This is a genomic window from Isoptericola sp. NPDC056573, from assembly GCF_042793335.1.
In the GTDB taxonomy this organism is placed as follows: Bacteria; Actinomycetota; Actinomycetes; order Actinomycetales; family Cellulomonadaceae; genus Isoptericola.
Genome location: NZ_JBHTUY010000001.1, coordinates 312,135 through 369,202, shown reverse-complemented (window position 1 = coordinate 369,202; position 57,068 = coordinate 312,135). Strand labels below are relative to the sequence as shown.

The 57,068-nt window shown below is 75.5% G+C and carries 46 protein-coding genes and 1 pseudogene (2 of these 47 cut by a window edge); 15 read left to right on the top strand and 32 right to left on the bottom strand.

The genetic code is table 11. The annotated features are described in order from the left end of the window. Positions 1-224, bottom strand: partial view of a septum formation initiator family protein gene (locus tag ACFQ8E_RS01675; RefSeq protein ID WP_430548826.1) — the start only. 640 nt of this gene lie to the left of the window's left edge; the window shows 224 of its 864 coding nt (coding positions 1-224); it begins with the start codon at positions 222-224; its stop codon lies off the left edge, out of view. 282 nt (positions 225-506) lie between these two features. After that, entirely contained in the window at positions 507-1,790 is a 1,284-nt protein-coding gene (gene eno / locus ACFQ8E_RS01670; RefSeq protein WP_430548825.1) for a phosphopyruvate hydratase, read from the bottom strand. Between the two features lie 177 nt (positions 1,791-1,967). Between eno and ACFQ8E_RS01665 the strand changes: the two genes are divergently transcribed. Next, positions 1,968-2,660 (top strand): hypothetical protein, encoded by a 693-nt coding sequence (locus tag ACFQ8E_RS01665; RefSeq protein ID WP_430548824.1) that lies wholly within the window; start codon positions 1,968-1,970, stop codon positions 2,658-2,660. 20 nt (positions 2,661-2,680) lie between these two features. On the opposite strand, the gene ACFQ8E_RS01660 is transcribed toward ACFQ8E_RS01665, so the two are convergent. Together ACFQ8E_RS01660 and ACFQ8E_RS01655 are read right to left on the bottom strand one after the other, a co-directional pair. Further along, complete coding sequence (locus tag ACFQ8E_RS01660) at positions 2,681-3,352, bottom strand: DNA alkylation repair protein (protein WP_430548823.1); 672 nt, start codon at positions 3,350-3,352, stop codon at positions 2,681-2,683. 79 nt (positions 3,353-3,431) lie between these two features. After that, positions 3,432-4,850 carry a hypothetical protein gene (locus ACFQ8E_RS01655; protein ID WP_430548822.1) on the bottom strand — a complete coding sequence of 473 codons (1,419 nt, stop codon included), beginning with the start codon at positions 4,848-4,850 and terminating at the stop codon, positions 3,432-3,434. A 189-nt stretch (positions 4,851-5,039) separates the two neighbouring features. Here ACFQ8E_RS01655 and ACFQ8E_RS01650 point away from each other — a divergent pair, with 189 nt between their 5' ends. Continuing rightward, positions 5,040-5,474, top strand: a complete 435-nt coding sequence (locus tag ACFQ8E_RS01650) for a TIGR03618 family F420-dependent PPOX class oxidoreductase (protein ID WP_430548821.1) — start codon at positions 5,040-5,042, stop codon at positions 5,472-5,474. A gap of 201 nt (positions 5,475-5,675) precedes the next feature. Then, positions 5,676-6,875, top strand: coding sequence for an oxygenase MpaB family protein (locus tag ACFQ8E_RS01645; RefSeq protein WP_430548820.1), 1,200 nt, complete (start codon positions 5,676-5,678; stop codon positions 6,873-6,875). Between the two features lie 32 nt (positions 6,876-6,907). Here ACFQ8E_RS01645 and mfd read toward each other — a convergent pair whose 3' ends face one another. The 4 genes from mfd to ACFQ8E_RS01625 all read right to left on the bottom strand — a co-directional run bounded on the left by mfd (position 6,908) and on the right by ACFQ8E_RS01625 (position 16,031). After that, positions 6,908-10,513: a transcription-repair coupling factor gene (gene mfd / locus ACFQ8E_RS01640; protein WP_430548819.1), complete on the bottom strand. Its 3,606-nt coding sequence runs from the start codon at positions 10,511-10,513 to the stop codon at positions 6,908-6,910. 314 nt (positions 10,514-10,827) lie between these two features. After that, positions 10,828-11,997 carry a DUF4190 domain-containing protein gene (locus ACFQ8E_RS01635; protein WP_430548818.1) on the bottom strand — a complete coding sequence of 390 codons (1,170 nt, stop codon included), beginning with the start codon at positions 11,995-11,997 and terminating at the stop codon, positions 10,828-10,830. 218 nt (positions 11,998-12,215) lie between these two features. Continuing rightward, positions 12,216-15,254 carry an endo-1,4-beta-xylanase gene (locus tag ACFQ8E_RS01630; RefSeq protein ID WP_430548817.1) on the bottom strand — a complete coding sequence of 1,013 codons (3,039 nt, stop codon included), beginning with the start codon at positions 15,252-15,254 and terminating at the stop codon, positions 12,216-12,218. A gap of 144 nt (positions 15,255-15,398) precedes the next feature. After that, positions 15,399-16,031, bottom strand: a complete 633-nt coding sequence (locus ACFQ8E_RS01625) for a DUF4190 domain-containing protein (protein ID WP_430548816.1) — start codon at positions 16,029-16,031, stop codon at positions 15,399-15,401. 201 nt (positions 16,032-16,232) lie between these two features. Here ACFQ8E_RS01625 and lhgO point away from each other — a divergent pair, with 201 nt between their 5' ends. Continuing rightward, a complete protein-coding gene (gene lhgO / locus ACFQ8E_RS01620; protein ID WP_430548815.1) occupies positions 16,233-17,447 on the top strand; it encodes an L-2-hydroxyglutarate oxidase in 1,215 nt (404 codons plus the stop codon). A 45-nt stretch (positions 17,448-17,492) separates the two neighbouring features. Here lhgO and ACFQ8E_RS01615 read toward each other — a convergent pair whose 3' ends face one another. Then, positions 17,493-18,686, bottom strand: a complete 1,194-nt coding sequence (locus ACFQ8E_RS01615) for a nucleotidyltransferase family protein (protein ID WP_430548814.1) — start codon at positions 18,684-18,686, stop codon at positions 17,493-17,495. Between the two features lie 146 nt (positions 18,687-18,832). Between ACFQ8E_RS01615 and ACFQ8E_RS01610 the strand changes: the two genes are divergently transcribed. Continuing rightward, complete coding sequence (locus ACFQ8E_RS01610; RefSeq protein ID WP_430548813.1) at positions 18,833-20,677, top strand: ABC transporter ATP-binding protein; 1,845 nt, start codon at positions 18,833-18,835, stop codon at positions 20,675-20,677. On the opposite strand, the gene ACFQ8E_RS01605 is transcribed toward ACFQ8E_RS01610, so the two are convergent. The 4 genes from ACFQ8E_RS01605 to ACFQ8E_RS01590 form a co-directional block, all read right to left on the bottom strand. Beyond that, complete coding sequence (locus tag ACFQ8E_RS01605; protein ID WP_430548812.1) at positions 20,656-21,714, bottom strand: hypothetical protein; 1,059 nt, start codon at positions 21,712-21,714, stop codon at positions 20,656-20,658. The two genes, ACFQ8E_RS01610 and ACFQ8E_RS01605, sit on opposite strands and share 22 nt — an antisense overlap. Further along, entirely contained in the window at positions 21,711-22,160 is a 450-nt protein-coding gene (locus ACFQ8E_RS01600) for a lasso peptide biosynthesis B2 protein (protein WP_430548811.1), read from the bottom strand. The genes ACFQ8E_RS01605 and ACFQ8E_RS01600 overlap by 4 nt, the downstream gene beginning before the upstream one ends. Then, entirely contained in the window at positions 22,157-23,389 is a 1,233-nt protein-coding gene (locus tag ACFQ8E_RS01595; RefSeq protein ID WP_430548810.1) for an asparagine synthase-related protein, read from the bottom strand. The genes ACFQ8E_RS01600 and ACFQ8E_RS01595 overlap by 4 nt, the downstream gene beginning before the upstream one ends. Before the next feature lie 77 nt (positions 23,390-23,466). After that, positions 23,467-23,595 (bottom strand): lasso RiPP family leader peptide-containing protein, encoded by a 129-nt coding sequence (locus ACFQ8E_RS01590; protein ID WP_430548809.1) that lies wholly within the window; start codon positions 23,593-23,595, stop codon positions 23,467-23,469. A gap of 249 nt (positions 23,596-23,844) precedes the next feature. Between ACFQ8E_RS01590 and ACFQ8E_RS01585 the strand changes: the two genes are divergently transcribed. Next, positions 23,845-24,102, top strand: a complete 258-nt coding sequence (locus tag ACFQ8E_RS01585) for a PqqD family protein (RefSeq protein ID WP_430548808.1) — start codon at positions 23,845-23,847, stop codon at positions 24,100-24,102. Positions 24,103-24,108: 6 nt separating this feature from the next. Here the strand turns inward: ACFQ8E_RS01585 and ACFQ8E_RS01580 are convergent, their stop codons facing one another. Together ACFQ8E_RS01580 and ACFQ8E_RS01575 are read right to left on the bottom strand one after the other, a co-directional pair. Next, positions 24,109-25,065, bottom strand: a complete 957-nt coding sequence (locus tag ACFQ8E_RS01580; RefSeq protein WP_430548807.1) for a GDP-mannose 4,6-dehydratase — start codon at positions 25,063-25,065, stop codon at positions 24,109-24,111. Then, positions 25,062-26,054, bottom strand: coding sequence for a GDP-mannose 4,6-dehydratase (locus ACFQ8E_RS01575; protein WP_430548806.1), 993 nt, complete (start codon positions 26,052-26,054; stop codon positions 25,062-25,064). The genes ACFQ8E_RS01580 and ACFQ8E_RS01575 overlap by 4 nt, the downstream gene beginning before the upstream one ends. A 226-nt stretch (positions 26,055-26,280) precedes the next feature. Between ACFQ8E_RS01575 and ACFQ8E_RS01570 the strand changes: the two genes are divergently transcribed. Continuing rightward, positions 26,281-26,958 (top strand): hypothetical protein, encoded by a 678-nt coding sequence (locus tag ACFQ8E_RS01570; RefSeq protein ID WP_430548805.1) that lies wholly within the window; start codon positions 26,281-26,283, stop codon positions 26,956-26,958. A 9-nt stretch (positions 26,959-26,967) separates the two neighbouring features. Further along, positions 26,968-28,338 carry a hypothetical protein gene (locus ACFQ8E_RS01565; protein ID WP_430548804.1) on the top strand — a complete coding sequence of 457 codons (1,371 nt, stop codon included), beginning with the start codon at positions 26,968-26,970 and terminating at the stop codon, positions 28,336-28,338. A 12-nt stretch (positions 28,339-28,350) separates the two neighbouring features. On the opposite strand, the gene ACFQ8E_RS01560 is transcribed toward ACFQ8E_RS01565, so the two are convergent. Genes ACFQ8E_RS01560 through ACFQ8E_RS01540 form a run of 5 tightly spaced genes read right to left on the bottom strand, consistent with a single transcriptional unit; the run spans position 28,351 to position 34,265 of the window. Next, positions 28,351-29,433, bottom strand: coding sequence for a glycosyltransferase family 4 protein (locus tag ACFQ8E_RS01560; RefSeq protein WP_430548803.1), 1,083 nt, complete (start codon positions 29,431-29,433; stop codon positions 28,351-28,353). Next, positions 29,430-30,491, bottom strand: coding sequence for a glycoside hydrolase family 99-like domain-containing protein (locus tag ACFQ8E_RS01555; protein WP_430548802.1), 1,062 nt, complete (start codon positions 30,489-30,491; stop codon positions 29,430-29,432). The genes ACFQ8E_RS01560 and ACFQ8E_RS01555 overlap by 4 nt, the downstream gene beginning before the upstream one ends. 11 nt (positions 30,492-30,502) lie before the next feature. Continuing rightward, positions 30,503-31,453 (bottom strand): glycosyltransferase family 2 protein, encoded by a 951-nt coding sequence (locus tag ACFQ8E_RS01550; protein WP_430548801.1) that lies wholly within the window; start codon positions 31,451-31,453, stop codon positions 30,503-30,505. Beyond that, entirely contained in the window at positions 31,450-32,661 is a 1,212-nt protein-coding gene (locus tag ACFQ8E_RS01545) for a polysaccharide pyruvyl transferase family protein (RefSeq protein ID WP_430548800.1), read from the bottom strand. The genes ACFQ8E_RS01550 and ACFQ8E_RS01545 overlap by 4 nt, the downstream gene beginning before the upstream one ends. Beyond that, entirely contained in the window at positions 32,658-34,265 is a 1,608-nt protein-coding gene (locus tag ACFQ8E_RS01540; protein WP_430548799.1) for a lipopolysaccharide biosynthesis protein, read from the bottom strand. Before ACFQ8E_RS01540 ends, ACFQ8E_RS01545 begins: the two co-directional genes overlap by 4 nt. A 164-nt stretch (positions 34,266-34,429) precedes the next feature. On the opposite strand from ACFQ8E_RS01540, the pseudogene ACFQ8E_RS01535 reads away from it, so the two are divergent. Continuing rightward, positions 34,430-35,101: pseudogene (locus ACFQ8E_RS01535) on the top strand (glycosyltransferase family 2 protein); the annotation flags it as partial. 302 nt (positions 35,102-35,403) lie between these two features. Here ACFQ8E_RS01535 and ACFQ8E_RS01530 read toward each other — a convergent pair. The 6 genes from ACFQ8E_RS01530 to ACFQ8E_RS01505 are packed head-to-tail and all read right to left on the bottom strand — an operon-like array spanning position 35,404 to position 42,014. Continuing rightward, complete coding sequence (locus ACFQ8E_RS01530) at positions 35,404-36,822, bottom strand: DUF4038 domain-containing protein (RefSeq protein WP_430548798.1); 1,419 nt, start codon at positions 36,820-36,822, stop codon at positions 35,404-35,406. A 22-nt stretch (positions 36,823-36,844) separates the two neighbouring features. Then, positions 36,845-37,774 (bottom strand): glycosyltransferase family 2 protein, encoded by a 930-nt coding sequence (locus tag ACFQ8E_RS01525; protein WP_430548797.1) that lies wholly within the window; start codon positions 37,772-37,774, stop codon positions 36,845-36,847. Further along, positions 37,768-38,415: a PIG-L deacetylase family protein gene (locus ACFQ8E_RS01520; protein WP_430548796.1), complete on the bottom strand. Its 648-nt coding sequence runs from the start codon at positions 38,413-38,415 to the stop codon at positions 37,768-37,770. The genes ACFQ8E_RS01525 and ACFQ8E_RS01520 overlap by 7 nt, the downstream gene beginning before the upstream one ends. Then, positions 38,412-39,722, bottom strand: coding sequence for a polysaccharide pyruvyl transferase family protein (locus ACFQ8E_RS01515; RefSeq protein WP_430548795.1), 1,311 nt, complete (start codon positions 39,720-39,722; stop codon positions 38,412-38,414). Before ACFQ8E_RS01515 ends, ACFQ8E_RS01520 begins: the two co-directional genes overlap by 4 nt. Continuing rightward, positions 39,709-40,560 carry a sugar phosphate nucleotidyltransferase gene (locus ACFQ8E_RS01510; protein WP_430548794.1) on the bottom strand — a complete coding sequence of 284 codons (852 nt, stop codon included), beginning with the start codon at positions 40,558-40,560 and terminating at the stop codon, positions 39,709-39,711. Before ACFQ8E_RS01510 ends, ACFQ8E_RS01515 begins: the two co-directional genes overlap by 14 nt. After that, complete coding sequence (locus tag ACFQ8E_RS01505; RefSeq protein ID WP_430548793.1) at positions 40,557-42,014, bottom strand: glutamate-1-semialdehyde 2,1-aminomutase; 1,458 nt, start codon at positions 42,012-42,014, stop codon at positions 40,557-40,559. The genes ACFQ8E_RS01510 and ACFQ8E_RS01505 overlap by 4 nt, the downstream gene beginning before the upstream one ends. A gap of 175 nt (positions 42,015-42,189) precedes the next feature. Here ACFQ8E_RS01505 and ACFQ8E_RS01500 point away from each other — a divergent pair, with 175 nt between their 5' ends. Next, the gene (locus tag ACFQ8E_RS01500) at positions 42,190-42,768 is read left to right on the top strand and encodes a dTDP-4-dehydrorhamnose 3,5-epimerase family protein (protein ID WP_430548792.1); all 579 of its coding nucleotides are present in this window, start codon (positions 42,190-42,192) and stop codon (positions 42,766-42,768) included. Between the two features lie 183 nt (positions 42,769-42,951). Continuing rightward, positions 42,952-44,529: a DUF222 domain-containing protein gene (locus tag ACFQ8E_RS01495; protein ID WP_430548791.1), complete on the top strand. Its 1,578-nt coding sequence runs from the start codon at positions 42,952-42,954 to the stop codon at positions 44,527-44,529. Here ACFQ8E_RS01495 and ACFQ8E_RS01490 read toward each other — a convergent pair. The 3 genes from ACFQ8E_RS01490 to ACFQ8E_RS01480 are packed head-to-tail and all read right to left on the bottom strand — an operon-like array spanning position 44,501 to position 48,065. Then, positions 44,501-45,700 (bottom strand): class I SAM-dependent methyltransferase, encoded by a 1,200-nt coding sequence (locus ACFQ8E_RS01490; RefSeq protein ID WP_430548790.1) that lies wholly within the window; start codon positions 45,698-45,700, stop codon positions 44,501-44,503. The two genes, ACFQ8E_RS01495 and ACFQ8E_RS01490, sit on opposite strands and share 29 nt — an antisense overlap. Continuing rightward, a complete protein-coding gene (locus tag ACFQ8E_RS01485) occupies positions 45,697-47,034 on the bottom strand; it encodes a methyltransferase domain-containing protein (protein WP_430548789.1) in 1,338 nt (445 codons plus the stop codon). The genes ACFQ8E_RS01490 and ACFQ8E_RS01485 overlap by 4 nt, the downstream gene beginning before the upstream one ends. After that, positions 47,031-48,065 (bottom strand): NAD-dependent epimerase/dehydratase family protein, encoded by a 1,035-nt coding sequence (locus tag ACFQ8E_RS01480; RefSeq protein WP_430548788.1) that lies wholly within the window; start codon positions 48,063-48,065, stop codon positions 47,031-47,033. Before ACFQ8E_RS01480 ends, ACFQ8E_RS01485 begins: the two co-directional genes overlap by 4 nt. A gap of 196 nt (positions 48,066-48,261) precedes the next feature. Between ACFQ8E_RS01480 and ACFQ8E_RS01475 the strand changes: the two genes are divergently transcribed. From ACFQ8E_RS01475 to ACFQ8E_RS01460, 4 genes are read left to right on the top strand one after another with little or no spacing between them, the layout of a single operon-like run. Continuing rightward, entirely contained in the window at positions 48,262-50,295 is a 2,034-nt protein-coding gene (locus tag ACFQ8E_RS01475; protein WP_430548787.1) for a glycosyltransferase, read from the top strand. Beyond that, positions 50,292-51,647, top strand: coding sequence for an O-antigen ligase family protein (locus tag ACFQ8E_RS01470; RefSeq protein ID WP_430548786.1), 1,356 nt, complete (start codon positions 50,292-50,294; stop codon positions 51,645-51,647). The genes ACFQ8E_RS01475 and ACFQ8E_RS01470 overlap by 4 nt, the downstream gene beginning before the upstream one ends. Next, positions 51,644-52,669 carry a glycosyltransferase family 4 protein gene (locus ACFQ8E_RS01465; protein WP_430548785.1) on the top strand — a complete coding sequence of 342 codons (1,026 nt, stop codon included), beginning with the start codon at positions 51,644-51,646 and terminating at the stop codon, positions 52,667-52,669. The genes ACFQ8E_RS01470 and ACFQ8E_RS01465 overlap by 4 nt, the downstream gene beginning before the upstream one ends. After that, positions 52,666-53,862 (top strand): glycosyltransferase, encoded by a 1,197-nt coding sequence (locus ACFQ8E_RS01460; protein WP_430548784.1) that lies wholly within the window; start codon positions 52,666-52,668, stop codon positions 53,860-53,862. Before ACFQ8E_RS01465 ends, ACFQ8E_RS01460 begins: the two co-directional genes overlap by 4 nt. Here the strand turns inward: ACFQ8E_RS01460 and ACFQ8E_RS01455 are convergent. The 3 genes in view from ACFQ8E_RS01455 to ACFQ8E_RS01445 are tightly spaced (each overlapping or abutting the next) and all read right to left on the bottom strand, a layout consistent with a single transcriptional unit that may run on beyond the window. Beyond that, positions 53,810-55,015, bottom strand: a complete 1,206-nt coding sequence (locus ACFQ8E_RS01455; RefSeq protein WP_430548783.1) for a glycosyltransferase — start codon at positions 55,013-55,015, stop codon at positions 53,810-53,812. The two genes, ACFQ8E_RS01460 and ACFQ8E_RS01455, sit on opposite strands and share 53 nt — an antisense overlap. Beyond that, complete coding sequence (locus ACFQ8E_RS01450) at positions 55,012-56,892, bottom strand: hypothetical protein (RefSeq protein WP_430548782.1); 1,881 nt, start codon at positions 56,890-56,892, stop codon at positions 55,012-55,014. The genes ACFQ8E_RS01455 and ACFQ8E_RS01450 overlap by 4 nt, the downstream gene beginning before the upstream one ends. Beyond that, positions 56,889-57,068 carry the final stretch of a glycosyltransferase gene (locus ACFQ8E_RS01445; protein WP_430548781.1) on the bottom strand. 978 nt of this gene lie beyond the right edge of the window, so 180 of the gene's 1,158 nt are visible here — the last part of the coding sequence; its start codon lies off the right edge, out of view; its stop codon occupies positions 56,889-56,891. Before ACFQ8E_RS01445 ends, ACFQ8E_RS01450 begins: the two co-directional genes overlap by 4 nt.

Genomic DNA, 57,068 nt, shown 5'->3' with positions numbered 1-57,068 from the left:
GCGCCGGAGCCCTTGCCGGAGGCTGGGGCGGCACCCTTCGCGCTGCCGGCGCCCTTGCTCGTGCCGTTGCTCGCGGCCTTGCTCGTGCCCTTCGCCGGCGCCTTGGGCTTGGTGCCCACCGACGCGTTCGACGTCGTCGTGGGCCGTGCGGAGCCGCCGCGCGCCCCCGAGGGCCGCGACGCCGGGCGGCGGGCGGCGGGCGAGGTCGGGCGACGGGCAGGCACGCCCCGATTCTGCCGAGCCGCACCGCCCGGGCCGGGGACCGTCGTCGGCGCGCCCGCGAGCAGACCCGCCGAGGTAGTCCGGATCGCGCCGAGGTAGTCCGGATCGCGCCGAGGTAGTACAGATCGCGCCGAGGTAGTCCGGATCGCGCCGAGGTAGTCCGGATCGCGCCGAGGCAGCGGGTGGGACCACACCTCGGCACGGCTCGTACTACCTCACGGGACGACGACGGCCGGTCGCCCCCGCGGGAGCGACCGGCCGTCGTCGTGCGGCGTCCGGGGGCGTCAGCCCTGGAAGCGCGGGAAGGCCGAACGGCCGGCGTAACGACCGGCGTCGTCCAGCGCCTCCTCGATGCGCAGGAGCTGGTTGTACTTGTTGATGCGCTCGCCGCGGGCGGTGGCACCGGTCTTGATCTGGCCGGCGTTGGTCGCGACGGACAGGTCGGCGATGGTGGTGTCCTCGGTCTCGCCGGAGCGGTGCGAGGTCATCGTCGTGAAGCCGTTGCGCTGCGCGAGCGTGACGGCGTCGAGCGTCTCGGTGAGCGTGCCGATCTGGTTGAGCTTGACCAGCAGCGAGTTGGCGGCCTTCTCCTCGATGCCGCGGGCGAGGCGCTCGGGGTTGGTGACGAACAGGTCGTCGCCGACGACCTGCACCTTGTCGCCGACCTCGGAGACGAACTGCGTCCAGGCGGCCCACTCGTCCTCGGACAGCGGGTCCTCGATGGAGACGATCGGGTAGTTCGCGACCAGGCCCTCGTAGAGCTTGATCATGTCCGCGGTGGAGTGCACCTCGCCGTTCTTGAAGTGGTACGCCCCGTCCTTGAAGAACTCGGTCGCGGCGACGTCCATCGCGATGGCGACGTCGGAGCCCGGCGTGAAGCCCGCCTTCTCGATCGCCTCGACGATGAGGTCCAGGGCGGCGGAGTTCGACGGCAGGTCGGGGGCGAAGCCGCCCTCGTCGCCGAGGCCCGTGGAGAAGCCCTTGCCCTTCAGCACGCTCTTGAGCGCGTGGTAGACCTCGGTGCCCGTGCGCAGGGCCTCCTTGAAGGTCGGCGCGCCGATCGGCGCGATCATGAACTCCTGGAAGTCCACCGTCGAGTCGGCGTGCGACCCGCCGTTGATGATGTTCATCATCGGCACGGGCAGCACGTGCGCGTTCGGGCCGCCCACGTAGCGGAACAGGTCCAGGCCGGCCGACTTGGCGGCAGCCTTCGCGACGGCGAGCGAGACGCCCAGGATCGCGTTGGCGCCCAGCTTGCCCTTGTTCGGGGTGCCGTCCAGCTCGATCAGCGTCTGGTCGATGATGCGCTGCTCCTCGGCGTCGTAGCCGATGAGCTCGGGGGCGATGTCGTCGATGACGGCGTTGACCGCGCCCTCGACGCCCTTGCCCAGGTAGCGCCCCTTGTCGCCGTCACGACGCTCGACGGCCTCGAAGGCGCCGGTCGAGGCGCCCGACGGGACCGCCGCACGGGCGAACGTGCCGTCGTCCAGCGCGATCTCCACCTCGACGGTGGGGTTGCCGCGCGAGTCGAGGATCTCGCGTGCTCCAACGGCTTCGATGCTTGCCACGGGCTGCTCCTTCAGACGGGGCTCGCGGGCGACCGCGCGGCAAGGCCCAGGCGAAGGTGCCCGGGGCCGCTGACGCCCGCGACGGTGCTGGGTTGACCCGCCCAGCCTAGACCGGCGTCCACCCGGTGGCTCCCTCGACCACCCAGCGGTCACGGTCGCGCCGATAGCGTGGACCCCGTGGACAGCGTCTGGGACTTCCTCGGCTCGTACTGGTGGCTGATCTTCTTCGTCGGCCCGGCCGTCGGCGGTGCCGCGCGGGGCATCTCGAGCTGGGACCGGCAGCGCCGCCAGGACAAGCTCGAGATGTACCGCATCAAGCACGGCGCCCCGCCGCCCGCCGCCCCGGCCGCGCAGGCCGACGAGGAGGCCCTGACCAGCGAGATCGAGCGCACCGTGGCCGCGCACGACGCGACGCAGCAGCGCTGGCTGGCGTACGAGCTCGACGCCGTGAAGTCGCTCGAGTACCCCCTGATGTCCGACATGCGGGAGCAGGTCACCGTCGACTTCCACCGCGCCCGCCGGGCGGCCGAGGACCTCCGACCCGACGACCTAGTCGAGCTGCGCGACCGCCGCCGCCTCGACCGCTACCGCGACGCGGTCCGCGAGATGCAGGTCCGGTTCGACGTCGCGGAGCGGGAGGCGAAGCGGCGCCGCGCGTCCGACTTCTCCCCCGCCGAGCGGCAGGCCCTCGACCGGGCGAAGAAGCTCCTGGCGATGGCCGACGACGAGGGCTCGTCGCAGGCCGAGCGGCAGTCCGCGTACCGGCGGGCCATGAAGGAGCTCGAGGGGATCGTCGTGCTGCCCGACGCCGCCACCGACGCGCTCGAGCAGCGCATCGCGGGCGAGCTGGGGCGGGCCGCGGGCGACTGACCCGCCCGGGCCGGCACCGGTCAGCGCTCGTCGGGCAGCTTCTGCCGGGCCTCGCGCCGCAGGGGCGGCGCGAGCGCGTCGCCCATCCGGTCCAGGAAGGCGCGGACGGCCGCGGGATCGGCACCGCCGGCGTGCTTGAGGGCGATGCCCACCGGCTTGCGGACCACCGGGTCGGGATCGGTGTGCAGCAGCTCGACGAGGCGCAGCAGGTCGGCGATCCCGGCGGGGTGCGGCGGCCGCGTGTACGCCAGCGGCGCGGTCAGCGCCGTGCGGCGGCGCAGCGGGTCGTCCGAGCGGGCGAGGTCGAACAACGGCTCGCGGGAACGGTCGCGCAGGTAGAGCCCGACGACGCGCGGCGCCGCCCGGTCGACCATGTCCCACGTGTCGATGCGGTCGTGCCGGTCGAGGTAGGTGCGGTACCGCGCCTCCCGCTCGGCGTCGGTGACGCGCGGGCGCCGGACGGCGAAGTCCAGCACGCAGAACGCGGCGAGCCGCGGCTCGTAAGCGGGCTCGTCGAGCAGGCGGTGCACCTGGTCCAGCGGCATCGCGGCGTACCCCTTCGCCACGTCGAACAGCGTGCCCATCCGGACGCCGAGCACCTCGCCGCTCCCGGCGTAGTGCCGGTTCGGGTGCGCCGCCGGGTCCGCGACGGCGTGCAGGTCGGCGACGACGGCGTCGGCGGTGAGGTCCACGGGACCACGGTAGGGACCCGGGCCGGCACCTGCCCGGCGCGCGCGGTTCAGGCGGCCGGCGTCGGCGCGGCGCCGACCGTCAGCGGCTGGGCTGCGCCACGTCGGGGACGTCGGGCGCGCCGGTCGCGGCCTCGACGTCGGGCCGGGGCGGCCGCGCCACCAGCTCCAGCAGGGCGATGAGGACGCCCGCCACCAGCGCCGTGCCGATGATGAGCCCCGGGGTGGGGCTGCCCGCGAGCAGCAGCACCAGTGCGGCGAGGACGATGATCGCCACGCGGACCACGGTGCGGTACCGGCCCAGCCAGTCGCCCACCGGCCCGGTCGAGACCCCGCGCCCCTCGCCGTAGTCCCGCAGCCGCGCGAACCCGCGGCCCGCGCCCGCGCGCAGCGACCGAGCCGATGCGCTGCTCCCGCCCAGGTACGCGACGATCGCGACCACGAGGCCGAGCACGCCGACCGTGCGCAGCGTGACCCGCAGGAACGACACCACCTGGTCGAACAGCACCTCGGCCGCGTCCAGCCGCAGCACCACGTCCTTCAGGGCGTCGAGGTAGATCCCCCGCGCGATCGCGAGGCCGACGGCGAGCACCACCATCGCGGCCGCCAGCGCCAGGCCCGCGACGACCAGGGCGCGCGCCTTGTGCCGCGCGACGAGCACGCCCGCGGCCAGCAGGCCGAGCGAGATCCAGGGCAACCACGTCCCGAGCGCCACGACCTGCGCGTACCGGTTCTGCACCTGCACGAGCTGCGACGTCTGCATGAGCGTGAACGTCGCGTTCACCTCCGGGATCCGGGCCGCGATGCCGAGGCCCCGGTCGACGAGCCGCTGCTTGAGCAGGTCGATCATGCCGGAGAGCTGGATGGTGAGCTGGCCGTCCTGCCCGATCTGCAGCAGCTCCCCGCCCTCGCCGCGCATCGTCGCGACGAGCTGCTGGTGGGCGACCCGGTTGGCCTGCACCCAGGCGTCCTCGAACGCGTCGCTGGTCACGACGCCGTCGGCCGCGCGACGCACGAAGGACTCGACGCCGCTGGTCAGCGGGCCCTCGAGCTGGGTGAGCGCCTCCGTCGCCCGCGGCCCGACCCCCCGCTCCTCCAGGCCGTCGACCACCGTGCCGACGATGGCGTTCACGTCGATCTGCTCCATCACGACGTCGGTGAGCCGGCCGGCGACGGCGCCCTGGATCGCCGGGTCCGAGGCGATCGGCCCCACCGTGGCGACGTACCGGTCCGTGTCGGTGAGCGTGCGCTCCGCCCAGGCGGCCACCACGGCGACGGGCGCCAGCAGCGCGCCGAGGACGACGAGCACGACGGCGGCCGCGGCCCGGCCGCGGTGGCGCGGCTCGCGGGACGCCGCCGGTGCCGCGGCCACGACGACGGGCTGGCCGCCGACCGCCGCGAGCCGCGCGCGCAGCTCGGCGTTCTCGCGCTCGAGCGCGGCGAGCCTAGCCGCCGCGTCGCCCGGCACCCCGGTGCCGCCGTCGTCGATCGTGCCGCTCATCGCGTCCCCGTCCGCCGCCCCGTGCCCGGCCCGCGGGTCGCGGGCCCTCGCGGAGGGCGCGGCCAGCCCGCGCCGCGCCGTCCGCTCCTCATGCTAGGAACGGAAGCCGCGCTCCACCTGGCGGGACGGCAAATCCACCCGGGTGCGGCACCAGCGCTCATTCCCGGCGCCCGCGTGGGTCGACCCGTCATGACGACCGCACCCGAGCCCCGCCTCGACCCGCTGCCCGGTCCCGCCCACCTGCCCGAGACCGCCCGCCGTCTCGTCGCCGAGCCCCACGTGGCACACCTGGCGACGCTGCTGGCCGACGGCTCGCCGCACAGCGTGCCGCTGTGGGTGGCGTGGGAGGGCGACCACCTCGCGTTCCTCACGGGCCCGCGCTCGCAGAAGGCACGCAACGTGGGGCGTGACCCGCGCGTCGCCGTGTCCGTGACGCACACCGAGCGTCCCTGGGAGATGGCCATGCTGCGCGGCCGCGTCGTTCAGGTGCTCGACGGCGATCGCGGGTGGGCCGTCGTCGACAGGATCGCCCGCGTGCACACCGGTGCCGACTACCCGCGCGGGGAGGAGCGTGTCGCCTTCCTCGTCGACGTGGAGCACGCCGCCGCGCAGTCGTTCGGCTGACGGGGCGAGCACGTCGAGGGCCACCGTGTCCCGGCCAGGGGTTGTGCCGCGCCGCCAACGGTCATATGTTAACGGCGAATCACATGTGAACAACCGGCCAGCACATCGGTCCGGACGGGCGCCCCGCCCCCGGACGGCGTCGACGACGATGCCGCCGCGGGGCCCCGTCCCCGTCGGAAACAGGTGGTCCCCGTGAACGAGATGAACAGACGCACCCTCCTGACCCTGGGCGCGGCGCTCGGCCTGACGAGCGTGGCGGCGCCGGGCGCGGCCTGGTCCTGGTCCCCGTCGCGATCGGTGGCGCGCAGCGGCACCGGGGTCGACCCCCTGTGGGTCTGGGACGACGAGATCGACGCGATCATGGCGTCGGTGCTCGACGCGGGCAAGGTTCCCGCGGTGAACGACGCCATCGGCCCGTGGGTGGACAACGACCACCCCGTCCCCGCGGGCCTGCCGGCCGACCTGGCCGCCTTCCTGCAGCGCTCGACCCGCCTGCCCGATTGGGCCGACCGGGACAAGCTGCGCCTCGCCGCCGACTTCAACCGGCGCAAGGACCTGTACCTCTTCCTCATCTACGGCCTCGGCGGCGGCATCATGAGCACCGTCATCCCGCGCGAGGCGAAGTCCGTGTACTGGTCCAAGGGCGGGGCCGACATGCAGGACCGGGCGGCGAAGACGTTCACGTTCGGCTACGACCTCACCGACCTCAACGCCTACGAGCCCGACGGCCAGATGATCGTCACGGCGAACAAGACCCGCATGGTGCACGCGGCCGTGCGCCACCTCCTGCCCCAGTCCCCGTACTGGAAGGCGGTCGCGGACGAGACGATCCCGATCAGCAATATGGACATCCTCGTCACCTTCCACAGCACCGGCACCTTCGCCCACCAGACCATGAAGAAGTGGGGCATCAGGATGTCCGCGGCGGAGGAGGAGGCGTTCCTGCACCACTGGCAGGTGGCGCTGCACTTCCTGGGCGTCAGGGACGAGTACATCCCCGCGACCTGGGCCGACGCGCACGCCCAGTCCGAGCAGGTGCTGACGCCGTTGCTGGCGCCCACGCCCGAGGGCAAGGACCTCGCCGAGGTGCTCCTCGGCCTCACCGCCCAGGTCGACCTCGGCGTCACGCGCGGGTTCCTCAACGAGTTCGTGGTCTATCAGCTGGGCGAGGACGTCGCCGAGTGGCTGAACCTCAAGCGCGACCCGGCCTCCCGAGCCCTCATCCGCACGGTCTGGCCGGCGTACATCAAGTTCCGCGAGGGCCTCATCCCCGTCGCGCCCGTGTCGTTCCGCCTGTTCGACCAGTTCGTCAAGGCGCTCGGCATGGCGTTCCTCAACAAGGGCGAGTCGGGCAAGACCACGCCCATCACCATCCCCGACGGCAACCGCCCCGGCGTCTGACGCCCCCGCCGAGGTGGTCCCCGTGCCGGGGACTACCTCGGCGACCCGGTGCCGACGCTCGCCGCGGCGGACACCTCGCCCAGGACGACCGCGTCGATGAGCTGCCGCGCCCACGCGAGCACCTCGGCGCCGCGCAGGGGGCGGCCGCCGATGCGCGCCGTCGTCGGGAAGGGCACGAGGAAGGCGCGGATCGCGGGCTTGAGGATCGTGCCCGGGTACAGCCGCTTGAGGCGCAGCTGCGCCGACTCGGCGAGGTCCACCGGCGCGAACCGGACGAACTTGCCCTGCGCCGTGACGTCCGCGAGGCCCGCACGGCGGGCGTGGTTGCGGAAGTCGGCGACGTCGAACAGGGCGGAGGCGACCTCGGGGAGCTTGCCGTAGCGGTCCACCAGCTCGGCCCGCACCTCCGCGAGCGCGGTCGCGTCCTGTGCCGCGGCGATCTTCTTGTACGCCTCGAGGCGCAGCCGCTCGGTCGCGATGTACGACTCGGGCAGGTGGGCGTCCACGGGCAGCTCGATGGTGACCTCGGGCTGCTCCTCCTCGCGCTCGCCGCGGAACGCGGCCACCGCCTCGCCGACCATGCGCACGTACAGGTCGAAGCCGACCCCCGCGATGTGGCCCGACTGCTCGCCGCCGAGCAGATTGCCCGCGCCCCGGATCTCCAGGTCCTTCATGGCGATCTGCATGCCGGCGCCGAGGTCCGTGTGCGCGGCCATCGTGGACAGCCGGTCGTGCGCGGTGTCGGTGAGCGGCCGCTCCGGCGGGTACAGGAAGTACGCGTACGCGCGCTCGCGGCCACGGCCCACGCGCCCACGCAGCTGGTGCAGCTGGGACAGGCCCAGCACGTCCGCGCGCTCCAGGATCAGCGTGTTGGCGTTGGAGATGTCCAGCCCGGTCTCGATGATCGTCGTGCAGACCAGCACGTCCAGCTCCTTCTCCCAGAAGGCGCGGATCACCTGGTCGAGCTGGTGCTCGCTCATCTTGCCGTGCGCGACGCCGATGCGGGCCTCGGGCACGAGCTCCGCCAGCCGCGACGCCGTCTTCTGGATGGTCTCCACCTTGTTGTGCACGTAGAAGACCTGGCCCTCGCGCAGCAGCTCGCGCCGGACCGCCGCCCCGATCTGCTTCTCCTCGTACGCGCCCACGTAGGTGAGCACGGGGTGGCGCTCCTCCGGCGGGGTGGCGAGGGTCGACATCTCGCGGATGCCGGTGACCGCCATCTCGAGCGTGCGCGGGATCGGCGTCGCGGACATCGCCAGCACGTCGACGTTGGTGCGCAGCTGCTTGAGCGTCTCCTTGTGCTCCACGCCGAACCGCTGCTCCTCGTCCACGATCACGAGGCCGAGGTCCTTGAACCGCACCGACCCCGTGAGCAGGCGGTGCGTGCCGATGACGATGTCGACGGTGCCCTTGCCGAGCCCCTCCACCGTCTCGGCCGACTCCTTGTCGGACTGGAAGCGGGACAGCGCCCGCACCGTCACGGGGAACCCGGCGTACCGCTCGGAGAACGTGTCGAAGTGCTGCTGCACCAGCAGCGTCGTCGGCACCAGCACGGCCACCTGCTTGCCGTCCTGCACCGCCTTGAACGCGGCGCGGATCGCGATCTCCGTCTTGCCGTAGCCGACGTCGCCGCAGACCAGGCGGTCCATCGGCACGGCCTTCTCCATGTCGGCCTTGACCTCGTCGATGGTCACGAGCTGGTCGGGCGTCTCGACGTACGCGAACGCGTCCTCCAGCTCCCGCTGCCACGGGGTGTCCGGGCCGAAGGCGTGCCCCTGCGTGGCCATGCGCGCCGAGTACAGGCGGATCAGCTCGCCCGCGATCTCCTTGACGTGCTTGCGGGCGCGCGCCTTGGTGTTCTTCCAGTCCGCGCCGCCCATCTTGGACAGCGACGGCGCCTCGCCGCCCGTGTACTTGGTGACCTGGTCGAGCTGGTCCATCGGCACGAACAACCGGTCGCCCGGCTGCCCGCGCTTGGACGACGCGTACTCGATGACGAGGTACTCGCGGGTCGCCGCGTTGGCGCCCGCGCCGAGCGTGCGCTGCACCATCTCGACGAACCGCCCCACGCCGTGCTGCTCGTGCACCACGTAGTCGCCGCCGCGCAGCTGCAGCGGGTCGACGACGTTGCGCCGCCGGCTCGGCATCTTGCGCATGTCGCGGGTGGTGGAGCCCTGCCGCCCCGTGAGGTCCGACTCGCTGAACACCGCGAGCTTCAGGTCGGTCGCGACGAAGCCCTTGCCCACCAGCGCCGGCGCGACGAGGACGACGCCGCCCTCGGGCTCCTCCCCCAGCTCGGCGACCATGCGCGCCGCCGTGTCCTGCGCGGCCAGCTGCTCGACCATGCGCTTGGCGGGCCCGTGGCCCTCCGTGGTGAGCAGCAGCCGCCAGCCCGCGCGCTGCAGCGTCTGCACGTCGTCCAGCGCCCGCTGGAGGTCGCCACGGTAGGACTCGACGTCGCGCGCGCCGACGGTGAAGGTCGTGACGCCGTCCACCTCGGCCTCGGGCTCGGTGCCCTCGTCACCCCCCGCGTCGAGCGCGAACGACGACAGCGTCCACCAGCCCAGGCCACGGCGGGCGGCGACGTCGCGCACCTCCGTGAACGTCTCGAACGACGCGGCGGACAGGTCGATCGGCGCGGCCCCACCCGCGACGGCGCCCGTCCAGGCGGCGGCGAGGAACTCCTCGGTGGTGGCGACGAGGTCGTGCGCGCGGCGGCGGACCCGCTCGGGCTCGTCGATGACCAGCAGCGCGTCGTCGGGCACCAGCTCCAGCACCGGCACCATGCGGTCCACGAGCACCGGCGCGAGCGACTCCATGCCCTCGACGGCGACGCCCGCGGCGAGCTTGTCGAGCATCTCGATCGCGCCGGGCAGGCGCTCCACGAGGCCCGCCGCGCGCTCGCGCACCGTGTCGGTGAGCAGGATCTCGCGGCACGGCGGGGCCCACAGGCCGTGCTCGGCGATCTCCAGGGAGCGCTGGTCGGCGACGGCGAACCAGCGGATCTCCGTCACCTCGTCGCCCCAGAACTCGATGCGCAGGGGGTGGTCCTCGGTGGGCGGGAAGACGTCGAGGATGCCGCCGCGCACCGCGAACTCGCCGCGGCGCTCCACCATGTCCACGCGCGTGTAGGCGCCGCCCACCAGGCGGTCGGCGACGTCCGTGAGGTCCGCCGTCGAGCCGGTGTGCAGCTCGACCGGCACCAGCTCGCCCAGCCCCTCGACCACCGGCTGCAGCAGCGCGCGGGCGGGCATGACGAGCAGGCGGACCGGACCGGTCTGGCCGGGCTCCGGGTCCGGGTGCGCGAGCCGGCGGAACACCGCGAGCCGCTTGGCGACCGTGTCCGCGCGGGGCGACAGCCGCTCGTGCGGCAGCGTCTCCCACGACGGCAGCATCGCGACGTCGTCGGCGCGGTCGTCAGGCAGGTAGGCCCGCACGGAGGCGGCGAGCTCGTCGGCCTCGCGGCCCGTCGCGGTGACGACGACGAGCGGCCGCCGCTCGGCCGCCGCCGCGAGCAGCGGGGCGCGCACGCCGACCGGCCCGACGACGTCCGCGAAGCCGCGCGCCCGGACGTGCTCGAGCGCGGCAGCGGCGCCGGGGTCGGCGAGGAGGGCGGGGACGATGCCGGTGAGGTTCATGCGGGTCCTTCGGGCGGGGTCTGCGGCGCGGCAGTCGTGTGCGGGCACGACGACAGGCCCAGCTCTCCCCGGGACGCACGGGGTTCTGGGGTCACTGGGCCTCGGAACCGTGCGACCGGCGGGGTGCCGGGCGTGCCGCACCAGACTACGCCGACCCTCCGACGTCGCCCCGCGAGGCAGCACGGACCCTGCCGAGGTAGTACTACCTCGCGGGATCTCGTACTACCTCGCGGAGAGCCGTACTACCTCGCGGAGACCGGTACTACCTCGGCAGATGCGGGACCACCTCGCGGTCTCGGCGCCGTGTCTCGGAGTCAGCTCCCCGGGATGCGGCTGGTGAGGTCCTCGGGGAGCTGGTCGAGGATGCCGTCGGGCAGGCGGTCCAGGAGGTCCTCGCAGGAGACGGGGTCGCCCGCCTGGCACTGGCCGCCGAGCTCCTGGAGCTGGTCCGCGTCGCCGAGGGTGCCGGCGAGGTCCTGCAGGTCGCCGAAGGAGAGGTCGCCGGTGAGCCCGCCGAGCAGCAGGTCGGGGACGGACAGGTCCGTCTGCGTGAGCTGCTCCGCCTCGTCCAGGGCCTGCTGGATGTCGTCGCCGTAGGTGTTCCAGAGCCACAGCCCGGCGATGACCACGAGCGCCGTGAACACGACCTGGATCGAGCCGAACGCGATGCCGGTCTTGGCCATGCCCCGCCCGCCCGAGCGACGGCGACGGGTCCGGTCCAGGCCGATGCCGCCCAGGATGATCGCGAGCACGCCCAGCAGCGGCACGACGAAACCGAGGATGCCGGTGACCAGCGCCGCCACCGCCGTCGGTTCCGTGCCGCGCCGCGCGGGTTCGGGGGCGGCACGGCCCGGGCCCGCGGGTCCCCCGTGCGCGGGCGCGGGAGCCGCGCCCCACGGCGTCGGGGCGGCCGCGCGCTGCGGCGCCGGCTGCGGAACCGGGGCGGCGGGCTGCTGCGGCGCCGGGCGGGCCGGCGGCGCGTGCGGGGCGGGCGTCGCGCTCGGCGCCGACAGCGACCCGACCGGACGCGAGGACGTGCGCCGCGGCGGCGCGGCGTTCGGCAGCACCGCCGTGCCGTCGCCGTACCCGCCGTGCGCCTGCGTCGGCGGCAGCACCTGCGTGCCGTCGTCGTACCCGCCGTGCGCCTGCGACGGCGGCATCACCTGCGTGCCGTCGTCGTACCCGCCGTGCGCCTGCGACGGCGGCATCACCTGCGTGCCGTCGTCGTACCCGCCCCACCCCTGGGTCTGCGGCAGCACCGCCGTCCCGTCGACGTACCCGCCGAACTCGTGCGCGGACGGCAGCACGGTCGTGCCTTCGTCGTACCCGTCCGTCGGCTGCGCGGCCGGCAGCACCGTCGTGCCCTCGCCGCCTCGCGACCCGATCGCCTGGGTCGGGGGCAGCACGCCGGTGCCGTCCTCGCGCGGCGGGATCGCCTGGGTGGGCGGTGCGTCGTGGGGGTCGTACCCGCGCGGGTGGTTCATGGTCCTCCTGGGTCGTGGTCGGCGGCATGGTCGACGTCATGGTCGACGTCACGGTCGGCCTCGGCGTCGTGGACGGTCCGGCCCTGCGTCCGGTCCGCGATGCTACCCACCCGCGGCGGCCGTGCGGGCGTCCCGACCGGCGTCTTCGCCGGACCCCCACACGACCGGCAGCCGGCGGCCCCACCTGCGCGGGCGGGGCCGCCGGCCGGCGCGCAGGACTACCTCCGCGCGGCGGTGACCGGCGCCGAGACCGCCGTGACGTCGTCCAGCCCGCGGGCGTGCGCCGTCACCTCGACGCTCACCTCGTGCCCGACGTCCGCCCCGCCGACGCGGTAGGTGGAGCCCGCGACGGAGAGGAGCACCTCCGGCTCGGCCGTCCCGCGCAGCACCTGACCGGTGAGGTCGAGCAGACGCGCGAGGTCGGTCAGGGCGCCGAGGGGCCGGCGCACGGGCTCGCCGTCGCGCAGCCACCGGTACGTGTACCGCACCCGCTCGCCGCCGGGGGCGGTCCACTCCCCCGGGTCGGCCACGAGGACGGCGCCGGGCGCGGTGCCCTTCCGGTCGTCGGGGACGACGGCCGGGGCCACGACGTTCACCAGCCCCTCGGGCTCGGGCTGCACCGCCGCCACGAGCTTCCCGACGCCCCACCGGGCGGTGGACTGGTAGCCCGTGCCCGTGGGGTCGGCCCAGTCGCGCACCGCGGTGCGCGCGCCGGCCGTGCCGTCGTTGACCTGGAAGTCGAGCCCGTGGAAGGTGCCCGCGCCCCCGGTGCCGAGCAGGTCGACCGCCGCCTCGACGACGTAGCCGCCGTCCACCGTCGCGGTGGCCGACGTCAGGCGGGCGGCCTGCGCGGCCTCGTCGCCGGTGCCGAACGACGTGACGTTCTCGGCGCTGATGCGGATCTGCGTGTCGACGTCCCGGTAGGAGCCGTTCTTGGCGTTGCCGGCGTCGAGGAAGATCTCGACCGAGTCCTGCACCCACGGGTCGGAACCGCTGACGTCCACGGTCGGGTCGGCGACCTCCGCGAGCACGTACAGGGTGTCCCCGGACCAGAGCGTGCGCACGGTCGCCGTGGCGCCGCCCTCGCCCTCGATCTGCCGGTCGGTGGTCACCGCGGACGCGTCGGCCCACGCCTCGTCCACCGTGCCGTCGACCTGCGGCGGCGTCGCCGCCTCGGCCACCTCGAGGTAGCTCAGCTCCTCCAGGAGGGTGAGGGTGCCGAGCGAGCCCGGGGTGTTCCAGCCCGACGTCGTCGCACCGTCGGCGACCTGGACGTCGAGGCCCGCGGTGTCGCCCTGGGCGGCGCCCGCCAGCGGCAGGTGCGCGACGACGACGTATCCGCCGTCGACCGCCTCGACCACGGCCGCCGCGCCGTCCGGCCCGGTCACCGTGCCGTCCCGCCCGACCGTGGTCGTCGCGCCGTCGACGTCGAAGGTCACGGCGTCGTCGCCTCCGGTGCCCACCGTCCCGTCCGTCACCCGCACCTGCGCGGTGAGGTGGTCGGGCGCCCAGCGGAGCTGGAAGTCGGCCACGACCTCGCCGCTGCCGTCCGCCGTGACGGTGTGCCGCGGGAGGCGGTCCCACACGGCCGACGACGCGGCGTCGGCGTCGAGCGGCACGTCGCCGGCGAAGACGCGGGCCGCCTTGAGGCGCGGCGGGACGTCGCCGTCGACGGCGCCGACGTAGGCCGGCTTGGCCTGCCGGTCGCGGTCGAAGAGCAGCGGCCCCCCGCTGTCCGCGCGCCACGACCGGTCGTCCGTGAGCCCCCAGACGGTGACGGAGTACAGGTCCTGCGCGTGCGCGCGGAACATGCGGAAGGCGTCGCGGTACCAGTACCCCTGCTCGACGAGGTTCGCCTGGGTCTCGGGGGTGCCGGTCGTGACGTCGAGCTCGGTAACCGCCTGCGTGACGGGCAGGTCGGCGAACCGCTCGACGGCCGCCTCGAGCTGGCCCACCGGCATCGACAGCGAGACGTGGAACTGGTGGCCCACGCCGTCCACCGGCACGCCCCGGGCGAGGAGCCGCTCGACGAGCGCGAGGTAGCGGTCCTGCTTGCCCGACTGCTCGGTGTTGTAGTCGTTGATGAATAGCGCCACCGGCCGGTCGGCGCCCTCGGCCGCGTAGGTGTGGTTGAACGCCTCGTCGGCGTACCCGAACGCGAGGTCGATGAAGTCCTCGCCGAGGATCCGGTACCACTCGCTGCGTCGCAGGCCGTCGTCCGGGTCGCTCGTCGCGCCGTCGTTCACCACCTCGTTGACGACGTCGAAGGCCGTGAGCGGGTTGTCGCCGCCGAACTGCCCGTACCGCTCCGCGAGCCAGCCGGCCACCGAGAAGACGTGGGTGCGCAGCCGCTCGCGCAGCACCGCCCGGTCGGCGTCGGACGTCGTGAGTGGCGTGCCGTCCTCCGCCTGGAAGAACCACTCCGGCGTCTGCGAGTGCCACACGAGCACGTGCCCGTACACGCGCAGGTCGTGCTCGGCGGCGTAGTCCATCAGCGCCACAGCCTGCGGGTCGGGGCGGAACGTGCGGCCGTCGGCGTACCAGGCCTCGGGCTTCATGTGGTTCTCGGCCGTGATCTGGTCGAAGTGGCGCAGCAGCAGCTCGGAGGCGTCGCCCGTGGTCTCGCGCTGGTCGATCGCCACCCCGACAGGGAAGTCCACCGTCTCCTTGACGCCGGTGAGGTCCTGCACCGGCGGGGACGTGCGCTCGCCGCCCGTGACGACGAGGTCGTCCACGAGGAACGACGGGTGCGCGCCGCCGACCGGCGCCGCCTCGACGTAGAGCTGGGCCGCGGTGAGGTCGGCCGGCATCGTGTAAGTGCCGCCGACGCGCACCCAGCCGTCGGCGGTCGCGTCGACGGCGCCGCCCACCCAGGTGTAGGCGTCCCCGCCGGCCGAGGTCTCCTGGACCGTGAAGTGCACCGCCGCGCTGCCCGCCGTCCCCGCCGGGAGCTTCACCCAGGCCTCGACGTCGTAGTCCCCGCCCGCGGCGAACAGGCCGCCGACGGCGGTGGCCGGGCCGTTCCACTCGGCCGTCCGCCCGGTGACGGACAGCGCCCCGGCGCCCGTCCGCGCGTCGTCCGAGATCTCGAGCGTGACCGCGCCCCGCGGGCCCCACGGGTCGTAGGACGTGTCGAAATCGTTTTCGAGAACGACGGAGTCGTCCCCCGCCGCCATGCTCGCGCCCACGACGCCGGTCACCACCGCGCCGCTCGCCATCACCGCCGCGGCCACCGTACCGGCGACCGCCCGTCTCACCCGCTGCCTCATCGTCGCTCCCTCGCGATCGGTGGGGCCCTGGCGACGGCTCGGCCGGCGCCCGGGGCCGACGGCGCGTCCGCGCGCCGTCGGGCACACCGTAGGGCGCCGACGACATTAAGGGCAACGGCTGAACGAAACTTCCTACCGCGCGACCAGGAGGGGCAGCGCCATCGACACGTCGAACGACTCGAAGTCGCTCGGGTCGAGCTGGGAGACCAGCGCGACCGCGAAGACGAGCACCAGGACCCACACGACGACGCCGACCGCGCCGAGCACGATGCCGGCGATCGCCAGGCCCTTGCCCTGCTGACCCGTGCGGTTGATCCGCGACAGGCCGATGATCCCCAGCACGATCGGCACCACCGCCAGGCCGAGGATGCCCGTGACCAGCGCCGCGATCGACCACCCGTCCGTCCCCGCCGACGGCGCGTACGGCTGGGCGTACGGCTGGGCATACGGCTGCGCGTACGGCTGCTGCGGGGAGGGCTGCGCGTACGGCTGGGCCGGGGGCTGCTGCTGGTACGGCTGCTGCGGATATCCCGGGGGCTGCTGCTGCGGATACCCCGGCGGCGGCTGCTGCACCCCGGGCTGGTTCGGGTCGGGGGGCGGGGCGGCCCCCGGCGACGGGGTGGCTCCCGACGGCGGGGGCTCCGCGGGCTGCCGGTACGGGTCCGGGGGCGCGGGCGGTCCCACCCCGTCGGGCCGCGCGTCCGCACCGGGTTCGCCCGGCCGCGGCTCGTCGGGGCCCGGCTGCGTGCCGTCGTCGTGAGTCATGGGTTCCTCCTCGTCGGCGAGGCGCGACGGCCGGGCCGGCCGTCCCCGCTCCTCCCACTATGCCGGAGGACGCGGGCGCAGGCGGGTTCACCTCACCGTTCACCCTGGGGACCCCTCCCCGCAGCGCACCGGGACTGCCATCCTGAGAGCGGCGGGCCCGGCCAGGGACCAGGCCCGCCACCACCGTCCGGAGGAGGCAGCATGCGGGTCGTCGTCGTCGGGGGCGGGATCATCGGGCTCGCGACGGCCGCACGGCTCGCCCGCCGCGGCGACGACGTGACCGTCCTCGAGAAGGAGCACGAGCTCTCGTGCCATCAGACGGGCCGCAACTCGGGCGTCATCCACTCCGGCCTGTACTACGCGCCGGGCAGCCTCAAGGCGCGCCTCGGCACCGCGGGGGCCGCGTCCATGACGCGGTTCGCCGCCGAGCACGACGTGCCCGTCGCCGTGACCGGGAAGCTCGTCGTGGCGACCGACGCCGGCGAGCGCGACCGGCTGCGCGCCCTCGCCGAGCGCGGCACCGCCAACGGAGTGCCCGTGCGCGAGCTGGACCCCGTCGAGGCGCGCGAGCACGAGCCCGAGATCGCGTGCGTCGGGGCGCTGCGGGTGGAGACGACGGGCGTCGTCGACTACCGCGCCGTGTGCGCCGTCCTCGCACGGCAGGTCGCCGAGGCCGGCGGCGCCGTCCTGCTCGGCCGCGCGCTGCGCGGCGCCCGCACGGTGGGCACGCAGGTGCGGGTCGACGTCGAGGAGGTCGGCGAGCACGCCGGGTTCGAGCTCGTCGCCGACGCCCTCGTCGTGTGCGGCGGCCTGCACGCCGACCGGCTGGCGCAGGCCTGCGGCGTCGACCCCGGGGCCCGCATCGTGCCGTTCCGCGGCGAGTACTACGACCTCGCCCCGCGCGCGGCCGACCGCGTGCGCGGCCTGGTCTACCCCGTGCCCGACCCGCGGTTCCCGTTCCTGGGCGTCCACCTCACCCGCGGCGTGCACGGCGACGTGCACGCCGGGCCCAACGCCGTCCTCGCCCTCGCCCGCGAGGGCTACCGGCGGCGCGACGTCGCCTGGCGCGACGTCGTCGACGCCGCCTCGTGGCCCGGGCTGTGGCGGCTGGCCGGGCGCAACCTCGTGCCCGGCGCGGCCGAGGTGGCCCGCTCCGTGTCGCGCACGCTGTTCGCCGCCTCCGTCGCGCGGCTGCTGCCCGGCACCACCGCCGACGACCTGCACCCCGCCCCGGCCGGCGTCCGCGCGCAGGCGCTGCACCGCGACGGGCGGCTGGTGGACGACTTCCTCGTGCGCACCGCGCCCCGGCAGGTGCACGTCATCAACGCGCCCTCGCCCGCCGCCACCGCGTCGCTGGAGATCGCGCGGCACGTCGAGGCGGAGCTGGACCGGACGCTGCGCGCGACGACGGCCTGAGCCGTCGTCCCCGGGGCCCGCCGGCCGCGTCGGCCGCCGACCGCCTCAACCACCGGTCGTCCGGAGCAGGTACTCCCGCCGGGCCGATGCGTCAGGGACGTCACGGCGGAGCTCCTTCTCGGCCGCGGCGGGCGACCGCCGGACCTGCTTCTCGATGCTCCTCGTGCGGACGGCGCCCGAAACCAGCGCTCCGGCGGTGGTCACGAGCCGGGGCCGCGCGGCCGAGTACAGCGCACCCCCGCGGTGCGGGTCGCCGGGGAGCCACGGGAAGGGGTTGCGGGCGTCCTGCACCTCGGCGGCCCGCCCGAGCACGCCCGCGCGCCGCACGAGGGGGGCCACGGTTGCGACGACGTCCTCGGGGAGCCCGAGCACCCGTGCCGTGCGCGCGACGACGAGCGCGACGGGCCGCTGGACCCGGCACGCCGAGGCGCGCGCGACGACGTCGGCCAGCGCGCCCCGTTCCGCGCCGGCCGCGAGCAGCGCGTACCGGACGTCCGCGAGCCACACGAGGCGGTTCGCCGCCGCCTGGGCCGCATGGAACGCGAGCAGGAGCACCGTGTCCGCGGGGTCCGGGCACCACAGCGACTGCCCCCCGCCCACGTCGATCCGCCGGCGCCGCGCGATCATCCCGTCCAGGTCGGTGCGGAACCGTGCGCGCAGCGCCGCGGGGACGGCGTAGTCCCAGTGCAGGTCGACGTGGGCCCCCTGGGGCGCACGGATCGCGTACTCGGCGCGCATCTCGGCGAGCAGCAGCGGCCAGTTCCGGTCCACGCCCTTGCACCCGGCGTCCTCGAGCGCGGCGACGGCGTCGGCGAAGGCCCGTCGCGGCACGTACAGGTCCAGGTCGTAGTACTGGCGCAGGTCCGCCGCGGGCCACAGCCCGGCGGCCGCGACCGGCCCCTTGCCCACCAGCCAGGGCACTCCCGCGTCGTCGAGCACCTTGCCCAGCCGGACCGCCTCCGCGACCGTCCCGAGGTGGCGGAGCGCCTGCTGGCGCCGCGCCCGGAGCAGCGCCGGACGCCAGGCGTCGGGGGTGGTCGGCTGGTCGGCCAGCAGCCGGGCCAGCGCGGGCAGCACGCGGTGCTCGGACGCCGCACGGGCGGCGGCGTCGACGTCGACCTCCGCCGCGAGCCGCGCCACCTCGTCGCGACCGGTGCCGGCACCGTCCCCGGGCCGCGACGACGCCACCGACTCCACCAGGAGGCGGGCCACGGGCCGCAGGGACGGACGTCCGGTCACGCCGTCGAGCGTAGGCAGCGACTCGGGCAGCGCCGAGGCCGTCGCCGGGTGAAACAGGCTCCGGGGACAGGGATCACCCTGCCCTCGCACGGGTCCCCGGTGGCACGATGATCGCGGTAGCGGTGGCAGGGACGGGAGGTCTCCGGGTGACCCAAGACTTCGTGGACCCGGTCGACCTGCGCGTCGAGGCCCGGTCCGGTCGCCGCTCCCCCCGTCGCCTCCTCGCCCTGTGCCGGCGGTCGCTGCGGCTCGTCCGCGAGGCCGCACCTCGCCCGTTCGCCGGGTCGGTGGTGCTCCAGGTGGCGGCGGCCCTGCTGCTCGCGGGCCAGGTGTGGTCGGTCAAGATCCTGCTCGACGCCATCCTGGGGACGGCCGACGGCGACGTCCGGCCGACGGCGCTGGTCGGTCCCGTGGCCCTGCTCGCCGTGCTGACGGCGCTCACCGCCCTGACGTCCTCGGTGCAGTCCTCCCTCTCCCGCTACCTCGGCGAGCGCGTCGCCCGGTCGATGTGGCGGCGGGTGCTCGGGGCCGCCACCGCCGTGCCCCTGCGCAGCTTCGAGTCGTCCGCCTTCTACGACCGCCTGCGCCGCGTGCAGGCGAACGCCCTGAGCCGCCCGTACCAGGTGACGCGCGGCATCCTCACCACGCTGGGGTCGGGCGTCTCCGCCGTCGCCGTGGGGGCCACGCTGGTCGGGATCGCCCCGGTCCTGCTCCCCCTGCTGCTGCTCGGCGGCGTCCCGCTGGTCCTGACCAGCCGCCGGGAAAGCCGCCTCGAGTTCGACTTCGACGTCGACCAGACCCCGAACCAGCGCCTGCGCTCCTACCTCACGTACGTGCTCACCGACCGCGACTCCGCCAAGGAGATCCGGGCGTTCGACCTCGGCGGCCCCCTGGGGAGCCGCATGGACGACGCGTACGGGACGTACCTCGGATCCCTCGGCGCCCACCTCCGCCGGCGGACCGTGCTCTCGTCCCTCGGCACCCTGGGCACGGCCGTGGTGCTGGCCGCCACGCTCGGCGTCCTCGTGCTCCTCATCGCCCGGGGCGAGCTGGGCGTGGCCGACGCCGGCGCGGCCATCGTCGCGATCCGCATGCTGCAGGGCCAGATCCAGGCGGTGTTCGCCGGCGTCCAGTCCGTGTTCGAGTCCGGGCTCTTCCTCGACGACGTCGAGGAGTTCCTGCGCACCGGCGAGGCGGCCGGGGTCGAGGCGCAGGGCGACCCGGCCCCCGAGCGGTTCGACGCCGTCGACGTCGACGACGTCTCGTTCACCTACCCCGGCGGTGCCGCCCCCGCGCTCGACGGCGTCTCCCTGCGGGTCGAGGCCGGCCAGGTGGTCGCCGTCGTCGGGGAGAACGGGTCGGGCAAGACCACGTTGGCCAAGGTGCTCGCCGGCCTCTACGAGCCGGACGCCGGGACGGTGCGATGGGACGACGTCGACCAGGCGACGCTCGACCGCCGGAGCCTGCGCTCGCGGGTCGCGGTGATCTTCCAGGACTTCGTCCGGTACGCGCTCCCCGCGGCCGAGAACATCACCGCCGGGAGCCCGCACGACGACGACCGCGTCCGGGCGGCGGCCCGCGCCACCGGCGCCGACCGGGCGCTGGAGGGCCTGCCCGACGGGTACCGCACCGTGCTGTCGCGGCTGTTCCGGGGCGGGCGCGAGCTGTCCGGCGGTCAGTGGCAGCGGGTGGCCCTGGCCCGGGCCTACTACCGCGACGCGCCGCTGGTCGTGCTGGACGAGCCGTCGTCCGCGCTCGACGCGCGGGCGGAGCACGAGCTCTTCGCGTCCCTGCGCGACGTGCTCGCCGGGCGGACCGCCGTGTTCATCTCGCACCGCTTCTCGACGGTGCGCTCCGCCGACCGGATCTACGTCATGGACGCGGGGCGGGTGGTCGAGGCGGGCGACCACGCGAGCCTCATGGCGCTCGGCGGGCTGTACGCCGAGCTGTTCACGATCCAGGCCGCGGCCTACACCGAGCCCACGGCCTGAGCGCCGGCCGGCACCAGCGTCTCCGCACCCGGCAGCGCACCCGACAGCACCGTCCCGATCAGCTCCTCGACGACCGCGGGCCGGAACGGCGGGCCCCACGGCACCCGTGCGAGCAGCACCGGCACCCGGGCGGTGAGCCGCACGAGGTCGGCGAAGTGCCGCGCGGTGACGGCGTGGTCGCGCCATTCCGACAGCCGGGGGAACCGCAGGAGCGTGAGCGCCGCCTCCCGGGGGAGCAGCCGCTGCACGCGCAGCTCGTCGTGCGTGCGGTCCGGGAACGGGATCACGAGGGCGGCGAGCGGGCCGGGCGCCGGACGCCCGCCCCCCTCGACGACACGGTCGGCCAGGTGCAGCGCGCGCCGCGCGTCCCCGCTGGTGCGCACCGGCGCGCCCGCGGCCTCGAGCTCGTCGGCGAGCGTCGCCGCGCCGTCGCGCAGCCGCACCTCGGCGGCCCCGCGCCGCGGCACGACGGCCCCGTCAGCGGAGCCCACCCGGTCCAGGACCAGGACGTCGTCCGTCACGAGCGTCCCGCCGGCGCGGCACAGCAGGGTCGCCATCGTCGACTTGCCCATGCCGGACCGCCCGACGAAGCCGATCGTCGCCGAGCCGCCGTCCCGGGCGAGGTCCACCGCGCTCCCGTGCAGCACGAGGTCTCCCCGCCAGGTCAGCACGAAGGCCAGGAACGCGCCCGCCAGGAGCACCGCCGCGACACCCTCGTCGCCGTCGGGCGCGAGACGCCAGGTGGCGTGCGCCCCGCCGGGGGCGAGCTCCACGTCGAGCACCCCGTCGAAGCGCAGCACCACCCGGCCGTCGTCGAGCCGCACCGCGCGGTACCAGCACTGCCCGTCGCGCACGTGCTCGAGCACGGTCCGGCCCGCCAGCGGCGCCTGCTCCCCCCTCCCCGGACCGCGCCGCACCACCAGGTCCGGCGTGCGCCCGGTCGGCGCGTCGCGGCCGGCGCGGTCGAGGTGCAGGTCCACGTCGCTGTCGACCAGCAGCCCGTAGACGTCGTGTCGGTAGGTCGCGCGGGAGGTCATGCGGGCACGGCTCCTTCGCCGAGGGAGAGGGGCAGGAAGTCGGCCGAGCCGTCGGGGTCGAGGTTGACCCCGTCGACCACGAGCCAGGCGTGGGCCGAGACGACGCCGTCGTGCTTGGCCACGCCGACGACGAGCCGCGGGTCGCGCCCGCGCAGCACGTGCCCGGCGCACAGCGCACGACGCAGGCAGGTGGAACCGAACGGGGAGAGCCGCAGCACGCGGCCCACGGCACGCAGCCGGCGCGCCTCCGCCGCGGTGAGGCGCAGCGCCGCCACGGGAGCGGCGGACGCCTCCTGCGCGCTCGCGAGGGGAGCGCCCATCACGCGGGCCGTCCGGGGCAGCCGCGTCGTGCGCAGCAGGGCCTCCACCACGACGACGGTGCCCGCCGCGCCCAGCGCGACGGGGACCCGGCCGAACCACCGCGCGGCGGAGGGGACGCGGATCATCGGGGCTCCCCCCGGGCGAGCCAGGCCTGGTGCAGCAGCAGGCCCGTGACCCCGGGCGGGCGTTCCCCCAGCCAGAGGTCGCGGAGCAGGCGCACGTCCACGAGGCCGTCGTCGACCCCGCTGCCGTCCCAGCCCGCGGCGAAGTCGCGCTCGTCGTCCCCGAAGCGGCTGCCGTTGAACGACGCCTTGGACCGCCGCGACAGGACGGCGTCCGGCAGCAGGTCCGCGAACAGGAACCGCATCGTGTCGGTGCGGCCCCGGAAGCCCCACGACCCGCCGTCGTGCGCGAGGGCGCGGACGAAGCGAGGGTGCTGGAGCGGGTGGTGCCAGCGGACGCCGCGGTCGGCCGCGAGCGCCTGCACGTTGCGCGCCAGCACCTGGGGCACCCGCTGCCCCGTCATCGCGGCGGTGGCCCGGTCGTACCGCCACGGGGTGCGGGTCATCCCGGCGACGTGGCGGCGCAGGGCCGCGCGGGCCGGGGGCCGCAGCCAGGGCGGGACGCCGATCCACGGGTTGTGCGAGGCGAGCGGGCCGAGCGGGAGCGCGGGGCCGCCGATCGTGCCGGCCAGCTCGCGCAGGTGCCGGAGCCCCTGCGGGCGACCGTGCGCGCGCGCCACGGTCCAGGGCGTCACCCGGCGGGCGCCCAGCACCTCGTCCCCGCCCTCGCCGCTGAGCAGCCGGGTGCCGCTGCCCAGGCTCTCCACGAGCAGGTTGGCGTGGGCCGCGGCGGGCCAGACGAGGCCGTGCCGGGCGAGCGAGGAGCGGGCGCGGGCGCCCAGGAGGCGTTCCTCGTCGGTGACGGGGACGGTGACGAGCCGGTCGGCCAGGTCGAGGTGGTCGAGCACGGCGTGCTGCCACGACGACTCGTCGGCCTCGTGCAGGCCCGGGTAGACGAGGGTCACCGGCACGGGCAGCGGCAGGCCGTCGCGCCGCGCCACGTGTGCCGCGACCGCGAGCACCGCCGACGAGTCCCGCCCTCCGGAGAACGAGACGACGGCGGGTCCGGCACGCAGCGCGTCCGCCACGAGCGACTCGAGCACCGCTCGGGCACCCCCGCGGCCGTGGGCCGCGGCGGGCTCGGGCGCTGCGTCGCGGCGCCCCGGGCCGAGCGGCATCCCGACGGCGACCTCGACCGGTCCCAGCCGCTCCAGGCCGTCCCCGGGCTCCCGGTGCACCGGCACGGCGTCGTGCTCGGCGTCCTGCGTAGCGTCACCTGCGGTCGTGCGCACCAGCGTCCCCCTCCCGTCGGCCGGACACGGAACGCAGGGGTGCGGGGACGCGACCTCGTGCCCCCGCACCCCCACGGTCAGGACGTCTTGCTCGGCTCCTCACCCCAGGTGAAGAACAGGAAACGGTCGTCGTTCCCGTCCAGTCCCTGGGCGAGCGTGAGGTCGCGGACGCTGCCGGCCTCGGTGATGCGCGGTGCCTCGTACATCAGAGGTTCCCCTCTCTCTGTGTTCCTGCAGGACGGGCTCAACGTCGCGCCGCGCGCGAGGCCCGGTCAAGCGTGCCGAAGAGATATCACCCACGATCTCCTGCCCTTTCATCCGGTAGCGGATGAGAAGCGGGTGAAAGGCACCGCATTCCCGGCGGGACACATATTCGACGCCCTATCCTTTTTTCGTCCGACGGCACCGTCGGGGGTGAGACGACCGGGTTTCGTACCCGCGGCGAAAGGCATGAGATGCGGCTTCGCGAGGACGGCGTCACCTGGCAGGAGATCGACGGCGAGCTGGTCATCCTGGACCTCGACTCGTCGACGTACCTCACGACGAACAGCTCCGGCGCGTTCACCGCGAAGCTCTTGCAGGAGGACCGCACCACCGGCGACCTCGCGGACGCGCTCGCCGTCGAGTACGACCTCCCCGCCGACGTCGCGCGGCGCGACGCCGAGGCCTTCGTGGACGCGCTCCGCGACCGCGGCCTGCTCGTCGAGGAGTGAGCGCGGTCAGGCCGTGAGCAGGGCGAGGTCGTGCCGCACCATGCGGTCGACGATCTCCTCGAACGCGAGCGTGCCGCCCCATCCCAGCACCGTCCGGGCCCGGTGGGCGTCCCCCACCTGCTCCGTCGGGTCGGCAGGGCGCACGAACCGCGGGTCGACCGTGACGTGGGGCTCCCAGTCGTCGACGCCGGCCGCGGCGAACGCGGCGGCCACGAAGTCGGCCACGGAACGAGTCGTCCCGGACGCCACGACGAAGTCGTCCGCGACCGGGTGCCGGACCGACCGCACCATCGCGTCGACGTAGTCGGGCGCCCAGCCCCAGTCGCGTCGCGCGTCGAGGTTGCCGAGCGCCAGGGTGCCGGAGCCGCGGTGTGCGATCCGGGCCGCGGCGGCGGTGATCTTGCGGGTCACGAACGTCTCCGGGCGGCGCGGCGACTCGTGGTTGTAGAGCACGCACGTCGACACGCCGAGCCCTTGGAGCCGGAACACCGCGGCCATCTGGTGGGCGTACGCCTTGGCGGCGCCGTAGGGCGACGACGGCCGCACCGTCGTGCCCTCGTCCTGCGGCGCACGGTCGGGCGTGCCGAAGATCTCCGCGCTCGAGGCCTGGAGCACCCGGACGGGCCGCCCCGTGTCCTCCTGGAGGCGCCACGCCGCGTCGTAGAGGGCCACCGCGCCGAGCCCCGACACGGCGCCCGTCTCGACGGGGTGCCGCCACGAGTACGCGACCGAGCTGATCCCGCCCAGGTTGTAGATCTCGTCCGGACCCGTGCGGCGCACGAGCTCCGCGAGCCCCTCGGCGTCGCGCAGGTCGCCCTGGTGGAGACGGACCCCGGCGGGCAGCCCGACGGTGCGCTCGCCGGCGCGGACCAGCCCGTGCACCTCGGCCCCCTCGGCGGCGAGCCGCTCGGCGAGGTACGACCCGTCCTGGCCCGCGACACCGGTGACGAGGGCGACCGTCACGGGCGCATCCCGGCCAGCTCCGCCTGCTCGTCCAGGTCGTTCTCGACCATCATCGCGACCAGCCGCTCGAAGTCGACGCGCGGCTCCCAGCCCAGCACGTCACGGGCCTTGGACGGGTCCCCGATGAGGAGGTCGACCTCCGCCGGCCGCATGAAGCGCGGGTCCTGCGTGACGTAGCCCGACCAGTCCTCGACGCCCACGCACCCGAAGGCCGCGTCGAGCAGGTCGCGGATGGAGTGGGTCCGGCCGGTCGCGACCACGTAGTCGTCCGCCTGCGGCTGCTGGAGCATCCGCCACATCGCGTCGACGTAGTCGCCGGCGAACCCCCAGTCGCGGCGGGCGTCGAGGTTGCCCAGGGTGAGCGAGTCCTGCAGGCCGAGCTTGATCCGCGCCACCGCCTGCGACACCTTGCGAGTGACGAACTCCGGCCCCCGGCGCGGCGACTCGTGGTTGAACAGGATGCCGCTGGAGGCGTGCAGCCCGTACGACTCGCGGTAGTTGATCGTCATGTAGTGCCCGAACACCTTCGCGACGCCGTAGGGCGACCGGGGCCACAGGAGGGTCGACTCGCGCTGCGGCACCTCCTGCACCTTGCCGAACATCTCCGAGCTCGACGCCTGGTAGAACCGCACGGCGGCGGGGTCGTCGCCCGCGTGCAGCCGCACCGCCTCGAGCATGTTGAGCACGCCCTTGCCGGTCACCTCGCTGGTGAGCGTCGCGTTCTCCCACGAGTAGGCGACGTAGGAGATCGCGCCGAGGTTGTAGACCTCGTCGGGCCGCGCCGCGTCCAGCGCCCGCAGCAGCGACGACAGGTCGGTCAGGTCGCCGGTCACGAGCCGCACGTCCGGCACGGTGCGCCGCACGAGGTCGAGCTTCGGGTTGTTCTGCCCGCGGATCAGACCCCAGACCTCATAGCCTTTCGAGAGCAAGAGCTCGGAAAGGTACAGACCGTCCTGACCGGTGATACCGGTAATCAGTGCTCGAGGCATTTTGCTCACCGTTCCTGTGCGCCGAGTCAGCACCGTCCCCCGGCGGCACTCCCCATTTCGGGACGCCACCACGCTAGCCACGAAATGCCACCGTCCGGCCCTCTCGGTCGGGTGAACCGCGGTCCCCGGCGGGGTGAAAGTGCGGACCTCGGAAGACCATTCACGCCAAAGTTCATCCGCACCGGTCTCTCGACGGGAGAGTGTCCGACCGAGAACCATCGGGAGCATGTCGTGGCCCGCGCTCGCCGGACGCCGGGAGCATGCCCGGCGCGCCGCCGTCCTGGCGGCGTGCTTCGTCGGGCTGTACGCGGCCGCCGTCGTGACGCCGTGGGGGCAGCTGGCCGACGACCACCTCCTGGGGCTGACGACCAGCGCCGGGCTGCTCACCCGCCCGGTGGCGGACGCCCTGCGCACCGGGCTCGTCGTCGCCGCCGCGGGCGTCGCGGTCGTCGTCGGCGTGGTCGCGGTCGTCCGGGGCCGCTGGTGGTCGGCGGTCACGTGCGCCGCGGTCACCCTGCTCTCGACCGCCCTGAGCGTCGCGCTCCGCGACGTCGTCCTGCTCCGGCCCCTGCACGACCCGGACTACGGGTACCTGTACAACACGTACCCGAGCACGCACGTCACCGTGACCGCCGCGCTGGCCGTCTCGATCGTCGTGCTGTGGCCCTACCGCACGGCGCACGGGCGCGTGGTGGTCCGCGAGACCGTGCTGGGGGCCGTCGTCGTCGCGTGCCTGGTGAACGTGCTGACGTTCGCCCACCGGCCGGCCGACGTGCTCGGCTCGCTCCTGCTCGTCGGGTGCGTGACGTCCGTCGCGGGCGCGGTCGACCCCCGGCTGGTTTCACCCCGGACGGAGGCCAAGTTCACCCCGGTCGCGGGCCTGCGCGGACACGGTCCGACATAGCGTCGCCGTATGACCCTCCGCCGCCGCGCCGCACGGATCTTCGCCCCCGCCCTCGTCCTGACGGCGAGCTCGTTCTCCCCCGCGGCGGCCGACGGCGGCGAGGGTCCCGGGCGCACCCCCTCGCAGGCCGTGACCTGGACGTGCACCGGCGAGCCGTGCCCCTGGGGTGCGCGCACCTCGGGCCACGCCGCCGTGTGGCCGCAGGGCGGCGTCTCGTCCCGGTACGGCTACACCACGTCGGCGGCGGTCTACCTGCCCGACGACGTCGCCGAGGGCGCGACGATCACCGTCCTCGAGGGGTCCGCGGGCGTGTGGGCGGGCCGGCTCGACAGCCCCCACCGGTCGCTCGCCGGCCTGTCCGCCGGCGACTCGTTCACGGTCGGCGACCTCCCCGACGGCGAGGTGCTCTCCCTGCAGAACGACGACGCGGCGTTCGCCTACACGTTCACGCCCGCGGGCGGGACGCCGCCCGACCCGGACCCGACACCCACGCCCAGCCCCACGCCGACACCCACGCCGACGCCGACACCCACGCCCGACACCGGTGCCGCGTCCGCGCCCGTCACGTGGAGGTGCACCGGAGACCCGTGCCCGTGGGGCCCGTCCACGTCGGGCAACGCCGTCGCCTGGCCCGAGACGTCCGGCGCGATCACCGCGCGCCACGGGTACACGACGTCCGAGGCCGTCTACCTGCCCGCCGCGTCGGCCAACGGGGACACCCTCGCCGTCATCACCGGCACCGCGACCCTGTTCGCCGGGACGCCCACCGGCCCGCACCGCAGCATCGCGCGCCTGTCGGCCGGCGAGGAGTACACCGTCACGGGTCTGCCGTCGGACCAGGTGCTGTCCGTGCAGAACGACGACGCGGCGTTCACGTACGTGCACACCCCGGGCGACGTGACTCCCCCGGACCCCGAGCCCACCCCGACGCCCACCCCGACGCCGACCGTCCCGGCGGACGCCGTCGTGCTGGAGTCGACGCTCGCGCTCTGGCACTGCGACGCGTACGCGACGTGCGCGGACGACGGCTGGTCGCCGTGGGTGGGCGGCGCCGTCGCCTGGCCGGAGTGGGCGGCCCACGCCACGAACTCGCGCGAGGGCTCGAACTCCCGCACCGTGCGCGACCTCGACGGCGAGACCATCCACCCCTACATGGGCACGTGGGCCGACGGCTGCCGGATCCAGGTCCTCGAGGGCGAGGTGCTCGTCATCGAGTGGCGGCGCGGCACGGACACGTGGCGGCCCACGTACCTGTCCCCCGGCGACGTCCACACGATCGAGCTGGTCGGGGACGAGGACGGCGCGATGATCGAGACGCCCGACACGCCCACGACGTTCACCGTCGCGCTGACCGACTGCACGCCGCAGCCCGTGTCCTGACGGGCGGGCGCGTCAGGCTGCGCGGTACAGCGCCTCGTAGCGGTCGACGACGGACTCCAGCGTGAACTCCCGCACGCGCCGGAGCGCCGCGCGCGCGAGGGCGTCCCGGCGGGCGTCGTCGGTGAGGAGGTCCGCGAGCGCGGCGCCGACGTCCTCCAGGGGCGCCACGACCGCGGTGCGGCCGCCGTCGGTCACGTACAGCGCACCGGGGTTGGGCGTGCTGACCACGGGGAGCCCGGACGCCATCGCCTCGACGTACGGGATGCCGAAGCCCTCGTAGTCGCTCGGCAGGCAGAACGCCCACGCCTGCTGGAAGGCGAGCGCCAGCTCGTCGTCGGACAGCCGGCCCAGCGCGCGGACGCCGGGCCCGGCGTCGTCGGGCACGTCCCGGCTGACCATCCAGAGCTCGGCGTCGGGGTGCTTCGGCAGCACCGTCTCCTGGAACTGCCGGGCCAGCTCCGCGCCCCGCTTGCGGCCGTGCCAGTAGCCGACGAAGAGCACCACGGGGTGGTCCGCCCGCTGCCCGGCGTCGGGCCGGAACCGGCCCACGTCCGTGCCGCAGGGCACGACGTCGCGCACCCACGGGTACCAGCGGCGCGTCTCGGGCGAGATGACGACGGTGTGGTCGGCGACGAGGGACGCGAGCACCTCGGACAGCCCGAGGAGCACCATCCGCGCCTTCTCCTTGGCGCCCTCGATGGTGCGGGCCTCCTCGAAGCACGACCCGGCGAGCGTGCGCACGTGCCGGGGCACGCGGCGGCGCCACAGCCAGTAGTCGTCGCCCCAGGCGTGCAGCACGTCGAAGGACGAGAGGTCCAGGCGGCGCAGCGCGAGCGCGAACCGGAACGTGCGCAGCGAGCCCGTCATCCGCAGGTGCCGGTGCCCGTACACGGCCCCGTCGACCGGCGGGCAGTCGCTGAGGACCGTGACGTCGTGACCGCGCCGCGCGAGCTCGGTCGCGAGCTCGTGCACCTGGTAGCCGATGCCCTGCTTGCTGGTGCTGGGCAGGTAGTAGGAGACGATCGCGATGCGGAGCGGTCGCGCGGGGCCCGGCGGCGTGCCCGGCGGCGTGCCCGGCGGCGTGCCCGGGGTCATCGCAGGCCGTCCCGCAGCGCCTCGAGCCAGCCGCGGCCGTGCCGGAGGTCGGGCTCGAGGTGGTTGCCCTCCGCCCACTCGTTCCACGACTTGACCCACAGCAGGCGCTCGTCGGCGGGACGGTGCGCGATCGACGCCACCGCCTGCCGCACGTTCTCGCCGAACTTCTCCGGCGTCGCACCGTGCAGCACGACGCCCCCGCGGCCGGAGCGCGGCGTGTTGTCCCAGTTGGGGTAGACGCACGGCTGGACCAGGTCGCCGGTGCGGTTCTGCCCGGCCCAGTCCGTCGAGTAGGGGAAGACCTCGGGCCCGCCCGCCAGCCGCCGCAGGGCGCGCATCCGCAGCAGCTCCGCCCGCGACGCCCCGGCCGGCATCCGCATGTACACCCCGGCGTCGAACCCGTCCTCCTTGACCCGGTCGTACCGGGGACCGCCGCCGAGCAGGTCGCTCATCTCCGCCACGAGGTAGAGGCCCTCGAGCCCGGCCTTCCGTGCCAGGCCCTGCCACAGGTCGACGAAGTCCGCGGCGTCGGGCAGCTCCTCGGGCCGGAAGACGTAGAAGACGGGCCGCCCGCCCACGCGCAGGTAGCGCGGGTCGCGGAACGCGGGCAGCACGGCCTCGAAGTGGGCGGTGTAGTCCTCGACGCCCGGGTAGTGCTGCTGCACCAGGATGCGGTCGGCCTCGCCGTGCCAGATGCCGCTCCACGTCTGGTTCGCCCACGCCAGGCAGAACGACACGTCGGGCGCGCCGGAGGCCAGCACCTCGGCGAACGGGCGTTCCAGGATGCGCCGCCCGTGGCCGAACCAGTAGTGCCAGTACGCGAACGCCTCCACCCCGTACTGCGCGGCCAGCTCCGACTGCGCGGCCCGCGCCTCGGGCAGGCGCAGGTCGTAGAACCCGAGGTCGGCGGGCACCAGCGGCTGCCGGTGCCCCGGGTACAGGCGGCGCGCCCGCGCCACGTTGGTCCACTCCGTGAACCCCGGACCCCACCACGCGTCGTTCTCCGGGACGGGATGGAACTGCGGCAGGTAGAACGCGACCGCTCGTGCTTCCGCCATCTGGACCTCCTTCACCGGCCGACCGCCGGACCAGCCTTCGAGACCTCACGGGCGGCCCGCCGCCACGGGACCAGCCCGAGGTCGGAGGGCAGGCGGACGACGTCGCCCGCGATCGTGCGGGCGCCGGGGACGGTCCACCACCGCAGGACGACGGCCGCGCTCCGCGCCTTCTCCCGCACCGTCAGGGGCGACCGCGCGACGATGCCGAGCAGCATCGGCGTGGACCGCGAGTACGGGAACGCCGTCCGTGGCCGGGACGGGTCGACCCAGGCCATCTCGGAGTCCCGGGAGCCTCCGTGCCGGTCCGCGTGCGACCGGATCGACAGGAGCGGCTCGCCGGGCACCAGCACCAGCCTGCCGCGCAGCGCGAGCGCGGACGGGAAGAGCATCTCGCCGGCCGGCGAGACGACCACTCCCCCGGCGGCCCGCGCCACGGCCGTGTCCATGATCCCGAACTGCGTCTGCGTCACGACGCGCGCGAGCAGGACCCGGAGGCGCTCGTGGGGCGCGGGCCCGTCCAGCCGCAGGTCCGCGTCCGCGTGCTGCCCGACCACCGCCCCGTCCGCGTCGACGAGGCGGACGCGCGGGTAGGCGAGGACGGACGCCGGAGGGGCGTCGGCGAGGACGGCGAAGGAGCGCTCCACGAGCCGGGGGTCGCACAGGTCGTCGTGGTAGGCCCACTTGAACCACGGGCTCCGGCACCGGGCCAGGAGGAAGTTCGAGTTCACCGCCCCGCCGACGTTCGTCTCGTGCCGGTGGTAGGCGAACCGGTGGTCCCGCGACACCCACTCCCGCGCGATCTCCTCGGTGGCGTCCGTGGACGCGTTGTCGGCGACGTCCACCTCGAAGTCGCCGTCGGTCTGCTCCGCGACGGACCGCAGGGCGTGGTCGAGGTAGAGCTCCCCGTTGTACACCGGGACCCCGATCGTCAGCCGCGGCGCCGCGCCGGACCTGCCGGTCATGCGAACACCCCCTTCGCCACGAGCCGGGCGAGGACCTCGTCGTAGCCGGCCCGGGTCCGCCGGTGCGCGTCGACCGCCCAGGCGTCCAGGTCGCGCGCCAGCGCCTCGCGCTTGTCGAGCAGGGCGTCGAGCGACTCGAGGAGCTCGTCGGCCCGGAACGCGTGGGCGTCGACCCGGTACGGGCCGACCCCCGCGTCGTCCGACAGCACCCGGACCTTGTCCGCGTGCTCGACCGTCACGAACGGCACCCGGAGCAGCGCCGCGGCGACGAGGACGTGGAACCGGCTGCCGACCACGGCCCTGACCCCGGCGACGTCGTCCGACAGCTCGTCGAAGTCGCGCGGGACGCGGACCTCGACGCCCGGCCGCGACCGGTCCGTCGCGACGGCGTCGACGACGCGACGCGCCACGGGGACGTCCGCCGCGTCGGAGACGACGACGCGCACCGGCACCCCCCGGTCGAGGAGGGTCCCGACGACGCGGGCCGTCTCGTGCTCGTACCGCTGCCGCTCGGCCGCGGTCGCGTGCGCCTCGCCGGTGGCGGACGGCACGTCGAGGACGCTCACCACGACGACGTCCCCGGCGGCGTCCGCTCCGGCGTGCTGCGCCGCCCGCGGCGCGTCGGCCCGCGCCGTCACGATGTCGTCCATGAGCACGTCGCGCGAGGTGTCGGTGCCGCACGCACGGACCGCCTCGAGCGTCAGGGGGTCGCGGTAGGAGCGGACCGTCGCCGTCGCGGCCGCGGCGCGGACGGCCGCCCGGGTGGTCCGGCGCGTGTACCGGCTCCCGCCGACCGCCACCCACGCGAACGGCGTCCTCGTCAGCCGGCACGCCACGCCGGTGAGCAGGAGCGAGAGGATCTGCCCTCCCGGCGGCCCTCCCCGGCCCACCTCGAGGGCACCGGTGCCGGGGACGAGGACCGCGTCGAACCGGCCGACGAGCCGCACGAGGTGCGCCAGGTCGAGGAACACCCGGAGGCCCTTGGCCGGGGCCGAGGCGTGCAGCGGGCCGCGGTACGTCCAGGAGGCGCGCGAGCCGAGCGACGGGCGCCCCAGCACCGCCCGCGCCGTGCCCGGCTCCCGGCCCACCAGCGTCACCTCGACGCCCGGGTCCCGCTCCTCGAGCAGCCGGATCACCTGGGCCACCGAGGCGTCGTTGCCGACGTTGGCGATGCCCGCCTCGCCCAGCAGCACGACCCGCGCGGTCACGGTGCCCCCACCCCGGGGACGGCGTCGACCGGCGTCGTCTCCCGAGCCGGGCCCTGGTGCTCGACGTCGCGGCCGGTCGTCACGAGCCGGAGCGGCACGCGGAGGATCCCCCGCACCCGCCCGGGCAGCGACCGCTGCACGGCCTCGGCGTCCTGCGGCGTCAGACCGCGGCGCGTCAGCCGCATCACCCCGACCACGAGGCCGAGCCCGACGACGCCCGCCAGGACGGCCGACGGCACGGGGGGCAGGCCGAGCCGTCCCGTGCCCCACCAGGCGGCGAGGCAGGCGAGCACGCCGAGGAAGTACGGCGCGACGTCACCCAGGGCCCGCCACGTCCCGGTGCCCACCGCCCGCACCTCGGTGGCGAGCAGGAGCGTGACGAGGACGAGCGCCGAGCCGAGGTTGCTGATCACCGCGCCCCAGACGCCGAGGGGCGGGATGAGGAGCACCATGAGCCCGACGCTCACGGCCAGGGACGTCAGGTTCAGCCAGAGCAGCCACATGCCCTTGAGCCGGGCGGCGACGAACGCCTTGATCGGCTCCGCGATCACCAGGAGCCCGCCCGCGATCCCCAGGGCGAGCAGCACCTCCGGGACGTCGGCGAACTCCTCGCCGTAGATCAGCGGGACCACGAAGGCGAAGGCCGGCATCGCCGCGGCGACGATCGCCGCCATGACCGTCGACGACGCCCGCAGCGTCCTGCCGAGCGCGCGCCCGACGGCGTCGACGTCCACCTCACGCAGCCCGGAGATCGCCGGCACCAGCGGGCCGACGAGCGACTGCGCGGGGGCGAAGAGGTGGGACGCCAGCCCGATGGCGAGCGCGAACACCCCCGCGGCGTGGATCTCCGACATCCACGTGAGCACGAGCACCTCGCTGCGGGACAGCACGAACGCCGCCACCATGCTGGCGGCCCCGGCCGGGAGCGCGAACTTCCAGAAGCCCGGCGGGAACCCGCGCAGACGCGGTCGCAGCATGGCGCGCCGGTACGTCCGGGAGACGTAGCCGAGGAAGAGCAGCGTGCCCAGCCCGCCGGCCACGAGGCGCACCACCCAGATCGAGTCCGCCGTGCCCACCGTGGCCGCGGCGACCACGACCAGCACCTGGGTGAGCAGGTTGACGATCATCGCGGCCTGCGCGTTCTGGGCGGTCTTGCTCTCGATGCCCAGCGCCTCGCCGGCGCCGCCGAGCACGCACGGGAGGACGACCCCGAACGCGATGGCGACCGCCATCAGCCCCGGGTCGACGTCGACCATCACGAGCACGGCCACCGCGATCAGGGGCATCCCGACGACCGTGCGGTACCCCTTGGACGCGCTGAGGAGACGGGTGACCTCCGCGGACCGCCCGGCCGCGTGCGCCTTGGAGCCGAACTGGACGACGCCGCTCACCACGCCGAGGTCCACGACGGTGCCGACCAGCAGCATCACGGTGCCCAGGTACGCGAGCCTGCCGTAGTCGACCACGCCCAGCGTGCGGGCGATGACGATGTTGACCGCGAACGCGAGCGGCAGGGACACGGCGACGTGGACGAGGGTCCAGAGCGCACCCTGGATCGCCTTGTCCTGGAGCTCGCCGCGCGAGAGCCCGTCGGTGTTCGTCACAGTCGACATCGTGGTCGCCCGACGGCGCGGTTCCGAGGGGTCCGGGCAGTTTTCAGCCGCGGCGGCACGGGTTTCACCCGGGGCCGGCGGGCCGCCGCCGCCGCGCCCGTGCCTAGCCTGGCGGGCAGCACCGCACCCGGACCCCACGGACAGGAGGGCGCGCCGTGCTCGACAGGGACGACGTCCCCGGCAGGGACGAGCTCGACAGGAACGGCACCCCCAGGGACGACGCGCTCGTGCACGCGGTCGTGATCTGCAGCGTCCGGCGGCCGCAGGTGCTCGCGGCCACGGTCGAGTCGCTGTCGCGGCAGACGGTGCCCGCGGACGTGGTGGTGGTCAGCGTGGTGGCGGACACCGACCTCCCGGCGGGTCTCCCGGCGGTCGCCGGCTGGGGCCCGGCGGTGCGCGTCGTCCGGTCCCCGCGCGGGTCGTCGGTGCAGCGGAACGTGGGGGTGCGCAGCCTCGTGCCGGCCGCCGGCCCCGCCCCCGACCTCGTGACGTTCGTCGACGACGACGCCGAGCTCGCGCCCGACTACTTCGCCCGGATGCGGGAGTTCATGGCCGGCCACCCCGACGTCGCGCTCATGACGGGCCTCGTCGCGGCGGACGGCGCCGCCTCCCAGGGCGAGATCCCCCGCGACCGCGCCCGCGAGATCCTGGCCGCCGGCCGGGGGACGTCGTTCGTGCGCGACGTGCGGGCCGCGTACGGGTGCAACATGACGGTGCGGGGCGACGTCGCCCTCGCCGAGCCCTTCGACGAGCGGCTGCGCGAGTACGCCTGGCAGGAGGACACCGACTTCTCCGTGCGCTGCGGCCGCCACGGGCGGGTGGTCCACTACCACGGCTGCGTGGCCGTCCACCTGGCCGTGGGCGGCGGGCGGGTCGACGGCCGCACCTTCGGCTTCGCCCAGGTCGTGAACCCGTTCTACCTGTGGCGCAAGGGCACGAAGACCGGCCGCGGGCTGCTGAGCGACTGGACGCACTACCTGGGCGCGAACGTGCTGCACCTGGCGGACCGCGGCCGTCCCGACCGCGCGGGGCGCCTGCGGGGCAACCTCCTGGGCCTGGCGGAGGTCGTCCTGCACGGCGGGCGGCCCGAGGCCGTCACGCGCGTCGCCGCCCGCTCCGTGGGGCGCGCTCAGAAGGGCAGGTCGGTGCCGAGCACGAGCAGCCAGTCGCCCGCGCCCGCCGCGTTGTCCCCCGGCGTGGACACCTCGCCCGACGGCGCGGCGGACAGCTCCGACACCGGCCCGGCGTCGGTCGCCGTGCCCGTCGACGGGTCGACCCACGCGGCCTCCGCCCCCGGGGCGAGGAGCGACAGGTCGAGGGAGACCGTGCGCTCGGACGGCACGTAGACGAGCGCGAGGCTGCCGTCCGGGGCGACCGCCGCCGTCGCGAGGTCCGCGTCGAGCACGTCCTGGTCCGGCCTCGCCGTCCCGGTGCCGGCGGTGAGGAACGACTCCTCGGGCCGGAGCGTCCACCACGGCAGGGACGCGACCACGTCCCGGATCCGGGACACCTGCTCGGCGCCCTCCGACTCCAGGCGCGTCTCCCAGCCGTCGTGGAACTCCCAGTCGTCCGTCCCGAACACGTCCCCGGACGAACCGCAGGTGATCGCCCAGAGCACCTGGCGACGCAGCGTCTCCGTGGTCGTCGTCGGCCCGCCCGTGTTGTTCTCGCCCTCGTAGTTCGCCTCGCCCAGCAGCGCCGGCCGGGCGGGGGTCGCGCCGTACGCCTCGACGACCGCGAGCGGCGTCGGCGCGTACGAGTACACGAAGCTCCAGTCGACGCGGTCGCGCCAGTGGTCGTCGGCAGCAGTGGACGACACGTCCCACAGCTGGAGGGCGAACGGCCGGTCGTCGCCGGCGGACCGGATGCCCTCGCCCAGGGCCTCGAGGCACGCGTCGTCCGCCCCGGAGCGCGAGTAGTCGCCCCCGGTCATCCACAGGACGGGGAGGTCGGCGGCCCAGCGGGCCGTCATCGCCCCGAACTCACGGCACGTCTCCGGCGTCGCCCCCGCGAACGTGTGGTCCAGCGTCCACGAGTCGATCGGGTACAGCAGGGCCGTGATCCCGAGCTCGCCCGCCCGCCGCAGCGTCTCGTGGGCGCGGTCGAAGTACGCGTCCTGCCAGCGCAGCACGTCGCCGTCCACGAACGGCAGCAGCCCGTCGACCGTCGCCCCGTCGTCGGACGGCGCGCCGTTCGCGACCGCCCCGACCAGCGAGACGAGCATCGCGTTGAACCCCTGCCCGGACCGCGTCGTCAGGTAGGTCTCGGCCTCGTCGGGGCGCAGGTCCGTCAGCAGGGACCAGGGCGCGTCGCCGCGCACGAGGACGGGCTCGCCGTCCTGGTCGACGAACGTGCGGCCGTCGGCGGAGATCCCGGTGATCCACTGGGGCTCGCCGCCGGTGGCGACGGCGCCCCGCGTCTCCGCGAGCTCGCGGCGCGGGGCGTCCGCGGCGGGGGCCTCCTGCTCCCACGACCGGCCGCCCGTCACGCGCAGCACCGCCCACGCGGCCAGGACGACGAGGACCGCCGCGACGGCCCCTGCCAGCACCGCCCGACCCCGACGCGGCCGGTCACGCGGGCCTCCCACCGTGGTCCCTCCCGTCCGCCCGGACGCCCCGGGCGACGCCGATCAGGCTCCGCTTCACGTCGCTGCCGAGGGAGCGCGCGTCGGGCACCGTCCAGTGCCGCGCGACGGCGAGGGCGGCCCGGGCGCGCTCGGCCGGCGGCGCCGGCGCGCGGAGCGCCTCGGTCAGGATCCGGGCGTTCATGTACCACTGGGGGAAGGCGACCGGACGGTGGAAGTGCGGCCGGTAGGCCCTCGTCTGCTGCACCGGGTCCCGGGCCTGGAGGTTCGTCATCTGGCCCGGGTGCCGGCGCGCGAGGTACCCGACCTCGGGCACCTGGACCCACGGCGCCCGCATCGCCATCGCGACCCCGAGCGCGAAGTCGCCGCCCCAGTAGTCGGGCAGCCCCCCGCGCTCCCGCAGGGCCGTCGTGCGGAAGACCCCGCCCCAGCCGACCGCCTGCCACACGCCGCGGCGGAAGAACAGGCCGACGCGGTCGGCGGGCCCGCGCGACAGGAAGTCGAGGCCCTCGTCGTCCATCGCGCCCACCACCCGGTCGTCCGGGTCGCACCACAGCACCCGCGAGAACGCGACCGTCGCCGCGGGGTGGCTCTCCAGCGCGTCGACGCAGGACGTCAGGTGCCGCGGGCGGACCATGTCGTCGGCGGCGTTCCACATGAAGTACGGCGCGCGGGCGCGGGCGAGCGCCCGGTTCCAGTTCCAGGGGATGCCGCGGTTCGTGTCGGCGCCGAGGTAGGTGAACCGGGCGTCCTCCTCGGCCACCGCCTCGGCGATCTTCCGGGTGCCGTCGGTGGACGCGTTGTCCGCGACGATCACCTCGATGTCGGCCAGGTCCTGCTCCTGCAGGGCCCGCAGGGTGCGCTCGAGGAACTCCTCCCCGTTGCGCACCGGCACCCCGACGGTCGCCGTCACCACCGGACCACGGCCTTCCGCACCACGTACGCCTCCGCGTACCGCTCCCGGCACTCCATGCCCCGCAGCCGCATCAGCCCGAGGAAGACCTCCGGGTCCCACCAGTCGTGGCCGTGCTGGGAGGGGTAGTGCCGGTCGAGCAGCTCGACCTTGCGCCGCGCCAGCTCCTCGGGCACCGGCACGTAGGCGGCGGGACGCCCCATGTCGCCGTCCCACTTGGGGATCTCGTAGTGCAGCACGAGCGCGTCGCGCCAGACGGTGGCCGCCAGCTCCCCGACCAGCCGGTGGTCCTGGTGGGCGTCGTCGGCGCGCGGGGCCAGCACCACGTGCGGTGCGGGGTGGCGCTCGGCGTGCTCGTGGAGCGCGCGCTTCACCGCTCCCCAGTGCTCCGGCAGGCGCCCGTCGGGCAGGCCCGCGAACGTGGACGACGCCGCCGGGACGAACGCCTTCGCCGCCTCGGACGCCTCCGCCTCGCGCAGGGGGTCGCCGGTGAGCGTGAGGAAGTCGGCCGCGGCGCCCGGCCGCTCCGCCAGCGCCAGGAGCGTCCCGCCGCAGGCGATCTCCACGTCGTCCGCGTGGGCCGCGAGGCACACGACCCGCGGCCCGGCCGCGTCCGGGCCCGCGTCCAGGCGCAGGGGGATCATTCCGTCACCTCCACGAGCGGGGCGGGCGTCGGGGCGGGCGTCGGAGCGGACGTCGGAGCGGACGTCGGAGCGGACGTCGGAGCGGGCGTCGAGCGCTGCCCGGGCACGACGGCGCCGGCGAGCCCCAGCAGCGCCGCCACGGTCCGCTCCTGGCCCACCAGCACGGCCCGCGCCCGGGCGAGCGCCGGTTCCGTCCGCGCCCGGTCCGCGTCGGCGGTCCCGGCGGCGGCGAGCACCTGACGGGCCACGGCCGCGGGGTCGAACCGGCCCACGTCGTGCGCCCGCCCCGGATCCCCGAGCTGCTCCAGCAGCCACCGCTGCTTCGGCCCGTACCCCAGCGAGACCGCCGGGACCCGGGCCCGGATCGCGGCCACCAGGTTGTGGTAGCGGACGGCGACGACGGCGCGGCAGCCGGCGAGCCGGTGCTCGAGCTCGGCGACCGAGCCGACGGCGGCGACCTGGACGTGGTCGGGGTCGCCCACCCGTTCCGCCACGTCGTGAGCCGTCGAGTCGTCCGCCCCGTCGCCCACCACGAGCACGACGTCGGCTCCGCCGCGGACGAGCTCCCGCGTCAGCCGGGCCGTGCGCTCCGCGTACGCGTCGCTCCCGTCGGCTGGCGCGTACCAGTCGAACCGCACGACGCCCACGGCGACGCGGGGGCGGGCACCGGGCGGCGCGGCCCCGGCGGGATCGGGCAGCGGGAGCCCCAGCACGACGTCGGGCACCACCGGCGGGCGGCGCCTGCCGACCGCGAGGGCGTCCGCCGACCCCGCGTCCCGCGCGCTCAGGTAGGACGCCGTCCGCACGACGGTCCGCTGCATGAGCCGGTGGGCGCGCCCGCCGCGGCGGTCCGCGCCGACCGAGAGCACCAGGTACGGGCGGCGCCGCAACCGGGCCACGACGCCGTACAGGGCGAGCTGGAACGGCGGACCGAACGGGGACACCGCGTGCCCCTCGAGGATGCCCGTCCCCGGCACGACCACCGCGTCGAGCCCTCCCACGACCCGCCAGGCGTGCGGGACGTCGACCAGCTTGGCCGTCACGCGCCTCCAGCCGCTCCGCACGACGTCCGGGTCGGCGAGCGGCACGGCCTCCGTCCCGCGCTCGGCCCGTACCTCGTCCGGGGCGTCGGTGAGGACCACCGGGCGGACCGCCGGGCCGCCGTGCCGGTCCAGGAGGTCGAGGACGGCGTCGAGCGACGCCTCGTTCCCGAAGTTGCGGTAGCCGAACTGGCCCAGCAGGCCGACCCGCACCGCGCGGACGCCGTCCCCGGCCGGGGACGGCGTCCGGGCCTCACGCGGTCGCACGGACACGTGCCGCCGACGCAGGGACCGCGACCTCCGGCACCCGCCGGGGGCGCGACGTCGTCCCCGCGTCCCAGACCGCCCACGGCCGGTCGCCGAGGCGGTTCCGCTCCTCGAGGGCGTTGCGCTCCTTGAGCGTGTCCATCGGCGCCCAGAACCCGGCGTGCGGGTGCACGCGGAACCGCCCGTCGCGGGCGGCGCGGACGCAGCCGTCCATGACCAGGTCGTCGCCCTCCTCCAGGTAGTCGAAGATGCCCTGGCGCAGCACGAAGTAGCCGCCGTTGATGCACATGCTCATGTCGGCGACGGGCTCCAGGTCGCGCATCGTGCCGTCCGGGTCGTAGCGCACCACGTGGAACGAGTCCTGCGGCGGCACCGCGAGCAGCGACCCGACGGCGTCGGTGGCGAGCAGCTCGTCCACGATGTCGTTCATCGGCGCGTCCGTGAGCACGTCGCCGTAGTTGGCGAGGAACACCTCGTCGTCGTCGAGGAACCGCCGCACGCGCCGCAGCCGCTCGCCGATCGCCGTGTCGATCCCCGTGTCGACGAACGTGATGCGCCACTCGCTGATGTCGCTGCTCAGCAGCTCCACCTGCTCGCCGCCCTTGGTGAGCACGAAGTCGTTGGAGTGCGTCTCCGAGTAGTTGAGGAAGTAGTCCTTCACCACGTTCGCGCCGTGCCCCAGGCACAGCACGAACTCCGTGTGCCCGAAGTGCGCGTAGTACTTCATGATGTGCCACAGGACGGGCCGCGACCCGATCGGCATCATCGGCTTGGGCAGCGAGTCGGGGCCGGACCGCATCCGCATCCCCAGCCCGCCGCAGAACAGCACGACCTTCATGACGCCCCTCCCTGGGCCTGCCCGCCCGCCTCTGCCGGCTCGGGCGTGTGATGGATGCGGCGGGGCGCGGCGAGCTCCCGCAGCGCGGGGGCCACCGGCCGCCCGGCGAGGAACCCGTCGGTGCCGCCCGCGTCGAGCGCCGCCTCGTAGGCCGGCAGCGCCCCCGCCACGGCCTCGACCGTCCGATCGACGTCGGCGTCGGTGTGCGCGGCGGAGATCACGAACGACTGCGCCAGCACGCCCCGACGCAGCAGCTCGGCGAGGAACAGGGTGCGGTACGCCTGCGAGGGCGCGCCGGCGTGGTCGCGGGTGCCGAAGACCAGGCACGCCGGGTGCCCGGACACCGTCACCCAGCCGGTCAGCCCGGCGGCGTCCACCGCCTGCTGCACCTCGGCGCGCAGCCGCTCGCCCTGGGTGGCCATCACGCCGGGCACGTCGCTCGCGGCGTACTCGCGGTGCACCGCCAGCCACGCCGCGAGACCCGCCGTCTCCGCGCCGTGGGTGGTGGAGAGCAGGAAGACGCGGCGCGCGTCCGTCGCCAGCCCCCCGAGCTCCATGAGCTCCCGCCGGCCCGCGAGCGCCGAGACGGCGAACCCGTTGCCGAGCGCCTTGCCCCACGTCGACAGGTCCGGCACGACGCCGTACACGGTCTGCGCGCCGCCGGCGGACCACCGCATCCCGGTGATGATCTCGTCGAACACGAGCACCGTCCCGGTGCGGTCGCACAGGGCGCGCAGCCCCTCCAGGTAGCCGGGCGGGGGGCTCGCGTGCGCGGTCGCGGCCTCGAGGACGACGGCGGCGACCCGGCCCTCGTGCGCGGCGAGCAGGGCCTCCACGGCGGCCAGATCACCGTACGGGAAGCGGACCGTGAGGTCGCTGATCGCCCGCGGGATCCCGGCGTCCATCGGGGTCGTACCGATGAACCAGTCGTCGGTGGAGAAGAACGGGTGGTCCGCGCAGACGGCGACCAGGTCGCGGCCCGTGGCGGCGCGCGCCAGCCGGACGGCCGCGGTCGTGACGTCGGATCCGTTCTTCGCGAACTTCACCATGTCGGCGCCCGGCACCTGCGCGCAGAACGCCTCGGCGGCCTCCAGCTCCCACCGGCTGGGCCGGGAGAAGCTCACGCCGTCGGCGATCGCCGCCGTCACGGCGTCCACCACGGGCCGGAAGCCGTGGCCGAGCGTGACGCTGCGCAGCCCCATCCCGTACTCGACGTACTCGTTGCCGTCCACGTCCCACACGTGCGCGCCCGCGCCCCGCGCCAGCACCGGGGCCATGCCCTCCGGGTACTGGTCCGCCCCGCGGGCGTAGGTGTGCGCGCCGCCCGGCACGAGACGGTGCAGCCGGGCCTGCGCGGCCGTGGACCGCTCGAAGGAGCGAACGGGCTCCGCGGGCTGCGTCGGGTCGGGCTGCATCTGGTCGGGCTTCGAAGCGTGCTGCGCCAGCTGTGTCATGGTGCCCCCGGGTGTCGGGAGGTGGGTCGTAAGCCTGGTGGGGCCGGCAGGGGGCCGGCCCCGCCGCCAGTCTGCGGCGCGTCCCGGCGGCGTTGAAGGCCCCGCGGGCCTTTTCATCCGGGACCCCGGCCGACTTCACCCGACCGGGTCGCGCCCGCTTTCGTAGCGTGTGGACATGCAGGTGCTGCCCACCACCCTCGACGGGGTGCTGATCCTCGCCCCCACCCCGCACCGCGACGAGCGCGGGCTGTTCACGCGCACGTTCGACACCGCCACCGCCGAGCGCGCCGGCCTCGACCCGGCGGCGTTCGTGCAGGACAGCCAGTCCCGCTCGCGGCGCGGCGTCGTGCGCGGGCTGCACGGTCGCGTGGGGGGCGGCGAGGCCAAGCTGGTGCGCGTCGCGCACGGCGCCGTGCACGACGTCGTCGTCGACGCCCGGCCCGGCTCGCCGACGTTCGGCCGGTGGGAGGCGTTCCGGCTCGACGACGTCGACTTCCACGTCCTGTACGTGCCGCGCGGCTGCCTGCACGGCCACCAGACGCTCACCGACACCGCGGACGTCTGCTACCGCATCGACGCCGAGCACGACCCCGCCGAGGACGTCGCCGTGCACCACCTCGACCCCGACCTCGGGGTCCGGTGGCCGCTGCCCGTCTCGCTCGTCAGCGACCGCGACGCCGCCGCCGGGTCGTGGGTGGCGCTCGTCCAGCAGCTCGGCGGCGCGACGTCGGGGCCCGGCGCAGACGTGCTGTAGGCCGACGCGGGCACGTGCGGCACGCCCCTCCCCGGGGACGCACCGCGGCGTGGCGCCGCGGCGAACCTGCCCCTCCCCCTGGGGACGACCGACTCCTCCACAGGTCTCGCCGGCACCCGGGACGGTTCGAACGTCCGCTCGATAGCGTCCTTCGTGTCACGGCGCGCCGACCGAGGAGGGACGATGCCCGCCACCACCGCCCCTGCTCCGGTACCCGCCGTCCCGGCGCTGCCGAGAGCCACACCGGCGTCCCGGCTGCTCGATGCCCTGGCCACCCTCGAGGGCGGGCTCGCCGCGCTCGCGGCGGCCGTCGAGGAGGCCGGCCTGCACGACGTCGGCCGGGACGTCCTCGAGCAGGCATCCGGCCGGCTCAGGACGCTCGGCACCCGGGTGGACGCCGCCCGGTGGCGCGTGCTGCCCGCACTGGAGTCGGACGGCCGGTGGTCGCTCGACGGGTCACGCACCTTCGCGCACTGGCTCGCCCGCGCGGAGAACGTCGGGCTGGCCACCGCACGCCGCGACGTCCGCACGGCCCACGCCCTGCGCGACGTCCTCCCGGCGACCGGTGCCGCCGCGCTCGACGGTCGGCTCGGCGCCGACCACCTGCGCGCCATCGTCGACGTCGCCCCGACCTCCGAGGCCCGCCGCGACGCGCTCGTCGCCCCCGCGCCGACCGCGAGCGAGACGGACGGCGAGACGACGGACGGCGAGAACCCGGAAGCGCCGGACGCCGCCCTCGCCCCACCGACCGGCGAGGAGCACCTGCTCGCCACCGGCTCCTGGTACACGCCCGCGCAGTTCCGCCGTCTGGTCCGGCGGTTCGCGTACGTGACGGACCCGGAGTCGGACGAGCGGGGCTACGCGCACGCCCGCGAGAAGGAGTTCGTCGACCTGTCGCCCACGTGGGACGGCTACCACCTCGCCGGGTTCCTCACGGAGGAGCACGGCCAGGTGCTGCGCGCCGCCCTCGACGCCGTGTCCGGCCGGCCCGGCGCCGGGGAGACCCGCACGCCCGCGCAACGACGCGCCCAGGCCCTCGCCGACCTCGCACGCGTCACGCTCGACACGGGCAGCGTGGGGTCGGGATCCGCCGTGCGGCCCCACCTGACCGTCACCGTCTCGGTCACCGAGCTCCGCCGCCTGCTCTCCAGCGACGGCGCCATCGACGTCGGCTCCTCCACCACGAGCTGGGCCGAGTCGCTCGGCGTCGACCCCGCCGAGTTCGTCGACGGCCGCGGCCCGCTGCCCCCGTCCCTCCTGCGCCGCATCGTGTGCGACAGCGAGGTGACGCGGGTCGTCCTCGGCCCGGAGTCGCAGGTGCTCGACGTCGGGCGCGCCCGGCGCACCGTCACCGGCCAGCTCAGGCGCGCCGTCGTCGCCCGCGACCGGCGGTGCACCTGGCCCGGCTGCGACGAGCCACCCTCGCGCTGCGAGGTCCACCACGCCGTGACTCACTGGGCGGACGGCGGCAGCACGTCCGTCGACAACTCCGCCCTGCTGTGCTGGCACCACCACGACCGCGTCGATGCGCTCGGCATCACCATGCGTCGCACCGGCGGCACGTGGCTCTTCACCGACCGCCACGGACGCTCCGCGTTCGGCACCGCACCACCACCTGCCGCGGCGGCGTCGAACCCCCGGCAGCCGGAAGCACCCGCGGCCCGGGCGCCCGCGGCCCGAGAGCCCGTGACGCGGATACCCGTGGCTCGGGACCCCGTCGCGGTCGCGACGCTCAGCGACGGTGACCGCGGTCGCGGCTGAGCGGCTCGACCTCGACGGGCTCGGGCTCCGCGACCACCCATCGACCCCCGAGCGCCTCCACCTCCGGATGCGCGAACCGCACCTCGTCGAGGAGGTCGGGCACCAGCAGCAGCACCCGGTCGGGGCGGATCTCGGCGAGGATGTCGGGCCCGAGCACGGGCACCCGCGGCCCCGGGCCGCCCGGCATGGACCTGCCTCGCTTCGCGGGGGACGCGTCCACCACGGCGAGCACGTCGTCGGCGGTGACGCCGGCGAGCGCGAAGAGCGCGACCGCGCGCGACGCGGCGCCGTAGGCGACGACCTTCCCCTCGCTCGCGTCGAGCCAGTCACGGAGCGCCGCCGCCGACCGGGCCACCTGCCGTTGGAGCACCGACACGACCGCCGGCTCCGTGGTCCCCGCCGCGGCCTCGGCCGCCAGCTCGGTGGCGACGAGGTCGCCCGCGGCGCGGGCGTGCCGGCGGGCGGGCTGCGACCCCTCGCGCGCCAGCGCGAGCAGCCGCGTCCCGCCGTACAGCGGGTAGCGCCACAGCCCGACCGGCACGAGACCGGTGCTGCGCGCCATCTCCACGAGCACCGTGAGCGAGTAGTACGCGAAGTGCCCGTGCCGCAGCGCGTTCCAGGTGCCGTCGCGCACGATCACGGACAGCGGGTGCACGTGCAGCGCGACGACGCCGTCGGGGGCGAGGGAGTCGAGGCGCAGGTTCCACGCCGCACGCTGGTCGGGCTCGTGCATGAGGCCGAGCGAGTCGACGACGAGGTCGGCGGCGAGCCCCGGCACCGTGCCGGGGCCGTCGAGCAGCACGGCGTCGGGCACGATCTCGTGCACGCGTGCCGACCAGGAGCCCCCGTGCGGGGAGCGCATCTCCTCCACCCAGGTCCCCGGGCCCAGCAGCCCGCCGCCGACGAGGTCGGCCACCCCCGCCCGCGCCTGCGTGACGAGAGCGGCGGGCTCCACGCCGCGCGGCTCCTCGGGACCGGTCGGGTCCTCCTCGAGCTGGGCCAGGCGGCACCGGTCGCACATCACCATGCGCAACGGGTGCACCGGGTCGGGGAGGGGCGCCTCCGGCTCGGGGAACAGGTCCGCCGCGGGCTGCGCGCCCAGGTCGAGCACCACCGTGGCGCGGTCCGACCGGCACCACCGGCAGCGCCAGCCCGCTACGACGGCGCTCACGTGCCCGGCTCGAAGACCTCGAGGCGGGGCAGGAAGGTCACCAGCCGGCCGCCCCAGTCGGCGACGTGCGCGAGCTGGGCCGAGATCTCCCGCCGCAGGTTCCACGGCATGACGACGACGTAGTCCGGCCGGGCGGCGTCGAGCGCCTCGGGAGCGTGGATGGGGAGGTGCATGCCGGGGGTGAACCGGCCGTGCTTGTAGGGGTTGCGGTCGACGGCGAACTCGACGAGGTCGGAGCGCACGCCGCAGTGGTTGAGCAGCGTGTTCCCCTTGCCGGGCGCCCCGTACGCCACCACCCGCTTGCCCTCGCGACGTGCGGTGAGCAGGAAGCGCAGGACGTCGTCGCGCACGGCAGCGACCTGCTCCGCGAAGCCCGCGTGCCCCTCCAGGGTGTGCAGGCCCGCGGCGGCCTCGGCGGCGAGGACGCGGGCGACGGCGGCGGAGGGCTCCGGCGCGGCGCCGTCGGATCCTGTCCCGGCCTCGGGGGTCGGCACGGACCACGTGCGCAGCGAGCCGCCGTGGCTGGGCAGCTCGTCGACGTCCACCACGGTGAGCCCGGCGGCGGCCAGGACGCGCTGCGTCGTGAGGAGCGACAGGTAGCTGTAGTGCTCGTGGTAGATCGTGTCGTACTCGTTGCCCTCGACCAGGCGCAGCAGGTGCGGGATCTCGATCGACACGCGCCCGTCGTCGGCGACGAGCTGCCGCAGGCCACGCGAGAAGTCGACGATGTCCGGCACGTGCGCGAAGACGTTGTTGGCGACGACGAGGTCCGCGGGCCCGTGCTCGGCGCGCACGCGCCGCCCCGTCTCCTCGCCGAGGAACTCCACGACCGTGGGCACCCCGCGCTCGACCGCGGCCGCGGCCACGTTGCCCGACGGCTCGATGCCGAGGCAGCGGATCCCCCGGTCGACGACGTGCTGGAGCAGGTAGCCGTCGTTGCTCGCGACCTCGACGACGAACGACCGCTCCGGGGTGAGGCCGAGGCGCCCGACGGCGTCGTCGACGTACCGCCGTGCGTGCTCCACCCACGACGCGGAGTAGGAGGAGAAGTAGGCGTAGTCGTCGAAGATGTCCTCCGCCGGCACGTAGGCCGGCAGCTGGACCAGCAGGCACTGCTCGCACACCCGCACGTGCAGGGGGTAGAAGACCTCGGGGCCGTCCACCTCCTGCGCGGTCGGGTAGCTCTCGCACGGCGGCGACATCCCGAGGTCCACGAACGTGCGGGTGAGCGGGGCGCCGCAGAGCCGGCACGACGGCGCGGGCACGGCGGAGCCCTCGGGCGCGGCGGACCTCTCGGGCGTGGCGGCGTGCCGCGCCGCCGACACGGCGGTCATGCCGACACCGCCGTGGTGCGCAGGTTCTCGAGGTCCAGGGCGCCGCTGGCGGCGAGCTCACTCACCCGGTGCAGGCGCACGAAGCGCGGGCCCTCGAAGTCGTCGGCGGTGAGCCCGAACCGGTGGACGTCCTGCCAGATCTGCCGGATCCCGTCCCGCACCGTCCAGCGCGGTGCGGCGGCGGGAAGCTCGGTGCGGATGCGCGTGAAGTCGACCCGGTAGTTGCGGGTGTCCGCCCCGGCCCCCGCGGCGAACGTCACGGGCGCTCCGGTAACGTCGCTGACCTGCTCGGCGACGGTGCGGATCTGGACGACGTCTTCGTCACGGCCCACGTTGAAGGCTCGGTCGTGCACCACCTCGCGGGGGGCCTCGAGCGCGGCGAGGAAGGCCCGCGCGATGTCCTCCACGTGCACGAGGGGGCGCCACGGCGTCCCGTCGGACGCGAGCCGCACCTCCCCGCGCGTGTACGCGGTACCGGTGAGGTTGTTGACCACGATGTCGGCGCGCAGCCGCGGCGACGAGCCGTACGCGGTGGCGTTGCGCAGGAACGTGGGCGAGAAGTCGTCGTCGGCGAGCGCCGAGAGGCCGCGCTCGGCCTGGATCTTCGACTCCCCGTACGGGGTGACGGGGTGGAACTCCGCGTGCTCGTCGACGGGCTCGTCGCCCGCAGCGCCGTACAGGGAGCACGACGACGAGAACAGGAAGCGGGTCACCCCGGCCGCCTTCGCCGCCCGCGCCATGCGCACGGCCCCGTCGGTGTTCACCGAGTAGGTGGCCTGGGGGTTCAGGTGCCCCAGCGGGTCGTTGGAGATGGCCGCGAGGTGGATCACGGCGTCGAACCCGGCGAGGTCCTCGGGCCGCGCGTCCCGGACGTCCCCGGTGCGCTGCTCGTATCCCGTCACCGGCGGCCCGAAGTCGCAGCCGTCGTACCAGCCGGCGTCCAGGCCCACCACCTCGTGGCCTGCCGCCTGCAGGAAAGGCACCAGCACCGCACCCACGTACCCGCGGTCACCATCGACGAGCACTCGCATGGTCCGTCCCCCGTCGTCGTCCGGCCGGTCCCGCGGGCAGGGAAACCCTCGGGCCGGTGGCTTCACCGCCGCCTCGACGCTAACCAGCGGCCGCCTCCCACCGTGAGGGTTGCCCGGGGTGAAAAGGCTCGTCACCCGGGTGATTCCGCGCCTGCGACGTTCCCCGCCCGCACCCCGGCGGCGAGGATCGGGAGCCATGAGGGTCCTGCGCATCTCCCACAGCGCGGTGGTCGACGCCTGGCGCGGCCGCGAGGCCGAGCTGCGCCGGCGGGGCGACCACGTGCGCGTCCTGACGGCCGCCGTCTGGGACGAGGGCGGGCGTGACGTGCGGCCCGTGCCCGGGCCCGGCGAGGAGCTGGAGACCGCGCGCACGTTCGGCCGGCACCCGGCTCTGTTCCTCTACGACCCGCGTGCCCTGTGGCGCGTGCTCGGCGAGCGGTGGGACGTGCTCGACATCCACGAGGAGCCCGTCGCGCTCGCGACCGCGGAGATCCTGGGCCTCCGTGCCGCGCGACGGCTCGTGGACGCGGCGCGCGGGCGGCGCGCCGGCCGGGCGCCGTACCTCCTCTACTCCGCGCAGAACCTCCTCAAGCGGTACCCGTGGCCGTTCCGGGCGCTGGAGGCGGCCGCGCTGCGCGGCGCCGCCGCCGTCGTCACCTGCAACCACGACGCCGCCCGCATCGTGCGCTACAAGGGCGCCCGGGGGCTGGTGGAGCGCATCCCCCTCGGGCTGGACACGACGGTGTTCTCCCCCGGGGGCGACCGGCCGGAGGGCAGGGGGCCGCGCACGCCGGGGCGGGTGCGCGTCGGGTACGCGGGGCGCCTGACGGCCCAGAAGGGGGTGGACGTGCTGCTCGCGGCCGTCGCCCGGGACGACGCCCTGGACCTCGTGGTCGCGGGCGCCGGCCCGCAGGAGGCACGGCTGCGGGGGGCGGCCGCACCGCTCGGTGACCGTGTCACCTTCCTCGGCCCGCTCGACACCGAGGACCTGCCCGCGTTCTACCGCGGGCTGGACGTGCTCGTCGTGCCGTCGGTGGAGACCCCGGGGCTCGCCGAGCAGTTCGGGCGCGTCGCCGTCGAGGCGATGGCGTGCGGCACGCCGGTGGTCGCGACGCGGGTGGGGTCCGTCCCCGACGTCGTGGCGGGCGCGGGCGTGCTCGTCGCCCCGGGCGACCCCGACGCGCTGCTCGACGGCGTCCGGCAGGCCACGCGGCCGGAGACGGCACGCGCGCTCCGCCTCGCCGGCCTCGACCGCGCGCGGGAGTGCTCGTGGCCGGAGGTCGCAGGGCGGTACCGCGACGTCTACGCGAGGGTCCGCGGCACGACGGCGGACGACCGCCGCGCCGCCGTCGGGGACCCGGGCCGGCGGCCGGCACCCCGCGTCGAGGTGGTCGTCGTCGCCTACGGCAGCCCGGAGCTGCTGCACGCCGCGCTCGAGCCGCTCGCGGGGACGTTCCCGCTGACGGTCGTCGACAACTCGTCCGACCCGCGCCACCGCGCGCTCACCCAGGTCTTCGGCGGCACGTACCACGACCCGGGCCGGAACCTCGGGTTCGCGGCGGCGGTCAACCTCGCGCTCGCGCACCGGCAGGACCCGGGGGCGGACGTGTTCCTCCTCAACCCGGACGCCGTCGTCGGGCCGGAGACGGTCGCGGCGCTCCACGACGCCCTGCACGCGGACCCCGGCCTCGCGAGCGTCGGCCCGGCCCAGGTCGACGGCGCCGGCCGCCCGGGCCGCGTCGTCTGGCCGTTCCCCTCCCCCGCCCGCGCGTGGCTGGAGGCCGCCGGGCTGGGCCGCCTGCGGCTGCCGCGCGAGCGCACGTTCGTCATCGGCTCCGCGCTGCTGATCCGCGCCTCGGCGCTGCGCAGCGTGGGCGGGCTCGACGAGCGGTTCTTCCTCTACGCCGAGGAGACCGACTGGGCCTACCGGGCGGACCGGCGCGGCTGGCGGCACGCCGTCGTCCCGGCGACGCAGGTCCTCCACGAGGGTGCCGGCACCAGCACGGACAACCACGTGCGCGAGCTGCACTTCCACGCGTCCCAGGAGCGCTACCTCCGCAAGCACTTCGGCACGGCCGGCTGGGCCGCCGCCCGTGCCGGGCTCGTGGCCGGCGCGATGGTGCGCTCCGCGGCGCTGCGCGGCCCGCGCCGCGAGTCCGCGCTGCGCCGGTTGCGCGCCTATCTCGCGGGGCCGGTCCTCCTGGAGGACCGCGAGGTGGCGGCCCCGTGACCACGGTCGGTGCGCGTTCGTTCCTCCGGGCGACGGTGACGGCGACCACCTGGGCGGCGGTCCTCGTCGTCGCCGTCCTCGGCGTGACGTACGCGCTCTCCCACGACCTCACCCTCGGGGTGGCCGCCGCGGTCGTTGTCGCCCTCGCCGGCCTCGCCGTCTACGACCCGTCGCTGGTTCCGGTGGTCGCGATGCCCGCGTTCGTCGTCGCCGAACGGGTCGGTGGCGACACCCTGAACATGACGCTCAGCGACGTGGCGCTGTTCGCGGCCTTCTGGGTGGCCCTCGTCTTCACGCCACGCCCCTTCACCCCGGCGCTGCGCTCGATGCTGTGGCTCTCGGCGATCTACCAGCTCGCCTCCCTGTTCACCGTCGTCGCCACCCCCTTCCGCCAGAACACGGTCGAGTGGTTCCACGCCTGGGTCCTGGTGGGCGGGGCGCTCGTCGTCGGCTGGGCGGTGGGCCGGGTCGGGCGCGCGACGCTCGGGCTGACGCTCGTCACCCTCGTCGTCCTGGTGGTCGCGCTGAACGCCTGCGCGATCGCCGCGGTGCAGCTCGCCCAGGGTGACGTGTCACCGGTGTACCCGAACTGGCCGTTCCCGATGCACAAGAACCTCGCGGGCCCGATCTTCATGTCGGTCGCGCTCCTCGCGTTCGTCCGGCAGCCGTGGCTGCACTGGCCGGCGTGGTTCCGGATCCCCGCGTTCTACGTGCTCGCCCTCGGCATGCTGGCGGTGCAGTCGCGGCAGGCCATCGTCGGCTTCGGGGTGGGCCTGCTCGTCCTCGCCCTGCGCCCGGGTCAGGGGCCGCGGATCGGGCCACGGCTGATGCTGCTCACGATGGCGCCGGCGGCGTTGTTCGTCGCCGCCCGGGTCCAGGACGACCTGTCGGGCGACGACCCGTTCAACTCGACCGCGTTCCGCGCCGCCGGTATCGAGGGCGGCTTCGACGTCTGGCGCGAGAACCTGTGGTTCGGCGCGGGCCTGCGCTGGTGGACCGCGGGTCCCGAGCCGGGGTTCCAGCCGCCGAACGCCGTCGCCGAGGTGCTCTCGTCGGTCGGCATCGTCGGTCTCGCCGGGTTCGCGATCCTCATGCTGGGCACCGTCGTGGTCGCGTGGCGGATGGATCCCCGGTTCGGCACGCTCGCCGTCGCGGTGCTCGCGTCGCGGCTGGTCGCGAGCCAGTTCGACCAGTTCTGGGTGTCGATCATCGTGTCCCTGCCCTTCCTGCTGGTCGGCGTGTGCCTGGGGGCCGAGGGGCACGAGAAGGCGCCGCCGGCCAGACCGTCGGCTGCACTGTCGACCCGGACGGCGACCCGGCCGTCGACCGCTCTGCAGACGGAGGCGTCATGAGGATCACCCACGTCGTCGTGACCGACGCGTTCGCCGGGGTCGAGGCCCACGTCGCCCGCCTCGCCCGGGCGCAGGTCGAGGCGGGCCACGACGTGACCGTGGTCGGCGGCGCGGCGGCGGCGATGCGCGGCGCGACCGGCGACGGCGTCGAGCTCCGGCCGGGGACGACGGTGGCCGAGGCACGCCGGTCGCTGGCCGCGGGGCCTCGGCCGGACGTCGTGCACGCCCACATGACGGCGGCGGAGACCGCCGCCTGCCTCTGGACGCCGGTGCTCGCGCGCCGCGTGCCGCTCGTCGTCACCCGGCACTTCGCCCTCGTCCGCGGCCGCAGCCCCGCCGGCCGGGTGGTGGCGCACGTCATCCGGCGGACGGTGGCCGCGCAGATCTCGATCAGCCGGTTCACCCAGGAGCGGGTCGACGGCCCCAGCGAGGTGATCGCCGCCGGCGTCGAGGAGCGGCCGCACCCCCGCGGGGCCGCGCTGCGCTCCCCCGTCGTGCTCGTCGCGTCCCGCCTCGAGCCGGAGAAGCGCGTCGACGCCGGCGTCCGCGCGTTCGCCGCGTCGGGCCTCGCCGGGCGGGGCTGGCGGCTGGTGGTCGCCGGGTCGGGATCGCTCGAGGTCGCGACGAAGGAGCTCGTGGCGGAGCTGGGCCTCGACGGCGACGTCGACCTCCTCGGGCACCGTGACGACGTCGCCGCCCTGATGGCGGACGCCGGCGTCCTCCTCGCGCCGACCCCCGGGGAGCACTTCGGGCTCAGCGTCCTCGAGGCGATGGCGAGCGGTGTCCCCGTGGTCGCCGACGGGTCCGGCGGGCACGTCGAGTCGCTCGGCACCGCCGGTGGCCCCGGTCTGTACGCCACGGGCGACGTCGACGACGCGGCGCGGCGCCTGCGGGCCCTGGCGGACGACCCCGCGCTGCGCGACCGCTACGGCGCGGCCCTGCAGGCCCGGCAGCGCGTGGAGTTCTCCCTCGCGCACCAGGCCGCCGCCACCGAGCGGGTGTACCGGGGCGTGCTGCCGTGACTCCCGCCCGCGAGACCGTCACCGGCCCCGACCTCGTCGTCGTGTCGCTCGAGCCGTGGGACGACGTCTGGCGGCGCAACCAGCACCTCGTCGCGGGTCTCCTGCGCGTGCACCCCACGGCCCGGGTGCTCTTCGTCGAGCCGGTCGCCGACCCCCTGCACGCGCTGACCCGCGCGGCGTGGCCCCGACCCGGGCGCGGGCTGCGGCCCGCACCGGACCTCGAGGGCGTCGGCTCGCGCCGGCTCTGGCTGCTCGAGCCGACCAAGCTGCTGCCCCGGCGGGTCGCCCCGCACGGCGACGAGCGGCGCGCGGCCGTCGTGGTCCGGGCCGCGCGCCGCCTCGGGCTGACACTGCCGGTGCTGTGGGTCAACGACCCGTACGGCGCCACGCTGGCGCGCGTCAGCGGCTGGCCCACCCTGTACGACGTCACCGACGACTGGACGGCGGCCACGCGCGGCCCGGCCGAGTCCCGCCGGGTCGCCGAGTCGGACCGTTACCTGGTGGAGCACGCCGCGGCGGTCACCGTCTGCTCCCCCACGCTCGCGGCCCGCAAGGCCGACGCCCGCTCGGTCGTGCTGGTCACCAACGGTGTGGACGTCGAGCGGTACCGGCGCCCGGCGGCTCGCCCGGCGGACCTCCCGCCGGGCGCGACGGCCGTCTACGTCGGCACGCTGCACGCCGACCGGCTCGACGTCGGACTCTGCGAGGACACCGCCCGCGCCCTCGACGGCGTGGGCTCCCTGGTGCTCGTCGGCCCGGTCTCGCTGGAGCGGCCCGACGTCGAGCGGCTCCGCCGGGCGGGCGTGACCGTCCTGGGTGCCCGCCCGTTCGACCAGGTGCCGGCGTACCTCCAGCACGCCGACGCGCTCGTCGTCCCGCACGTCGTCGACGACTTCACGGACAGCCTCGACCCGCTCAAGCTCTACGAGTACCGGGCGGTGGGGCGGCCCGTCGTGTCGACGCCCGTGGCCGGCTTCCGCGACACCGCCGACCCGCGGGTCGCCGTCGCGTCGCCGGAGGGGTTCGCCGCCGCCGTCCGGGACGCGCTCGCGGAGCCGTCGCGCGGGCCGGCCGCGCCGCTCGACGAGGACAGCGGCACGGACCCCGAGCCCATCCCCACCTGGGTGCGCCAGGTGGCCCTCATGTCCGACGTCGTCGAGGCCGTCCGGCGACCCGCTCCCACACCTCGGTGAGGGCCCGCGCGGTCCCGCGGGCGGGGAACCGCCGGGTCGCGTCGTCGTACGCCGCCCGGGCGCGCCGCTCGGCCGCGCCGGGGTCGTCCAGGACGGCCAGGAGCCCGGCCGCGAGAGCGTCCACGTCGCCCGGCGGGACGAGCAGGCCCAGGTCCCGGCCCGGCGGCCGGACGATCTCCGGGACGCCGCCCGCGTCGGTCGCGACCACGGGGACGCCGCGCACCATCGCCTCGACCACCACCTGCCCGAAGGGCTCGGGTACGGGCGAGGCGTGCACGCAGACCGACAGCCGGTCGAGCTCGCCGGCCGGGTCGTCGCTGAACCCGACGACGTCGACGGCGCCGTGCAGCCCGAGCCGGTCGATCTCCGCGTCGACCGCGTCCGCGTAGGCGTCGGCCCCGAACAACGCGCCCCCGACCAGGCGGAAGCGCACGTCGGGGCGGCGGTCGAGCACCGTCCGCGCGGCCCGCACGAGCTCGAGCTGCCCCTTGGTCGGGCTGAGCCGGCCGACCAGGCCCACCACCGGGCGCTCCGGCGGCACGCGGGCGTCGTACGCCGGCACCGCCTGGTCCGGCGCGTACCCGGGGTGCGCGACGGTGAGGTCGCGCACCCCCGGGAGCGTCCGGGCCGTCGCCTCCGAGTTCGCGACGACCGCGCGCGGGCCCCGGCGGGCCAGCGCGCGCAGGAGCCGCACCGCCACCGGCGGCAGGTAGTCGTCGGCGATCCGGTCGTGGACGTGCCACACCACTGGGACCCGGCACCACCGGGCCGCGAGGAGCCCGACGACATCGGCGCGCAGCGAGTTGGTGTGCACGACGTCGGCGTCCGCGCTCCGGAGCACCGCGGCCACCCGGACCACGAGCCGGGCGGTCTCGCCCACCGCGAGCACCGCGCGCCACGAGCCGCCGAGCGCGTGCCGGTCCATGCCCCGCGTCCGCCCCCCGGTCCGCACCACCGCGGTCCGCACGCCCGCCGCCCGGAGCCGGTCCACGAGCGGGCCGTCGTCCAGCACGACCGCCCGGAGCTCGACACGCCGGGGGTCGAGCTCCGCCGCGAGACGCAGCAGCGCCAGCTCCCCGCCGCCCAGCGCCGCGGTGTGGTCGACGACGACGACGCGCAGCGGCCCCTCCCGCCGCGCCCGGCGGCGGGTCACGACCGGCGCGCGGTGCGCAGGAGCCGGCCGATCGTCGGCGCGACCTGCGCGGGGGTCGGCGGCTCGACCTCAGGGTCCGTCGCCACGAGCGGCTCCGCGGCCGCGCGGACCCCGGTGGGCGGGAACGTCGGCGGGCGGAACGGCGCCGGCGGCACGGCGGCACGCGCGGGCGCGGCCTCGGCGCGCTGCCCGGCGCCCCGGGGTGCGTCGTCCTCCGCGGCCGTGGGCGCACCGTCGTCACCCGCGTCGGCGCCCACGTCCGCACCCGCATCGTCACCCGCGCCCGCACCGTCGTCCGCACCGCCCGCGCGGCCGGTCGTGCCGGCCTCGGTCGGCCCGGGCTCCGCTGCGCCGGGCTCCACCTGCCCGGGTTCCACCGCCCCGGGCGCCGCGGGCCCGGACTCCACCGGCTCGCCGTAGGTCGACGCGTAGACCATCCGGCTGTCGCCCTTCACACCGGCGAGCGCGACGCCGGTGAGAGGGACGCCGTTGATCCGCAGCCGCTCGGCCGCCTCGACCAGGACGCTCCGGACGGTCCGGCCCGCGGTCGCGACCAGCACGACGCAGTCCGCGAACGCGCCGAGGATCGTGGCGTCCGCGGCGGCGAGCACCGGCGGCGCGTCGATGACGAGCACCTCGCCCGCGTCCCGCGCCGACTCGACCGTCTCGCGGACCCGGTCGGTCGCCAGGTAGTCCGCGGGGTCCATCGTCGGGTCGTGGAGCGCGAGGAAGCGGAGGTTGGGCACCTGCGTGGGGCGGAGCCCGTCGGGGTCCGCCCCGAGCCCGTTCGGGTGCGGGAGCAGGTCCTCCAGGTCGGGCCGGCGCAGGTCTCCGGACACCGCGGCGGTGGCCCGGCCGCTCATGGCCCACGACGCCGCGAGGTTGGCCGCGATGAACGACCGCGGCGCGTGGGGGTCGGTGGCGGTCACCACGACGACCGCGTGCTCCCGGTCCTGCATCGCCACGTGGAGCGCGGTGCGCAGCTCCCGGATCGACTCCGTGAACGGGGACGCGACGCGGCTCGAGACCGGCAGGACGGGCGTGCGCCGGTAGGACTTGGCGGCCCGGGCCACGCCGTACAGCTCGGCGAGCACCGGCACGCCCGCCGCCTCCGCGGCGTCCGCGCGGCCGCGGAGCCGGGAGTCGAGGGCACGCCGCGCCAGGGCGAGCCCGATGCCGACGGCCAGGCCCGCGAGCGCCCCCAGGAGGACGATGCTGGCCCGCGGCAGCCCGACCACGACGGCGGACGAGCCGGTCGCCGGGATGAGCACCTGGGCCGGCGTCACGATCGACTCGAGCGTGCTGCGGCTCGCCGACAGGGTCTGGTACTGGTCGATGATGGTGGAGCGCTCCGCACCCGCCAGGGGGTCCTTGGGCTTGCTCTTCACCTGCTTGTCGACGGCGTCGAGCTGGGTGCGCAGGGCGTCGCGCCGGGCGTCGATCTCGGCGATCTGGTCGTCGATCACGCCGGGCAGGCTCTCGACGTACGCCGACGCGACGGCGTTCGCCAGCTCCACCGCGCCGGCGGGGGTGCCGGCCGTGGTCGTGATGGTCATGATCTGCGTGCCGGCGTCGTACTGGCCGGAGATGAGCGTGGCGAGAAGGCGCGGGCTCACGCCCCTGCCGACCGCCTCGCCCACCGCCTCGAGCACGCCGGGCGCCTCGACGAGCCGAGGGTCCGTGTCGACCGTCGTCGTGGTGGCGGGGGTGTCGCCCTCTCCGATGTCGACGGCGTTGATCTGGACGGTGGCGGTCGCCTCGAACACCTCGGGCTTGCGCTCCGCGTACAGGAACGCGGCCGCCAGGGCGAGCACGATCGACCCGACGAGGAGGTACTTGCCCTCCCACATCACCCGCAGGAACTCCCGGACGGTCATCGGCCCCCCACCTCCCCGTACGTCGCCGACGGGCGGGCCGTCGCGACCTCCTGCGCCACCACGTCCTGCAGCCGGGCGACGAACGCGTCCCGGGAGAACCCCTTCACGTGCACGCCGATGGCCTCCTGGTCCCAGGAGCGGGCGAGCGCGGCCTCGATCCCCTCGGCGACCGGCGC

Coding starts and splice junctions, on each gene's coding strand:
- ACFQ8E_RS01565 (WP_430548804.1), top strand. CDS start 26,968: ATGACCCTCCGCCGCCGCGCCGCACGGATCTTCGCCCCCGCCCTCGTC.
- ACFQ8E_RS01510 (WP_430548794.1), bottom strand. CDS start 40,560: ATGAAGGTCGTGCTGTTCTGCGGCGGGCTGGGGATGCGGATGCGGTCC.
- lhgO (WP_430548815.1), top strand. CDS start 16,233: ATGCGGGTCGTCGTCGTCGGGGGCGGGATCATCGGGCTCGCGACGGCC.
- ACFQ8E_RS01605 (WP_430548812.1), bottom strand. CDS start 21,714: ATGACCTCCCGCGCGACCTACCGACACGACGTCTACGGGCTGCTGGTC.
- ACFQ8E_RS01585 (WP_430548808.1), top strand. CDS start 23,845: ATGCGGCTTCGCGAGGACGGCGTCACCTGGCAGGAGATCGACGGCGAG.
- ACFQ8E_RS01555 (WP_430548802.1), bottom strand. CDS start 30,491: ATGGCGGAAGCACGAGCGGTCGCGTTCTACCTGCCGCAGTTCCATCCC.
- ACFQ8E_RS01645 (WP_430548820.1), top strand. CDS start 5,676: ATGAACAGACGCACCCTCCTGACCCTGGGCGCGGCGCTCGGCCTGACG.
- mfd (WP_430548819.1), bottom strand. CDS start 10,513: ATGAACCTCACCGGCATCGTCCCCGCCCTCCTCGCCGACCCCGGCGCC.
- ACFQ8E_RS01465 (WP_430548785.1), top strand. CDS start 51,644: ATGAGGATCACCCACGTCGTCGTGACCGACGCGTTCGCCGGGGTCGAG.
- ACFQ8E_RS01635 (WP_430548818.1), bottom strand. CDS start 11,997: ATGAACCACCCGCGCGGGTACGACCCCCACGACGCACCGCCCACCCAG.
- ACFQ8E_RS01480 (WP_430548788.1), bottom strand. CDS start 48,065: ATGCGAGTGCTCGTCGATGGTGACCGCGGGTACGTGGGTGCGGTGCTG.
- ACFQ8E_RS01520 (WP_430548796.1), bottom strand. CDS start 38,415: ATGATCCCCCTGCGCCTGGACGCGGGCCCGGACGCGGCCGGGCCGCGG.
- ACFQ8E_RS01575 (WP_430548806.1), bottom strand. CDS start 26,054: ATGCCTCGAGCACTGATTACCGGTATCACCGGTCAGGACGGTCTGTAC.
- ACFQ8E_RS01655 (WP_430548822.1), bottom strand. CDS start 4,850: ATGAGCGGCACGATCGACGACGGCGGCACCGGGGTGCCGGGCGACGCG.
- ACFQ8E_RS01570 (WP_430548805.1), top strand. CDS start 26,281: ATGTCGTGGCCCGCGCTCGCCGGACGCCGGGAGCATGCCCGGCGCGCC.
- ACFQ8E_RS01590 (WP_430548809.1), bottom strand. CDS start 23,595: ATGTACGAGGCACCGCGCATCACCGAGGCCGGCAGCGTCCGCGACCTC.
- ACFQ8E_RS01625 (WP_430548816.1), bottom strand. CDS start 16,031: ATGACTCACGACGACGGCACGCAGCCGGGCCCCGACGAGCCGCGGCCG.
- ACFQ8E_RS01650 (WP_430548821.1), top strand. CDS start 5,040: ATGACGACCGCACCCGAGCCCCGCCTCGACCCGCTGCCCGGTCCCGCC.
- ACFQ8E_RS01505 (WP_430548793.1), bottom strand. CDS start 42,014: ATGACACAGCTGGCGCAGCACGCTTCGAAGCCCGACCAGATGCAGCCC.
- ACFQ8E_RS01450 (WP_430548782.1), bottom strand. CDS start 56,892: ATGACCGTCCGGGAGTTCCTGCGGGTGATGTGGGAGGGCAAGTACCTC.
- ACFQ8E_RS01600 (WP_430548811.1), bottom strand. CDS start 22,160: ATGATCCGCGTCCCCTCCGCCGCGCGGTGGTTCGGCCGGGTCCCCGTC.
- ACFQ8E_RS01550 (WP_430548801.1), bottom strand. CDS start 31,453: ATGACCGGCAGGTCCGGCGCGGCGCCGCGGCTGACGATCGGGGTCCCG.
- ACFQ8E_RS01485 (WP_430548789.1), bottom strand. CDS start 47,034: ATGACCGCCGTGTCGGCGGCGCGGCACGCCGCCACGCCCGAGAGGTCC.
- ACFQ8E_RS01475 (WP_430548787.1), top strand. CDS start 48,262: ATGAGGGTCCTGCGCATCTCCCACAGCGCGGTGGTCGACGCCTGGCGC.
- ACFQ8E_RS01500 (WP_430548792.1), top strand. CDS start 42,190: ATGCAGGTGCTGCCCACCACCCTCGACGGGGTGCTGATCCTCGCCCCC.
- ACFQ8E_RS01560 (WP_430548803.1), bottom strand. CDS start 29,433: ATGACCCCGGGCACGCCGCCGGGCACGCCGCCGGGCACGCCGCCGGGC.
- ACFQ8E_RS01495 (WP_430548791.1), top strand. CDS start 42,952: ATGCCCGCCACCACCGCCCCTGCTCCGGTACCCGCCGTCCCGGCGCTG.